General features: G+C 40.3%; 58 protein-coding genes, 1 tRNA gene and 1 other annotated feature (2 of these 60 cut by a window edge). Of the genes, 40 read left to right on the top strand and 19 right to left on the bottom strand.

The annotated features are described in order from the left end of the window. From H6G74_RS13875 to H6G74_RS13855, 5 genes are all read left to right on the top strand, one after another. Positions 1 to 119: the end of an AmpG family muropeptide MFS transporter gene (locus H6G74_RS13875; RefSeq protein ID WP_190968221.1), read on the top strand. The gene continues 1393 nt to the left of window position 1, outside the view; only the last 119 of its 1512 coding nucleotides appear in the window; the start codon falls outside the window, past its left edge; its stop codon occupies positions 117 to 119. Further along, complete coding sequence (locus H6G74_RS13870; protein ID WP_190968220.1) at positions 104 to 508, top strand: ABC transporter permease; 405 nt, start codon at positions 104 to 106, stop codon at positions 506 to 508. Before H6G74_RS13875 ends, H6G74_RS13870 begins: the two co-directional genes overlap by 16 nt. A gap of 126 nt (positions 509 to 634) precedes the next feature. Beyond that, positions 635 to 814 (top strand): hypothetical protein, encoded by a 180-nt coding sequence (locus H6G74_RS13865; protein ID WP_190968219.1) that lies wholly within the window; start codon positions 635 to 637, stop codon positions 812 to 814. A gap of 1 nt (position 815) precedes the next feature. After that, positions 816 to 1391 carry a GNAT family N-acetyltransferase gene (locus H6G74_RS13860; RefSeq protein ID WP_190968218.1) on the top strand — a complete coding sequence of 192 codons (576 nt, stop codon included), beginning with the start codon at positions 816 to 818 and terminating at the stop codon, positions 1389 to 1391. A gap of 408 nt (positions 1392 to 1799) precedes the next feature. After that, positions 1800 to 2558, top strand: coding sequence for a HEAT repeat domain-containing protein (locus H6G74_RS13855; protein WP_190968217.1), 759 nt, complete (start codon positions 1800 to 1802; stop codon positions 2556 to 2558). 70 nt (positions 2559 to 2628) lie between these two features. Here H6G74_RS13855 and H6G74_RS13850 read toward each other — a convergent pair whose 3' ends face one another. Further along, positions 2629 to 3036 (bottom strand): phosphomannose isomerase type II C-terminal cupin domain, encoded by a 408-nt coding sequence (locus tag H6G74_RS13850; protein ID WP_190591296.1) that lies wholly within the window; start codon positions 3034 to 3036, stop codon positions 2629 to 2631. A 217-nt stretch (positions 3037 to 3253) separates the two neighbouring features. Here H6G74_RS13850 and H6G74_RS13845 point away from each other — a divergent pair, with 217 nt between their 5' ends. Then, complete coding sequence (locus H6G74_RS13845) at positions 3254 to 4030, top strand: HD domain-containing protein (protein WP_190968216.1); 777 nt, start codon at positions 3254 to 3256, stop codon at positions 4028 to 4030. Between the two features lie 57 nt (positions 4031 to 4087). Here the strand turns inward: H6G74_RS13845 and H6G74_RS13840 are convergent, their stop codons facing one another. The 3 genes from H6G74_RS13840 to H6G74_RS13835 all read right to left on the bottom strand — a co-directional run bounded on the left by H6G74_RS13840 (position 4088) and on the right by H6G74_RS13835 (position 6649). Then, the gene (locus H6G74_RS13840; RefSeq protein ID WP_062295823.1) at positions 4088 to 4372 is read right to left on the bottom strand and encodes a hypothetical protein; all 285 of its coding nucleotides are present in this window, start codon (positions 4370 to 4372) and stop codon (positions 4088 to 4090) included. A 206-nt stretch (positions 4373 to 4578) separates the two neighbouring features. Beyond that, the gene (locus tag H6G74_RS31525) at positions 4579 to 4713 is read right to left on the bottom strand and encodes a hypothetical protein (RefSeq protein WP_277927153.1); all 135 of its coding nucleotides are present in this window, start codon (positions 4711 to 4713) and stop codon (positions 4579 to 4581) included. Positions 4714 to 4819: 106 nt separating this feature from the next. Further along, positions 4820 to 6649 (bottom strand): tetratricopeptide repeat protein, encoded by a 1830-nt coding sequence (locus H6G74_RS13835; protein WP_190968215.1) that lies wholly within the window; start codon positions 6647 to 6649, stop codon positions 4820 to 4822. Positions 6650 to 7146: 497 nt separating this feature from the next. On the opposite strand from H6G74_RS13835, the gene H6G74_RS13830 reads away from it, so the two are divergent. Next, positions 7147 to 7404 (top strand): hypothetical protein, encoded by a 258-nt coding sequence (locus tag H6G74_RS13830; RefSeq protein ID WP_190968214.1) that lies wholly within the window; start codon positions 7147 to 7149, stop codon positions 7402 to 7404. A 192-nt stretch (positions 7405 to 7596) separates the two neighbouring features. Here H6G74_RS13830 and H6G74_RS13825 read toward each other — a convergent pair whose 3' ends face one another. The 4 genes from H6G74_RS13825 to H6G74_RS13810 all read right to left on the bottom strand — a co-directional run bounded on the left by H6G74_RS13825 (position 7597) and on the right by H6G74_RS13810 (position 13277). Then, entirely contained in the window at positions 7597 to 8310 is a 714-nt protein-coding gene (locus tag H6G74_RS13825; RefSeq protein WP_190968213.1) for a rubrerythrin family protein, read from the bottom strand. Between the two features lie 407 nt (positions 8311 to 8717). Further along, the gene (locus H6G74_RS13820; protein WP_190968212.1) at positions 8718 to 9458 is read right to left on the bottom strand and encodes an SDR family oxidoreductase; all 741 of its coding nucleotides are present in this window, start codon (positions 9456 to 9458) and stop codon (positions 8718 to 8720) included. Between the two features lie 102 nt (positions 9459 to 9560). After that, positions 9561 to 10877 carry an efflux RND transporter periplasmic adaptor subunit gene (locus tag H6G74_RS13815; RefSeq protein ID WP_190968211.1) on the bottom strand — a complete coding sequence of 439 codons (1317 nt, stop codon included), beginning with the start codon at positions 10875 to 10877 and terminating at the stop codon, positions 9561 to 9563. Positions 10878 to 11459: 582 nt separating this feature from the next. Next, positions 11460 to 13277: an ABC transporter ATP-binding protein gene (locus H6G74_RS13810; RefSeq protein ID WP_190968210.1), complete on the bottom strand. Its 1818-nt coding sequence runs from the start codon at positions 13275 to 13277 to the stop codon at positions 11460 to 11462. 713 nt (positions 13278 to 13990) lie between these two features. Between H6G74_RS13810 and H6G74_RS13805 the strand changes: the two genes are divergently transcribed. The 4 genes from H6G74_RS13805 to H6G74_RS13790 all read left to right on the top strand — a co-directional run bounded on the left by H6G74_RS13805 (position 13991) and on the right by H6G74_RS13790 (position 17821). Further along, on the top strand, positions 13991 to 14359 hold the full coding sequence (locus tag H6G74_RS13805) for a hypothetical protein (RefSeq protein ID WP_190968209.1): 369 nt from the start codon (positions 13991 to 13993) through the stop codon (positions 14357 to 14359). Positions 14360 to 14552: 193 nt separating this feature from the next. After that, positions 14553 to 15683, top strand: coding sequence for a TOMM precursor leader peptide-binding protein (locus H6G74_RS13800; protein ID WP_190968208.1), 1131 nt, complete (start codon positions 14553 to 14555; stop codon positions 15681 to 15683). Further along, entirely contained in the window at positions 15676 to 16986 is a 1311-nt protein-coding gene (locus tag H6G74_RS13795) for a YcaO-like family protein (protein WP_190968207.1), read from the top strand. The genes H6G74_RS13800 and H6G74_RS13795 overlap by 8 nt, the downstream gene beginning before the upstream one ends. A gap of 100 nt (positions 16987 to 17086) precedes the next feature. Continuing rightward, positions 17087 to 17821, top strand: a complete 735-nt coding sequence (locus H6G74_RS13790; protein WP_190968206.1) for a SagB/ThcOx family dehydrogenase — start codon at positions 17087 to 17089, stop codon at positions 17819 to 17821. Positions 17822 to 18097: 276 nt separating this feature from the next. Here the strand turns inward: H6G74_RS13790 and H6G74_RS13785 are convergent, their stop codons facing one another. Together H6G74_RS13785 and H6G74_RS13780 are read right to left on the bottom strand one after the other, a co-directional pair. Continuing rightward, on the bottom strand, positions 18098 to 18562 hold the full coding sequence (locus H6G74_RS13785) for a tetratricopeptide repeat protein (protein WP_190968205.1): 465 nt from the start codon (positions 18560 to 18562) through the stop codon (positions 18098 to 18100). 4 nt (positions 18563 to 18566) lie between these two features. Then, positions 18567 to 19529, bottom strand: a complete 963-nt coding sequence (locus H6G74_RS13780; RefSeq protein WP_190968204.1) for a homogentisate phytyltransferase — start codon at positions 19527 to 19529, stop codon at positions 18567 to 18569. A 559-nt stretch (positions 19530 to 20088) separates the two neighbouring features. On the opposite strand from H6G74_RS13780, the gene H6G74_RS13775 reads away from it, so the two are divergent. Further along, positions 20089 to 21348, top strand: a complete 1260-nt coding sequence (locus H6G74_RS13775; RefSeq protein WP_190968203.1) for a glycoside hydrolase family 10 protein — start codon at positions 20089 to 20091, stop codon at positions 21346 to 21348. Here the strand turns inward: H6G74_RS13775 and H6G74_RS30940 are convergent. Further along, a complete protein-coding gene (locus H6G74_RS30940) occupies positions 21305 to 21442 on the bottom strand; it encodes a hypothetical protein (RefSeq protein ID WP_206756987.1) in 138 nt (45 codons plus the stop codon). The genes H6G74_RS13775 and H6G74_RS30940 overlap by 44 nt on opposite strands. Before the next feature lie 308 nt (positions 21443 to 21750). Between H6G74_RS30940 and H6G74_RS13770 the strand changes: the two genes are divergently transcribed. The 5 genes from H6G74_RS13770 (at position 21751) to H6G74_RS13750 (ending at position 27182) form a co-directional block, all read left to right on the top strand. Next, positions 21751 to 22542, top strand: coding sequence for a hypothetical protein (locus H6G74_RS13770; RefSeq protein ID WP_190968202.1), 792 nt, complete (start codon positions 21751 to 21753; stop codon positions 22540 to 22542). After that, complete coding sequence (locus H6G74_RS13765) at positions 22543 to 24246, top strand: RluA family pseudouridine synthase (protein WP_190968201.1); 1704 nt, start codon at positions 22543 to 22545, stop codon at positions 24244 to 24246. Positions 24247 to 24328: 82 nt separating this feature from the next. Next, the gene (locus H6G74_RS13760; protein WP_190968200.1) at positions 24329 to 25375 is read left to right on the top strand and encodes an aldo/keto reductase; all 1047 of its coding nucleotides are present in this window, start codon (positions 24329 to 24331) and stop codon (positions 25373 to 25375) included. A 260-nt stretch (positions 25376 to 25635) separates the two neighbouring features. Further along, positions 25636 to 26196, top strand: a complete 561-nt coding sequence (dps, locus tag H6G74_RS13755; RefSeq protein WP_190968199.1) for a DNA starvation/stationary phase protection protein Dps — start codon at positions 25636 to 25638, stop codon at positions 26194 to 26196. A gap of 269 nt (positions 26197 to 26465) precedes the next feature. Next, complete coding sequence (locus H6G74_RS13750) at positions 26466 to 27182, top strand: pirin family protein (protein WP_190968198.1); 717 nt, start codon at positions 26466 to 26468, stop codon at positions 27180 to 27182. A 212-nt stretch (positions 27183 to 27394) separates the two neighbouring features. Here the strand turns inward: H6G74_RS13750 and H6G74_RS13745 are convergent, their stop codons facing one another. Next, entirely contained in the window at positions 27395 to 28279 is an 885-nt protein-coding gene (locus tag H6G74_RS13745) for a pirin family protein (RefSeq protein WP_190968197.1), read from the bottom strand. 119 nt (positions 28280 to 28398) lie between these two features. On the opposite strand from H6G74_RS13745, the gene H6G74_RS13740 reads away from it, so the two are divergent. The 4 genes from H6G74_RS13740 (at position 28399) to H6G74_RS13725 (ending at position 30545) form a co-directional block, all read left to right on the top strand. Then, a complete protein-coding gene (locus tag H6G74_RS13740) occupies positions 28399 to 28542 on the top strand; it encodes a hypothetical protein (RefSeq protein ID WP_190968196.1) in 144 nt (47 codons plus the stop codon). A 212-nt stretch (positions 28543 to 28754) separates the two neighbouring features. Next, entirely contained in the window at positions 28755 to 29042 is a 288-nt protein-coding gene (locus tag H6G74_RS13735; RefSeq protein WP_190968195.1) for a Mo-dependent nitrogenase C-terminal domain-containing protein, read from the top strand. Positions 29043 to 29156: 114 nt separating this feature from the next. Further along, entirely contained in the window at positions 29157 to 29747 is a 591-nt protein-coding gene (locus H6G74_RS13730; RefSeq protein ID WP_190968227.1) for a 3'-5' exonuclease, read from the top strand. Positions 29748 to 29915: 168 nt separating this feature from the next. Continuing rightward, positions 29916 to 30545 carry a ribonuclease H-like domain-containing protein gene (locus H6G74_RS13725; RefSeq protein ID WP_190968194.1) on the top strand — a complete coding sequence of 210 codons (630 nt, stop codon included), beginning with the start codon at positions 29916 to 29918 and terminating at the stop codon, positions 30543 to 30545. 150 nt (positions 30546 to 30695) lie between these two features. On the opposite strand, the gene H6G74_RS13720 is transcribed toward H6G74_RS13725, so the two are convergent. Both H6G74_RS13720 and H6G74_RS13715 read right to left on the bottom strand, forming a co-directional pair. Beyond that, positions 30696 to 31148, bottom strand: coding sequence for a rhodanese-like domain-containing protein (locus H6G74_RS13720; RefSeq protein ID WP_190968193.1), 453 nt, complete (start codon positions 31146 to 31148; stop codon positions 30696 to 30698). A gap of 137 nt (positions 31149 to 31285) precedes the next feature. Then, positions 31286 to 33643 (bottom strand): NACHT domain-containing protein, encoded by a 2358-nt coding sequence (locus H6G74_RS13715; RefSeq protein WP_190968192.1) that lies wholly within the window; start codon positions 33641 to 33643, stop codon positions 31286 to 31288. 524 nt (positions 33644 to 34167) lie between these two features. Here H6G74_RS13715 and H6G74_RS13710 point away from each other — a divergent pair. The 7 genes from H6G74_RS13710 (at position 34168) to H6G74_RS13680 (ending at position 38748) form a co-directional block, all read left to right on the top strand. After that, positions 34168 to 34884, top strand: coding sequence for a response regulator transcription factor (locus tag H6G74_RS13710; RefSeq protein WP_062290264.1), 717 nt, complete (start codon positions 34168 to 34170; stop codon positions 34882 to 34884). A gap of 580 nt (positions 34885 to 35464) precedes the next feature. Next, a complete protein-coding gene (locus tag H6G74_RS13705; RefSeq protein WP_190968191.1) occupies positions 35465 to 35875 on the top strand; it encodes a hypothetical protein in 411 nt (136 codons plus the stop codon). A 76-nt stretch (positions 35876 to 35951) separates the two neighbouring features. Then, positions 35952 to 36236: a hypothetical protein gene (locus H6G74_RS13700; RefSeq protein WP_190968190.1), complete on the top strand. Its 285-nt coding sequence runs from the start codon at positions 35952 to 35954 to the stop codon at positions 36234 to 36236. Positions 36237 to 36327: 91 nt separating this feature from the next. After that, positions 36328 to 36612 (top strand): hypothetical protein, encoded by a 285-nt coding sequence (locus H6G74_RS13695; protein WP_190968190.1) that lies wholly within the window; start codon positions 36328 to 36330, stop codon positions 36610 to 36612. A 91-nt stretch (positions 36613 to 36703) separates the two neighbouring features. Beyond that, complete coding sequence (locus H6G74_RS13690) at positions 36704 to 36967, top strand: hypothetical protein (RefSeq protein WP_190968189.1); 264 nt, start codon at positions 36704 to 36706, stop codon at positions 36965 to 36967. A gap of 412 nt (positions 36968 to 37379) precedes the next feature. After that, positions 37380 to 37985 (top strand): helix-turn-helix domain-containing protein, encoded by a 606-nt coding sequence (locus H6G74_RS13685; protein WP_190968188.1) that lies wholly within the window; start codon positions 37380 to 37382, stop codon positions 37983 to 37985. Positions 37986 to 38013: 28 nt separating this feature from the next. After that, positions 38014 to 38748: a peptidylprolyl isomerase gene (locus H6G74_RS13680; RefSeq protein ID WP_190968187.1), complete on the top strand. Its 735-nt coding sequence runs from the start codon at positions 38014 to 38016 to the stop codon at positions 38746 to 38748. 197 nt (positions 38749 to 38945) lie between these two features. On the opposite strand, the gene lysS is transcribed toward H6G74_RS13680, so the two are convergent. After that, a complete protein-coding gene (gene lysS, locus H6G74_RS13675) occupies positions 38946 to 40472 on the bottom strand; it encodes a lysine--tRNA ligase (RefSeq protein WP_190968186.1) in 1527 nt (508 codons plus the stop codon). 222 nt (positions 40473 to 40694) lie between these two features. Between lysS and H6G74_RS13670 the strand changes: the two genes are divergently transcribed. After that, positions 40695 to 42833 carry a class I SAM-dependent methyltransferase gene (locus H6G74_RS13670; protein WP_190968185.1) on the top strand — a complete coding sequence of 713 codons (2139 nt, stop codon included), beginning with the start codon at positions 40695 to 40697 and terminating at the stop codon, positions 42831 to 42833. Between the two features lie 202 nt (positions 42834 to 43035). Here H6G74_RS13670 and H6G74_RS13665 read toward each other — a convergent pair whose 3' ends face one another. After that, positions 43036 to 43461 carry a hypothetical protein gene (locus H6G74_RS13665; RefSeq protein WP_190968184.1) on the bottom strand — a complete coding sequence of 142 codons (426 nt, stop codon included), beginning with the start codon at positions 43459 to 43461 and terminating at the stop codon, positions 43036 to 43038. A 644-nt stretch (positions 43462 to 44105) separates the two neighbouring features. After that, positions 44106 to 45068 (bottom strand): M48 family metallopeptidase, encoded by a 963-nt coding sequence (locus tag H6G74_RS13660; RefSeq protein WP_190968183.1) that lies wholly within the window; start codon positions 45066 to 45068, stop codon positions 44106 to 44108. 134 nt (positions 45069 to 45202) lie between these two features. Here H6G74_RS13660 and H6G74_RS13655 point away from each other — a divergent pair, with 134 nt between their 5' ends. Continuing rightward, positions 45203 to 46759 (top strand): helicase C-terminal domain-containing protein, encoded by a 1557-nt coding sequence (locus H6G74_RS13655; RefSeq protein WP_190968182.1) that lies wholly within the window; start codon positions 45203 to 45205, stop codon positions 46757 to 46759. Positions 46760 to 46917: 158 nt separating this feature from the next. Next, a complete protein-coding gene (locus H6G74_RS13650; protein ID WP_190589074.1) occupies positions 46918 to 47133 on the top strand; it encodes a DUF2839 domain-containing protein in 216 nt (71 codons plus the stop codon). Between the two features lie 146 nt (positions 47134 to 47279). Here the strand turns inward: H6G74_RS13650 and H6G74_RS13645 are convergent, their stop codons facing one another. Beyond that, positions 47280 to 47819, bottom strand: coding sequence for a phycobiliprotein lyase (locus tag H6G74_RS13645; RefSeq protein ID WP_190968181.1), 540 nt, complete (start codon positions 47817 to 47819; stop codon positions 47280 to 47282). A 536-nt stretch (positions 47820 to 48355) separates the two neighbouring features. On the opposite strand from H6G74_RS13645, the gene H6G74_RS13640 reads away from it, so the two are divergent. Further along, positions 48356 to 49786, top strand: coding sequence for an efflux RND transporter periplasmic adaptor subunit (locus H6G74_RS13640; protein ID WP_190968180.1), 1431 nt, complete (start codon positions 48356 to 48358; stop codon positions 49784 to 49786). 29 nt (positions 49787 to 49815) lie between these two features. Further along, the gene (locus H6G74_RS13635) at positions 49816 to 53049 is read left to right on the top strand and encodes an efflux RND transporter permease subunit (protein WP_190968179.1); all 3234 of its coding nucleotides are present in this window, start codon (positions 49816 to 49818) and stop codon (positions 53047 to 53049) included. A gap of 104 nt (positions 53050 to 53153) precedes the next feature. Here H6G74_RS13635 and H6G74_RS13630 read toward each other — a convergent pair whose 3' ends face one another. Then, positions 53154 to 54095 (bottom strand): glycosyltransferase family 2 protein, encoded by a 942-nt coding sequence (locus H6G74_RS13630; RefSeq protein ID WP_190968178.1) that lies wholly within the window; start codon positions 54093 to 54095, stop codon positions 53154 to 53156. A gap of 162 nt (positions 54096 to 54257) precedes the next feature. On the opposite strand from H6G74_RS13630, the gene rplS reads away from it, so the two are divergent. From rplS to rplJ, 7 genes are all read left to right on the top strand, one after another. Then, positions 54258 to 54620, top strand: a complete 363-nt coding sequence (rplS, locus tag H6G74_RS13625; protein ID WP_190968177.1) for a 50S ribosomal protein L19 — start codon at positions 54258 to 54260, stop codon at positions 54618 to 54620. Between the two features lie 150 nt (positions 54621 to 54770). Further along, positions 54771 to 54843 (top strand) — tRNA-Trp (locus H6G74_RS13620). Positions 54844 to 55036: 193 nt separating this feature from the next. After that, the gene (gene secE / locus H6G74_RS13615; protein WP_190589088.1) at positions 55037 to 55258 is read left to right on the top strand and encodes a preprotein translocase subunit SecE; all 222 of its coding nucleotides are present in this window, start codon (positions 55037 to 55039) and stop codon (positions 55256 to 55258) included. After that, positions 55258 to 55890 (top strand): transcription termination/antitermination protein NusG, encoded by a 633-nt coding sequence (nusG, locus tag H6G74_RS13610; protein ID WP_190589090.1) that lies wholly within the window; start codon positions 55258 to 55260, stop codon positions 55888 to 55890. Before secE ends, nusG begins: the two co-directional genes overlap by 1 nt. A gap of 6 nt (positions 55891 to 55896) precedes the next feature. Then, entirely contained in the window at positions 55897 to 56322 is a 426-nt protein-coding gene (gene rplK / locus H6G74_RS13605) for a 50S ribosomal protein L11 (protein ID WP_190968176.1), read from the top strand. Between the two features lie 88 nt (positions 56323 to 56410). Next, a complete protein-coding gene (gene rplA, locus H6G74_RS13600) occupies positions 56411 to 57127 on the top strand; it encodes a 50S ribosomal protein L1 (RefSeq protein WP_190968175.1) in 717 nt (238 codons plus the stop codon). Positions 57128 to 57183: 56 nt separating this feature from the next. Next, positions 57184 to 57349: a sequence feature (ribosomal protein L10 leader region), on the top strand. Positions 57350 to 57411: 62 nt separating this feature from the next. Continuing rightward, positions 57412 to 57671: the 5' end (the start) of a 50S ribosomal protein L10 gene (rplJ, locus tag H6G74_RS13595; RefSeq protein WP_190968174.1), read on the top strand. 280 nt of this gene lie beyond the right edge of the window; the window shows 260 of its 540 coding nt (coding positions 1-260); its start codon is at positions 57412 to 57414; its stop codon lies off the right edge, out of view.

Below are 57671 nucleotides of genomic sequence, written 5' to 3'. Positions count from 1 at the left end.
TAGCAGCCTTGCCAGGATTGTTACTTTTACCGTTTGTTGCTCCCTGGAATCAAAAGCCAGTGGTAATATCTAGACCAGGACTAGAGGAAGAAGATGAGGATGTATGGGAAGCCAAGTAATTGTTGTTATTGGTACATTTATTCTTTTACTTACAGGCTTGTTACTTGGCTATGTCCTGTCACAGCTAGTACTGGGATTCTTGACTTTTAATCTCTTTACTTTTTTTGGTACACTCAGCCTAATTTTAATTTTCGGTACACTGTATTACGTTTTATTTTGGCAGTTACGCCGAGAGCAATCCAGCATTGTGCCGGAAAATATGTCCGCAACAGAGATTAACGATCGCATCACCGACAACCAACTCAAAAACAGGCTGATTGCCAAGTTAGACGGTGATACCGCCACAGCCGAACGCTTAATCGAGCAAGCCAAGCAAAATTATCCCGGTATGCCAGAAAGTTGGTATTGCGAGCGAGTTATGGATGATTTAGAACGCGATCGGCGTTAAGGTTAAAGAAGAGAGGCAGGGGGCAGGAGGCAGGGGAAAATGCTTCAACTCAGCACTCAGCACTCAGCACTCAGCACTCAGTTTCTTTCTTTTGACTTTTAACTTTTAACTTTTGACTTACTAAATATGGCTATAATTCGTCAATACATCGCCCCACTACTGGTACTTTTAGTATTTATCGTTGCCCTAGTAGCAGTCAGCGCCCGGATATTTTTGCCGGCTGATATGGCAGCACCCGCACCTATTGAAGAAACTGGGGTAATTTTGCCAGCTACGGCTGTGGATTTATTCACCTTTAGCAAATAAAGTGTCTGAGCAATTACTACCAGGGTATTTAATTCGTCGCGGTTCAACATTAGAGCGATCGCTCCTCGTCAAGTTCATGCAACGCACTTACCAGGAGCGATTTCCCCAGCAATATTTTTCCCACCTCGCCCGCACAGTGGAGCAGTATTTGTCTAAAGATACGCCCTTATGGTGGGTTGATACCGAAGAGGCAGGGGAGATAAGGAGCAGGGAGCAGAGGAGAGAAACATACAAGACTTCTGCCCCCTCGTCTCCCTCATCCCCCTTGCCCCCTGCCCCCTGCCCCGTTGCTTGTGTTTGGGTGGGAAATGCCATAGATCAAGTCAGTGGCGATCGCCATGCTCATATTTTTTTGCTTTACGTCGTCCCAGAACATCGGCGCAGAGGTATTGGTAAAGCTTTAATGCAGTATGTCGAAAACTGGGCAATTCAACGAGGCGATAAACAAATCGGTTTACAAGTCTTTGAATCTAATCAACCTGCTTTAAACCTCTACCATCAACTGGGTTATCAAACTCAATCTTTGTGGATGCTGAAAGAACTGTCAGGTTATTTCGTTGGTGACAGCCATGAGTAGCAGTTTTGCGATCGCAGTAAGCTAATCAGCATTTAAGCTGCACTATTGAAATTGTACATAAATGACTTAAACTCTCTCCTCTGCCCCTCTGCCCCTCTGCTCCCCTGCGGTCTAAACTGCAAACTAAGTGCTTAATAGCTTACCGCAACAATTTATTTACCGTCCTAAAAATTCTGAAACACTTGGGACAGTTAGCTTATGATACGAGCTTTTTGACTTTTAACTTTTGACTTTTGACTTCCGCGTAGCGGTACTAGTCCCTAACCTCTAGACTCTAGTCTCTTTTTTCCAAACAAATCTAAATCATGCCGAACATAAAGTGTACAATAATCTAGCAAATACCTATCAGGCGCTGAATTATTGGCACGGGGGGTTATCTGTAAATCCCACTCGGCACTTAAATGACGTATGTATGACGACGATGACCTAAGCCTACTCGATCCCGACGTAGAGCTAGAAAGCCCTCTCGATAAAATGGAGCCACTCACTGCCGAGTCAGAAGTGGCAAAGCCCGATCCAGAAGTGATGTTAGCACTTTTGGAAAATTCTCAACCCCAGCAGAGAATGTTGGCGGCGCGTGCTTTTTGTGATATTGAAGATGAAAGGGCTACCCCTCTACTCATTGCCCTGTTAAAAGATTCCTGTCCCTTGGTGCGAGTGAGTGCCGCCTATGGTATTGGTCGCAATCCCAGTAAAGAAGCAGTAGAACCATTAATTGCCCAACTCAACCAAGATTGGAACGGTTATGTACGTAAAGGTGTAGTTTGGGCGTTGGGTAATTGCCGCGATCGCCGTTGTCTCGCACCCCTCGCTGATGCTTTAAGAACAGATATTTCCGCAATGCGTTTGTGGTCAGCGAGTGCTTTAGCCCAAATGGCAGGAGTGGGTTACGAAGCCGTCATAGGGGCAATTCCCGCCTTGATTGAAGCCTTAGTCCAAGATCCAATTTCCGCAGTTCGCAGTAATAGCGCCTGGGCAATTGGACAGTTATGCAAAGAACTACCCTCTAATATTGTTTACGCCACAGCCATTGATGCCTTAATTCAAGCCTTTGCCGAAGATAAAGATTTAGGTGTGCGAGAAGATGCTAAAGCCTCACTACTCGGCGTAGGTGACCCCCGTGGCTTACAGCTAATCGAAACTTTAGAACAAGAAGGATGGTTTTGATCAAGTCAAAGGTCAAAAGTCAAAAGTAATTTTTGACCATTAACTCTTGACAATTGACCATTGATAAACTTCACTTATTTTCTGATGTTGGCTTAATTAAGTTGAGGTCATAAGGACGTTCGATATCATCCTCGCCTAAATACTCACCGTTTTGAATTTCCAAAATTACCAAGGGAATTAAACCGGGATTTTCTACTTTGTGTAAGGTTGCGGCTGGAACATAAGTTGATTCATTGCGGTTCAGCAACGTTTCCGTATCGCCACAAGTTACCTTAGCTACCCCAGAAACTACCACCCAATGTTCATTACGATGGTAATGGATTTGTGGTTTAATACCATGCCTGGGTTTAATCTCAACGCGACTAATTCTATAATTATCCCCTTCTTCGATTACCTCCACGTTACCCCAGTATCTCGCACCAGAATGTGAGGACAATTCATGGCTACTAGATTGCTCGTTGTTTTCATTTTGACTCATAACCAAACTGCTCAACCAAACGACTACCAATATTGTGAAGTAATTTAGCGTATATTAGTTGACAATTTGCCATAATTGCTACTGCTATAGCAGTCCTATGTGAGATGTGAATAAAAGAGATAAGGTAGACAAGGGAGACAAGGTAGAGAGATGTTTATCAATCATTTAGGATTGCTATAGGTAGGAAACATATCAAGCCCAGCCTTGTAAATTTTAGATGGAAACAAAAGCTGCTTTACCAATTACGTTGTTAGCAGGCAAAAATACTTTGCCAATTATCCAAGCTTATTTTGAATTTAATCATCTCAAGCAATTATATCGTCAAGGTTGGTTACAACAAGGCATTGACCCTCAGCGTTGTGAAAGCGTTGCTGAACACTCTTTTGCTGTTGCTTTATTAGCATTATTGATAGTCGATTTTTATTCTCTGAAGGTGGATAAAACTAAAATTATGCAGATGGCTTTAATCCACGACTTAGGAGAAGTTTATGCTGGTGATTTGACTCCCAGGGATGGAGTTGATCAACAAGCAAAATATCAAATAGAGAGAAATGCGCTGTCCCAAATACTGGATAAACTTCCTAATTGTTCAGACTGGATTGATGTATGGGAAGAATATGAGCGAGGTAATACACCTGAGTCTCAATTTGTGCGACAGATTGATCAATTAGAAATGGTTTTACAAGCTAGTGTATATGAACACCAAGAATTAGCCAACCTCTCAGAATTTTTTACTTCTACTCATCAAGCATTTTCAACACCACAAATTCAATCGATATTTCAAGCTATAGAAAATTTAAGAAATAATAGCAATTCTATCTCTTGTCAAACTATCTGTAATGACTGTGCTTTTCATGTCAAAAATGAGTCAGGAATAGAGTGTATTCACCCCGATGAATTGGCAGTTAATTGTGCTATTGTGACTTTTTGCAGTTCTTTTCAACCTGCGGAAGAAATTGATAGCCCATGTGTGACTTTTGGTCAGGAAGAATAAGTAATTAACTGTGGCAGTTATTTTTCCCCATTGATTGCATTCTGACTCCTGAATTCTTTAATCTTGTTGCTGATTATCATTTTGTCTATTAGTTTCTAACAGACGAGACATAAACACATCTGGTTTTCTACTCATAACAGAGATAACTTTATCAATAGCTACTACTTCACTGGTTTTGACAACCATTTCCCACAAAGTATCTTCTTCTGTATCTTTGTTATGCGTTCTGTGTTTAAAGCATAACAAATCATCACAAACATTGATAATTGTTGCGAAATACCACTTATCTCGTATTAATAGCCAAATTTCTTGTTCCAAGTAACTTTGTAGAATTGATTTCACAATAATTTAGATGATGAAAAACAATGTGGTAAATACTATTTGGGGATAACAACTTGGTGCAACAGGGAAAATACTTAATCGTGATTACAGGAAATAATACAAGGTAATCTGCGTCCAAAGCCGGCGATAAAATTAGACTGCAATTCCCAATCCGTCTTGAAAAGTTTGCTCAAGTCGGGGAACCCGCCCACGCAACGCCAGTTGCTTCAAGCCGGGAAACCCGTCCAACGCACTGGCTCAACTTTTCGCAAAATCCAAGATTGGATGAGTATTTCTACTTCAAACTGCACAAAAAATAAATGGCGGATGCTTGATTGATATTTGCTATCCGCCTTTCCCAAAACAACAAAACTATATGTTAATTAATCATGACAGCTAAGAAATTCATGTCAAGCTATTATGCTAAAACACCATAGTTTTTATGTAAAAACTACCTGAATGGAGCTTTCAGACTTGAGACTGGAGTTGAGCGATCGCACTCAGCATTTGTTGATAATATTCAATTTTGCCTTCTTGATAATAGATGTTGGCAGATTGTTGAAAATCAGCGATCGCACCGGGAAAATCTTCGAGTTGGCGGTAGACATCGGCGCGTAACATATAAGCAGAAGCCCAATGGGGTTGACGTTGCAAGGCTTGGTTTAAGTCTGCTAATGCTCCTTGCAAGTCTCCCAACAGCAAACGGCTACGCCCGCGATGATACCAGTCTTCAGCAAAACTAGGGTCAAGGGCAATGGCTTGATTATAATCAGCGATCGCACTGTGATAATTTTGCAGGGCATAGTAAACACTGGCGCGATCGCTGTAAAATGCTGCGGTGTTGGGGTTGATTTGCAAAGCTGTGGTGTAATCAGCAATTGCACCGTGATAGTCTTGCAAGGCATAGCGCAAAGAACCCCGATTGTAATAAGCTTCTACTAAACTGGGGTTAATTTTGATGGCTTGATTGTAATCGGCTAACGCTCTTTGTTCAGCTTCTAAAAACCGCAAAGCATTACCGCGATTGCAATAAGCTGGAGCAAAATCAGGCTCAATTCTAATTGCTTGGGTGTATTCTTCCACCGCAGCTAAATAATCTTGTAGTGCTTCACGGGCTAAACCACGGCCATAGTATGCTGTGGCTAAGTTGGGATTGAGTTGTAAGGCGCGGTTGTAATCTAAAATTGCCCCTTGGTAATCACCCAAACAACGACGAGCCGTAGCGCGATCGCAGTATCCTTGTGCATATTCTGGGTGAATTTGCAAGACACGATTGCTATCGGCGATCGCACCTTGGTAGTCACCCAACTGACAACGCGCATGAGCCAGAAAACCATAGACTAAAGCCAAAGTCGGGTTTCTATCTAAAGCTTGTTCATAATCAGCGATCGCACCTGGAAAATCGCCCAAAGTTGCTTTGACTAATCCCCGCTCGTAGTATGCTTGCACATCTTCAGGATTTAATTGCAGAGCTTGGTTAAAGTCAGAAATTGCAGATGGATAATCTTTTAGGTAAGAACGGACAACTCCGCGATTGTAGTAGGCTGGGGCAAAATTGGGGTTAATTTGTAAGGCGCGATTATAATCAGCAATTGCGGCTGCATAATCTCCTAACACATAACAGGTATTACCCCGGTAATGATAAGCTTCCACCAAATGCGGATCTAACTGTAAAGCCCGTTCATGATCGGCAAGGGCTTGCTCATATTCTTCTAAAATATGGAAAATATTGCCGCGACTGCTGTAAACGGCAGCATACTGGGGATACCACTGTAAGGCTTGCTGAAAATCTGCTAATGCGCCTTGGTAATCACCATTTTCACTGCGAGCGATACCCCGATAATGAAAAGCTCGCGCTATATCAAAATCTATATATGTTGCTAATGCTGGGTTAATTTCAATCGCTTGGTGATAATCTGCGATCGCATGATCATAATCACCCAACGCACAATAAACATTACCCCGACCGTGATGGGATTCTGCTAAGTTGGGATTGATCGCTAATGCCCACTCGTAATCAGCGATCGCTCCTTCATAATCTGCTAGAGAATAACGAGTGTTGCCGCGATTATGATAGGCTTCAGCAAAATGAGGATTTATTTGAATTGCCTTGTTAAAATCTGCCAGTGCTGCATCATAATCTCGGAGTGAGGTATACAAAATATTCCCGCGATTATAGTAAGCCTCTGCAAAGTCAGGTTTTAACTGAATCGCTTCTGTATAATCTGCGATCGCACCTTGAAAGTTTCCTTGCAAATTTTTGTTAAAACCTTGGTTAAAAAAATCGTCAGCATTCATCTATGTTCAATGGGCTGTAAAACTCCCTCCTCCTAATTTTAAGATGGGTGATGCTTTGTAACAATTGACTTCAGCGGATTTTCACAATTTTCTCTGTAAATATAAGTAAGCAACAGCTCTTATACAGCAGAAAGATGTGTAACACTCTACTTATAGTGAATCAATCAGAACTTACGCACAAAAATTGTTTGTGAGCATAAGTGTAATGGATCTATACATTTGTAATTATTCTAACTTTTGTATACTTAAAGAGTTATTACCTGATCGCCTGTTTCAACCTGAGTTTTTCATTTTCTTACATAAGTCATTTGTATTTTTATCTTGTTGTAAGATGGAAGACCCATTTGATTGATTAACTGACTCGTCAAGAGATAGAAACCAGACAGGTAATAAATAGATTTGTAAACAACTTACTGATGTTTTTTATAATTACTCAAAAAGTTATTTATAGCAAAACACAGTAAAATTTGATAACAGATAACAGAGGTACTTCACCAATGAATATTTTGGTAACACCTGAAGATGAGCAACTAGATAAATTGCGTCTCGAATTAGCAAAATTTACCAATACCCAGGAAGTAATTAACACCAACTTGAAACTAGTAGAAGAAAACTCGCATCGTCCCGCAGACATAAATCCAAAAATAACGATAGAAGATGATAATACTTGTTGCCAAACATTTAGGGATCGCTCAATGGTTGAAGGGTGTGATCATCAAAAATATGACAATTATTTTGATTTGATTGAAAAATAGCGTTAATGAGTATTCTTACTGTAATTCTGGATTAAGCACCGCAGACAAAAGGTTTTGTGGGGAAGGGTATAAAGGTTTAGGGATAAGCTGTTAAAGATTTAAGAAAGCACGTTGAGGCCGCAGGGGTCAGGGTGCAAGGGAGAGAATCAATCTTTCCCCTCCGCTCCCTGCTCCCTGCCCCGAAGCCTGCCATTAAGCCGCAACTTTTTCTTCTAGAGGTTTAAAAGTCTTTTTGGTAGCACCACAAATGGGACATTTCCAATCATCAGGAATATCTTCAAAAGGTGTACCGGGAGCAATACCTGAATCGGGGTCGCCAGCTACGGGGTCATAAATCATACTGCATTGACGACAAATCCATTTGCGAGTTTGGGGGTCATCGCCAGCGACTCTGGTCACGGCTTGTCCACCATTGAGGACTTCTAATGCTTCAGTGTAGCGATCGGCGTGGTAATTTTCGATAAACTTGAGCAGTCCAAAACGGTGTGCAGCTTCTCGAAATGTATTAGCATGTTCGCCAGATTCTTGTGCTTGTTTGAGAAATTCTGCGGCGGCTGGGTTGTCGCGATCGCTTTTTGCAGCTTCAGCAAATTCGGGATACATTGTAGTGTATTCGTAAGTCTCGCCTTCAATCGCTAAAGACAAGCAACGCGAAACAATTTGTTTTTTTTGTTCATCAGTTAAAGCGGCTGGGTCTTTCACCACCAATTCTGGATGCAGTAACTCAAAATGAGCAAAAGCATGTTCGGTTTCTTGTTCTGCGGTTTCACGAAACAGTTTTGCTAAATCCGAAAATCCTAATTTACTAGCAACTTTCGCAAAAAATAAATATTTGCGGTTAGCCATCGACTCACCACCGAAGGCTGCTTCTAAGTTATGCAGAGTATTAATGTTGGATAAATCCATAGTTTGAGAATACCTGTCAGAAAATAGGTTTTTGAGTTTGGGTTTTCCCCAAAGCAAAATGCTTGATAATTGCCAATTTCCCATTAATTCCACAAATGAAACTAGATGATTTCACTATTCAGGAATTATTGGTTAACTGAGAATTACTAGCAAAAAAACAAGCTATAAATCAGTTTGAGGAGCTAATTTTGTATAATAGAAAACGTTTTATACAATTTTTTTTCGCCCATTTTTCTTTACTTGTTTTGTCTGCCGTTCCAGGAAGATTATATAAGACGAACGTTTGATTTCTAAAAAACAGTAGACTTAAAAAGTAATTTTTTCGACTCCCTACCCGCACAGATAATTTCAAGCCTGAAACTGAATAACTATAAAACTAAGAAGCAGATATTTGACAAATAAAAACCTCAAACAACCCCACCATTAACGCGAATGTTCTGCCCAGTTATCCAACGTGCTTCTTCACTGGCTAAAAAAGCTACCACGTCGGCAATTTCTTGGACATCACCCAGTTTGTTAAAAGCCGACATTTGAGCTAAACGATTAATTTGTTCTGGGGTTTTACCGTCGCGGAATAGTTCTGTATCTGTCGGGCCAGGAGAAACAACATTCACCGTAATTTCCTTAGCACCTAACTCTTTAGCTAATACCCGCGTTATTTGTTCCACTGCGCCTTTTGTTGCCGCATAAGCACTGTAAGTTGGCAACATCATAGCTGTGGTAGAGGAAGAAAAGTTAATAATTCTACCGCCTATGGCTATATGCTTTGCAGCTTGTTGACAGGCGAAAAAAGTTCCTTTGACATTGACAGCAAAAAGTTTATCAAACTCTGCTTCTGTAATTTCTGTAGCTGGTTTGTAAATAATTGTGCCAGCATTATTCACTAAAATATCGATTTTGCCAAAATGGGCGATGGTTTTTTGAAATAGCTGTTCAATATCAGCCACATTACCTACATCAGCTTGGATAGCAATTGCTGACACTCCTAGTTTTTCGATTTCTGCCACAACTTCTTGGGCTTTAGCTGCATTCCCCGCATAATTAACTACGATAGATGCACCCTTTTGCGATAATGTTAAAGCGATCGCTCGACCAATTCCCCGCGATGCACCAGTGACAATTGCAACTTTCCCGGTTAAAGCTGCCATAAATAAATCCTGCTTGACTAGTGATGAGTTGCTCTTAACCTAACGCACTCAGGTTAAATTTACCTATTGAGTATATTTGTTTTTTTCACTCAGCACTCAGCACTAAGACTCAGGCACGATAGACACACCATCCCGAATGTTTAGCAGTCCAGAGATAATAATTTTATCTTCTGGCTGTAACCCGGCTAAAACTTGGTAATAGTTATTTTTGATATTGCCTAACTTAACTCGCTTTTGTTGCGCCACTAACTGAGAAACGCCCTGGGGAGTTGTTTGCTGTTGAGCGACATAAACAAAAGTTTCACCCGCCACGCGAGTTACTGCTGTAGTTGGAATTAAAACTCCAGAACGCTGACTCCAAATTAATCTTGTGCGGACTAATTGACCTGCCCTTAATTGCCCTTGGGTATTGTTGAACAATGCTTTAATTAATATCGATGGTTGTTCAGTGTTAACGTTGGGAACAATTAAAAACACTCGACTTGTACCCAAAACTTGCCCTTGGGTACTGAGAATTTCCACAGGCATTCCCTTACGTAATTTAGGGCCGCGCTCTAGTGGTAAAGTTAAGGCAACTTCTAAAGGTCGAGTTTCGGCCACAGTCATCAGCCGTGAAGAAGTTGTGACAAAATCACCAACTTTTACCGAGATATCGCCCACCGTGCCAGCGAAGGGAGCCGTAATTTTGTCATATTGAAGTTGGGCTGGTGGTTGTCTGTTATTGGTATTGGCTTGCTGGAGGGCAGTTTCAGCTTGCAGGATACTAGTTTTTTGGGCTTGAATGCGAGAATTGACGGCATCTAGATTAGCTTTTGCTGTTGCCAACCGATTAGCAGCTAAATCCTTGGCTTGGCGTGATATTGCACCTTGGTCTGCTAAGTTGGCAGATTTTGCGTAATCTAATTGATTTGACTGGACTTCACCTAACTTTGATATGCGTTCTACTTCCAAAGCGCGGAGTGTGGCGCGGGCGCTTTCTAGTAGGGCGGCGGTTGCTTGAGTTGCACCATTATTGCCCAGGTTGCTTGGTTGTTGGGCTTTATAATCTATCTGAATAATAGGTGTACCTATGGCAACTGTGTCTCCTGGCTTGACAAATATCTGGGTAACTTGGCCAGGAATTCTCGGTAGGAGGTTGATAGAACGTCGGGACTCTAAAGTGGCAATATAGTCTGCACTTTCTTCAATTGTACCTAATTGTACAGGTGCTATTTTGGCTCTTACCCCTGGTGTTTGAGCATGAATGGGTTTTGTTGGCTGTACAGGAGTAAGTAAACGCCAAGCGATCGCAACTCCACCCCCTACTATTAGTATTAAAGCTAACAATAATCGCCACCATCGCCAGTTTTTTTGAGGTGCTGGAGATGATGATTCTGTAAGTTCTTTGTCAAAATCAATTTGAGGCTCAGGGGATGTCATGAATTATCAGGTTACTAAAAATAAAGTAATTGAAGAATTCAGAAGCCAGAAGTCAGTAGTCAGAATGTAATCAGTATGAGAAGAATACTCGCTACTGATTTAAGACCAGCAAATTAGAAATTTGATGGGTATCTTATACCCGTTTCTTCATCGCCAGTCGCACTCAGGTAAATTCTGAATTCTGGCTACTGACTCCTGCATTCTGTTTGATAATTTTCGGTCTTTTTAGATGCAATTTACTGATACAGCATGAAGAGCAATAATAAATTCTATGTTAGCTCTGTCTTAATATATAGCTTTTCTAGAGCAGCCCTAATCTATCAAAAGGTTAATGATAAAAATTTAGATTGTGATAAGTTTTTTAACTGTCTTGTTAGTTATTGTGTAAAGTCCTGGAAGCCTGCTAATATATTTTATTTATCTTTGGTTAGCAGTAAGAAATGGTATTTTTTGTGTATGTTTTTTTGCAGAAATTCTACTTGGTAGATAATGTTACAAAATTTCTGAATTAGCGTCAATTTGATGAATGCTTTTTGACCTCATACCCTGATTCTGACTCCTAAATTCTGACTTCTGAATTCTTCAATCAGAAATACCATAATGTTGTGCCTGCATATTCCACAAAGTTGTATATTCACCACCAAGCTGTAAAAGTTCTTGATGAGTTCCATCTTCAATTAAATGACCAGCTTTCATGACTAAAATTCGGTCAGCCATCCGTACTGAAGCCAGTCTGTGAGTAATTAAAATTGTTGTTTTACCCTCGGCTAATTCAATAAAGCGCCGGTAGAGGTCATATTCACTACGGGGGTCAAGTGCAGCCGTTGGTTCATCTAATAGTAATATCTGTGCTTCTCGGCGTACAAAAGCACGCGCTAAAGCTAACTTTTGCCACTGGCCACCAGAAAGTTCTGTACCACCAAATTGTTTACCTAATGGTGTATCTTCTCTTGTAGGAAAATGATCAACAAGTGTGGTAATATCAGCTTTTTCGATTGCATACCTGAGAATATCTGGACTTTCTAAAGCCGCTAAATTCCCTAACGCGATATTTTCTCCCAGCGTCAGGGCGTAATGACCAAAGTCTTGAAAAACACCAGCAATTTGCTGTCGCCACTGTTGTAAATTTAAATTTCTCAGGTCTATACCATCCACTAAAATATAACCTTGTGTTGGGTCATACAGCCTAGTTAAAAGTTTCACTAAAGTCGTTTTACCTGCGCCATTTTCGCCGACTATGGCAACAGTTTGTCCAGGATAAATAGTAAAAGAAATATTTTGTAGAGCTAATCGATTATCTGGGTAGTAAAAGTCAACTTTCTCAAAAGTAATACCAGAACGAATGGGAAGTGGTACTTTTTCTCCAGGAATACTGATTTGCATTGGGAGGGGACTGTCGAGAAAATTGAAAAACTGCTGCATATAAAGAATATTTTCAAATAGCTCTACCCAATTAGCGACAAATCTTTCGAGATTATTTTGAAAGTAAGTTAATGATTGCACAAATAAAAGTACGCTACCGGGACTGAATTTACCACGAAAGGCTTGCTGTACCACCCAATAAAAAGCAAAACCATTACCTAGAGTACTCAGAATAGCTAAAGTTGATGACCAAAATGCTTGTTTACCACGCAGATGACGCATGGTTTGATGTAAAGATTGAAACGCTTGTAAGTAACGCTCGATAAAAAATGAACTTAGTTGAAACAACCTGATTTCTTTTGCGTAGCTATCAGTGAGCATGAGTGAAGTGTAATATTCCATCCGCCGCGCTTGCGGACTATTTTCAAATAAAGTCAGCCAAATTGCTTTGCCATATTGAGAAGAAACGACAATTTGGGGTACAGTGGCGATCGCAATTACTAATGGTATCCAAAAAGCCAAGGGAACTAGCAACCCAACTATTACTATCAAAGTCACAAAAGAGCGACTTAACTCCACTAAATTCTCTAGTAAACCTAACGGTTTATAACCGACTTGTTGTTGCAATAGTTGTAGTTCATCATAAAATAAAGAATCTTCAAAACGGCTCAAATCTGCAAAATTATCTGCTTTACGCATTAATAATAAGCTGATATGCGCTGTTAATTTATCATTAAGATTTCCTTGAAGTGCCAATATCCAAGGATAAAGCATTGTTTCTAATAGCAAAGCTCCCACCCATCCTAATACCAAAGGTATCAGAACTGCATACCCTAATTCTCTACCAGATGTTAAGGCTAGTGCTACAGTATCTATTACTAACTTAGTAATCCAAACACTAATAGCTGGCAGAACACCTTGTAATAAAGTCACAGCACTTAAGAAAATCATTTCTCTTGGTGCTGCTTGCCATAACAAAGGTAGAGAACGAAATAAAGCTTTAGCGTAGTCTGCAAACCAAACTCTGAAATCGCTCATCAATTAAACCTAATTATTGATATTTTAAGGCAGGAGGCAGGAGGTAAAAGTTTGATTATTTGTGGTATTCAAGCTTTCAAAATGCCCTAACTTATTTGACTACCACTATATATACAAACTCATCTAAATAAGTAAATCGAGGAGAAAAAACTATATTACAAAAATTTAACTAAACTAAAAAGCTCCTGCCTCCGGCCTTTTAACTCCTGCTTTTTTCTACTCAATGTCGGCAGTTATATTAGATGCTATTTCAACTCAAAACCATCTTACTTAAGATAGAAAAATCTAAACACCACGAGTCAAAAGTATACTACTCCAGCAAGAATAAAAAAATCTAGAAAAAGATAATGTTAGAGAAGTTAGATGATCAAGACAGGACAAACTGTCGCTAACAATCACAAAAGATTTATCAAAGACAAGGTTTTCGGGAAGATTAATCCTTTATGGAAATTCCCATCACTGATGACAAAGTGATTTGGCCTGTTGTGGATTAGTGGAAATCTGAATGTTTTTGTTTAACTATGTCTTTATCGTCCCATATAGTTAAGCATCAACTACTGTCTGATTATCGGCTCATCCTTCACATTTGCTTATTCCTATATCTCTAATTTTATCAAACTTGTTGATGGATAAACATCAGCAAATTTTTTCGGCGACTTGAATGCAGATTTGCTAACAGGCTCATGAATTGAAGTTACAAGGAGTAATTGACAATGCTTGCAGAAAAAACACTGACCCAACAAACAATAGATATGCGTTTGGAAGATAAAGCTGATAAATTAGAACAACTTTTGTTGTCTGATGAGGAAATAGCAGCTTTAGAAAAATTAGCAATGCCAGGAATGTTAGACTCTGAAACTCAACAAAGATGGTTTGCTAATTGCGGTGGATGTGGTGGATGTGGTGGCTGTCGTGGCTGTTTAGGATGTGTTGGATGTGGTGGCTGCGGATGTCGTGGCTGCGGATGTCGTGGCTGCGGATGTCGTGGCTGTGGATGTCGTGGCTGTGGATGTAGAGTTAGTGAAGCTGGCTCAATTTCATGTGTTCCAGACGACATAGATGAGCTTGGATTTGGATACTAAATTATTTGGAGATATATAGATTTTACATACTCGACTTTTTTCAGAAGTCGGGTATCTAAAATCAGATTATGTGAAAACAAATAATTTTTACCAATCAAATAGGATTGCTACAACAGCAAAAAAATTACCTGAGAAATACTAACAAACAGTTTTGAGATTATTTTTGAGAGCTTGAAATAATCAAATAAAGCCTATGCAATTAAATGATAATCAACGTCTGCGTTTATTAGAACATATTGTTGTCCATGTGATGCCATCAGGTTGTAGTGGTGAAGAAACAATGATTTTTCATACAACACGGCGCACACTAACCGTAAAGGGTCAAGCACTGCGTGATATGGAAAGTATAGTATTACCTTTACTAGATGGCTCTCGAACAATCGGAGAAATTCGGCTAGAAATTGGAGAGAAATTAACAGATGCTTCAATCAATCAATGTTTACAGTTTTTGATGGAAAATCGTTTAGTTGAAGAATTATTAGAAGATACTGCTGATTTAAATATCCGGGCTGATTTATTGCCTCAAATTAGTCTTTATCATGAGTTGGGATTTCAGCAAAAAGATGCCCAAAAACAGTTAGCAAAAGCGCGAATTGCTGTTTTTGGACTTGGTGGTTCAGGGATGATAGCGGCACTCAACTTGGCTAGTGCGGGGATTGGTTTTTTGAGATTATGTGATGATGTCTGCACACGGACATCTGATGTGATGATGATGTCAGACTCAGTATTTAATCAAATTGGTGCTTTGCGGGGTGTGGAAACTGCAAGACAAATTGCCGCGATCGCAGAAATCACCGAAACTGAAATTGTGACCGATAATTTCACAGACGATGGCACTGTTAATGCTTTGCTGGAAGATGTAGACTTGGTGATTGTCGCCACCGATGCAGTCTCTGTCAATCTTGCTTATCGTTTGAACAGATTATGCTGGCAGATGCAACGCCCATTATTACCAGGCGGCGCGGCTGGTGTGGAAGGCACTTTTGGGCCGTTAGTCTATGCTGCGGATGGCCCTTGTTATCTTTGCTATCGGATGCGGTCGATAGCTTGCGCCAAACTACCAGAGGCGGAATTAGCCATTGAGCAATTTCTTGACCGAGAACGGCGTTCTCAACCAAGGTTGCAAGAAACTTTACCCATCGCCCAGATGTTAGTGGGAAGTTACCTAGCTTTGGATACCATTAAAATGTTTCTCGGTTTACCCATCGCTACAGATGGCAAATTAGTACATATAGACTTATTGGGGACAAAACTCACTCACAATGTTGTGCTGAAAAAACCTGGTTGCCCCCATTGTTCACAACAGGAGAGAATCAGTGAATAGTGCGATCGCTAGTCCACGTTGGCGTGATTTAGTTAGTCCCCATACAGGTATTATCCGCGCCATCGATAGATTTACCAAGCCTTATACAGAGTTTGATTTTCCTGTTCTCTGGCAAGCCGAATTAGCTAATTTTCAGTTGCGTAAACAGCCAGATGATTTACGCTACGGTGTCGGCAGAGGAATGACAGATGAACAAGCAATTTTTGGGGCAGTTGGAGAAGCTGTAGAGAGATATTGTGGCAGTATTGTTAATTATCGCCAACTCATAATTAGTAGCTACGCAGATTTAACTTATCCCGCCGTCCCGCCACCAAGTTTTTTCTCATTTTCTGACACCCAGTACTCTGACGCAAATTTTCCTTTTCCTACTTTTGATGAAAAAACGCAGACTTCGTGGATAACTGCCATATCTCTCACCAGTAACCAACCGATGTTAGTCCCAGCATTCATGGTTTATTTTGACTGGGATAGCTATCAACCAGGAGATTACATTTTACCTGTGACTTCCAATGGTTTGGCTAGTGGCCCAAATCTTGAGTTTGCGGCTTACAGTGGCTTGTGTGAATTGATTGAGCGTGATGCTTTCATTATTAATTGGTTAAACCGCTTACCTGCGCCCAGGATTTATTTTGCCCATCGTCCCGGAATTGAAACAGAAATTTTACGTCACTACGCCAGATTTGGAATTGAGTTAGTTACCTTTTATTTGACCACTGATATTAACATCCCAGTGGTAATAGCTATGTTAATTGACCGTTCCGGCAGAACTCCGGCTGTCGCCACTGGTTTAGGATGTCATCTGGATGGTTCAACGGCGCTGCGTAAGGCAATTTTTGAAGTTTGCCAAGCCCGTTTCGGTGACATAGAACGCAAAGCTAACGGTGCTGGTTCTCATCTCCATCAATATCAAGATGTACAACAATTAGATGATCACAGCGCCTTTTTTTACACAACCACTCGCCTAGGTGAGTTGGAATTTTTATTTGAGCATGATAGTTACATAGCCGTTGAAGATTTACCAACTTATACATCTACCACAGAGGCAGAAAAATTGCGGACTGTGATTACAAGATTGCATTCTGTGGGTGCTGAACCTTATTTAGTTGATATTACAACTCCTGATGTGGCACCGCTTGGTTTTCGAGTCGTGCGGACTTTGGCAAGTGAATTAGTCCCGATATATTTTGGTTATGGGTTAGAACCATTGGGAAATCGGCGGTTATTTGAAGTGCCACAAAGGTTAGGTTATGGTGGGCGACGCAGCGAGGCTGATTTAAATCCTTGTCCCCATCCTATGGCTTAAATAGGTCGGGGGCAGGGAGCAGGGAGCAGGGGGAAAAAGAGTTTGAGAGAGTTCTTGCGTCAATCCTAGTAAATATTCATTACTCATCTTTTAAATCACTATGTATACAGTCAACGAGCCACTGGAATTAGCTCTTCTCTATCATTTGAACTCCCCAGTACCGAAAAGTTATGTCAAGCGCGTTCCCGCTACGGAAATGCGGTATATGCCGGAGGCTCCTTTTTTGGAACTGCCCAAAGCACCACATGACAACTCTTTAAGCCAGCTTTTAGAGAGGCGGTCTTCTGTGCGATCGTTTGCTAATACAACTATGCCATTGATTAAATTAGCTCAATTGCTGGATGCGGGATGTGGGTTAAATGGGTTGCGTCACACAGAGGGTTACATCTATGAAGCGCGAAACTCACCATCGGCGGGAGGGCTTTATCCGTTGGAAGTTTTTGTCTCAACGCAAGGGGTGGAAAATTTAGCTGATGGACTCTATCACTATGAACCGCGTGGTCATGGCTTACATCCGGTGAATAATGCAGTACCTAATGATTTTGTGGAACCTTTTCTGCACCAAGATTACATTGTGAATGCAAATGCTTTGGTGATATTCACGTCTATTTTTATGCGATCGCTCTGCAAATATGGTGCGCGGGGCTACCGTTTTGCACTTTTAGAAGCTGGTCATCAAGCAGAAAATATTTGTCTGATGGCTGTGCAATTGGGTCTGGGTAGTCTTTGCGTCGGTGGTTTCCATGACCTCAGCCTCAATAAGATGTTGGGTATTGATGGCAAACGTCATGCGGCGCTTTACTGTGTTGCTGTCGGTACTGGTGTCGTAATTTGATATCGTTTGGATAAAATTAACCGCCGATGGACGCAGATGGAATTTCAGTTATTGCACAAATTTAGCTGTGCTGATACCATTTCACGAAAAAAATGATACAAATTCATGGTTTTTTTATTCTTTCCCCTTGCCCCCTGCTCCCTGCCCTCTGCGGTCTATTTGTATCAAACTTAAAGTGAAACAGTATGAGTTTCTGGTAGTTTCAGAAACTCTTCTAAGGTCAATGTTTTCTTTGGTGTTTGTACCATAGAGACTCAATTTAAAATTTAATCAATTTCAAGTTGATTTGGCGTTGATTTTTGCCAATAACTGAGCAACTTTCTGGGCTTTTTCGGGTTGACGTTTTTTAAATAAATCTTGTGCTGTTTGCAGATTAGTTTTAGCTGCTTCTGGTTGATTTTGCTGCATTAACACATTGGCTAGACGCAAATAAGCTTCAGGGTTTTTGGGACTGCGACGAATGACTTCTTGGAATAATTCTGTGGCTTCGGCAATTCTATCTTGCTGATATACAACATCTCCTAAAAATAGACGCACTACATCATTAGTAGAGTTGATAGCAATCACTTTGCGAAACTCTGCTTCTGCGCCTGCATAGTCTTCTTGCTGATAAAAATTGATGCCTTTTTGAAAATAGTTGGAGGTGATTAAGGTTTTCCCAGCAAAATAAATCAGTAGGAAAACACTAGCAATCACTACTAAGATGGCAAGAATATCAATTACTGGAGTGGTTTCTAGCATTGTGTTAAGCCAACAAACAAGAGATGGGGAATATTAAATATTCTAGGAAGAAGAGTTTCCAAATGAATTGATAGAATCGGGCGATCGCTCGTTTATCTTGTAAGTCTACCGTTAAACTGCGAAACCACATCCCACACAGCAATAATAAATGGGTAATCACCAAAAAGGCTGAGTTTACTGCCTCTAGCCGCAATACACCTGCCAACATCATACCCAAGTAGCAGAGAGTGAGTACCCAAAGTGCCAAGTTAAATACAGATTGTGTGCCGAGTTGAATTGTAAAAGTAGAGATATTGTACAAGCGATCGCCTTCGATATCAGGGATGTCTTTAAAAATGGCGATCGCAAAGGTAAACACCAAGATAAATATCGTCAGTACCCACACGGCTGGCGGAATTAATTCTTTGCTTTGCAGTACCCAATTAAAATGCAAAAATAAACCCAAATTCACAATTGTTCCCCGTACCGAAAAAATGCACAATGCTGCCCAAAATGGAAACTGTTTCAAGCGAATTGGTGGTAAAGAATAAGCTGTACCAATTGCCAAGCTTAACGCTACCATCCCAAACAAAAAGGGGCCATTTAACCAGGCAATTACTAAAGCTAAAATCCCCGTAGTTATGACTATAAATTGTCCTATAAGTCGAGAAAATTCCCCAGATGCTAGTGGTAAATGCGGCTTATTAATTTTATCTATCTCTACATCTTCTAGCTGATTTAAGCCGACAATGTAAACATTGCCACACAAGCAAGCTATCCATGCACCTAAAACTGGCAAAAGAGAATTGGAAATTGGCAATAGGAAGTCAATTCGATGATTAATGGCAATGGCAATTACATATAAACCCAAAACACTCAGACTGGTGCCGATAATTGTGTGTGGACGAGAAAATTTCCACAAGGCATATAACCAATTAAATGGCTGCGGTTTGCTTGTTAAAAGGCTGTTTTGAGAACTCTGGCGCATGAGTAACTGAGATTAAGTATTCTGGCTTATTGTTAATCATTGTCACAGAATTAGCTGATTAACAACAGTCCTAGGTGGAATACAGTTGCTTTGATGGACATATTGAGGGATGATAAATTTCGGACTCAGCTAAAACACATCTCATATTACATAACCACCTGTAAAGTCCATCCATAGTCATTGGTCATTGCGTACCAGCTGATTAAAAGTCATCACAGCAATTTTCTAATTCAAGATGAATCTGAGTATTATTGCTGTCGTCAATTGTAATTAAACGCAGTATGGCTGCCTATTTTTATTATTTTAAGTTATTAATAATACATTATAGTATCAGTAAATTTTGGTAAGGATTCCAGCAATGCCATGTAAAATAAAGACTTGGTAAACTACCTGTTAGACGCAATGTATATTGGACACTAATGGATACTGGTTACGTCATCTTGAATTGACGGTATGAATTCTATTTGAGTTTCTCCGGTGCAGAAGTTCGATGTGCAGCATTGAATGAACAACTACCAATTAACCATTCCTCTAGTAAACATCAATACTTCAAGGCTATATGGCTAATAAATTCCATCACAAAAATAGGCGATGGCATGAGTGGGTAGGTGACAAATCATTCAACCCGATGAAACTCTTGACTTTCCCAGGTTTGGGGCGCAAGCTAAAACGGCTAGTGCCTGTGCTGATGTTAGTTTCTTTCGTGGCAGTATTGGTAGTAGATGGGCTAAAACCTGCGATCGCTCAACTACCACGCCAAGAAATTCGCGGTGTATGGATGACCAACAATGATTTTAATGTTCTACGCGATCGCGCCAAGGTGCAGAAAGCTGTAAAACACCTACAACGCCTCAATTTCAATACTATCTATCCTGTGGTGTGGAACTCTGGCTATGCGATGTATCCCAGCGCAACCGCCCAAAGTGCAGGTATTCAGCCTTTTATTACCCGTGGTTTAGAGGGGCAAGATATCCTCGCAGACTTAATTAATCACGCCCATCGTCAAGGTTTGTTAGTTATACCCTGGTTCGAGTTTGGGTTCATGGCTCCGCCAACATCGGAGTTAGCATTAAATCATCCAGAGTGGTTAACGCAAAAGCGCAATGGTAGTGAAACTTCTATCAGCGCGGCGGGTGAAGTTGTCTGGTTGAACCCTTTCCATCCCCAAGTGCAACAGTTCATCACCAACTTGGTGTTAGAAGTCGTCACCCAATATGATGCCGATGGTATTCAGTTTGACGACCACATGAGTTTGCCCCATGAATTTGGTTATGACAAATATACAGTAGCTTTATATACCCAAGAAACCAAAAACAATCCCCCTGCAAACCCTAATGACCCAGCTTGGGTAAAATGGCGGGCAGATAAAATTACAGCTTTCATGGTGAGACTGAACCAAGCAGTGAAAGCCAGAAAACCCAATAGCATTTTTTCTGTATCACCAAATTATTATGATTTTGCTTATAAGTTCCACCTGCAAGATTGGCTGGCTTGGATTAGGCAAAATATTGTAGATGAGCTAATTGTGCAAGTTTATCGTCCTGATTTCCAGAGTTTTGTTGCCAATATCGGACGTGGCGAAATCCAAGAAGCACAACAAAAAATTCCCACCGGCATCGGAATTATGGCCGGGTTACGCAATAACCCAGTCCCAATGCAACAAATTAAGTCCCAAGTACGTGCTGCTCAAGAACGGGGTTTAGGTGTAGCCTTTTTCTATTACGAAAGTCTGTGGGATGTTGCCCCGGAAACAGTAGCTGAACGTCAGGAAGGATTTAAGCGACTGTTCCCTTATCCGGTAGTTCGCGCCAAACTCTGACAATTAGGTTGAAAGTTAGAAATAAAACAAATGCGATCGCTTGATGTGACGAACCACAATCGGGCGATCGCATTTTACTACGCTTCGATTTCAATATTCCTCACAAGTTCCTCAAATTTTAGCTGTATAAAAAATTGCACAGGTAAGATAACTAACCCAGCTATCTCAACTACTCCTAATCTTTTAAGTACCTATGGAGGCTTGCCAACAAACTAATGCACAATTGTCATTTAATAGTCCTCATACCTTGGAAATGAAGGCAGTTGAAACTCAATCTGATGTTGATGTTAGACATTACTAATAGTGGTATAGTTTGTCTCTAATCTTTCACAATAGACTTTTAAAAATTAACTTTGTGCATAATAGATGAAAATTTTAGATTATTTTTAATAATTTTTTTGATTGCAAGAGGGAAATATGATGAACGACACCACGGGTAAAGATAAATGGGATAAAATTCAAGTAATTTTTACTATAATTACAGCATTGACAACTGGTATTTGGGGTGCTTTTATTCACTTTAGCCAGCAACAAAGTAATAAAATTCAGTCTCAGATTAACCAAACACAGCAAGATATTTCTAATCGATTAGCAGTCCTTGATAGAACTATCAAGTCTGTCGATTCTATGTCTCCTTATATTGATAGAATATCTGAGAACGGTAACAAAGCAAAATCAAAACTTGCAGCTTATGCGATATATCTGCTCAATAAAGACGATCCTCAAATGGCTGTTAGTTTAATCTTGGCTGCGGATAAAGTAGAGCTTTACGATGTGCTGAAAGATTTAGGCAAACGAGACCCTAAAATTTTGATTTATATATCAGAAGCATTACCAAAACCGGAGAAAGACAGTCAAGCTCAGGAGAAAACATCGGCAATAAAATCGACAGAAAATGTAGTGAAAGCGATTCAAACTGCTACATCAGGATGGTGCTATGTAGGAAACTTTCATAACAATCGTTGGTCAAGAAAAACTATTCAAGTTCCAGAGAACGCAATGCCACAAGAAGGTAATACATACACCATAATTGATGATGTGTACCTGAGAGAGAAGCAACCTGAGCCACCAAACTATACTTTGGGTAATGTTACGCGAGTCAACAAAGTTGGTGAAAAAGTGAAAATTGAGCAAGTAGCTAAAATACCTGGTAAAGATTGGGTTTGGGCAAGAGTGACAATTATGCCTAAATAAATGCTTGACTATTCTTTGCTTTCGCCAATTTCAGATTTTATTGATTGTAATTTTGCAGTCAATAATCTCTCTCCTAACTATTACTATGAAGGGCATTGTCCCCAAACAGGTGAACTGCTGAGATTACCCCGCACTGCTTTGATAGAAGCAATTGCCCGTGGCTTAATGAACTATCTCGCTAGGGATGAGCGTTATGCCAATGAAGGTAAAATGTATGGTGTTTTATTAGTAGAATTGCCTAGTGGCGAACAACGAGTTATTAAAGCTTTCTCAGGATTATTAAATAGTCAAAGTGTTGTTGAAGGCTGGGTTTTGCCAATTCCAGGACGAGAAGCAGTTGCTTTCTCAGAAGCCGAGACTTTAACTAAATTAGACGCAATTAAACAAGAAATTATTGCTTTACAACAATTACCAGCACGACAGCAGTATGAAATATTATCTGCTGAATTTGAACAGCAATTGCAAGTAATGAGCGATCGCCATCGTGAATGCAGATATCAACGCCAAGTCCAACGCGAAATACTGGGTGAAACACTCACAGGTGAAGTTCTCGCTTTAGCACTTGCGGAACTTGACGAAGCCAGTCGCCAAGATGGAATTGAACGACGACAACTCAAACGTCAGCGAGATACAGTTTTACAGCCGCTTCAACAATCCATTACCGCCGCAGAGACTAGAATCAGAGAATTAAAACAACAGCGTAAAACATTATCTCGTCAACTCCAAGCCGAAATGCACGCTGCTTACTCGCTGATGAATTTTTTTGGTCAATCCCTAACCTTACAACAATTAATGCCGGATGGTTTACCTACAGGTACAGGCGACTGTTGCGCCCCAAAGTTATTGCATTACGCCGCTACCAATCACCTTAAACCTTTAGCAATGGCGGAATTTTGGTGGGGGAAATCTTCTGGCGACAAAGTTCAGGGGGAATTTTATGAAGCTTGTGCAGAACGTTGTCAGCCGTTGATGGGGTTTTTGCTGTCGGGTATGAAACCTAACCCCCCACTGACGAATGTAGGTTTTTTACAATCTTGTGGGAAATGGGATGAGGGAGATAGGGGAGACAAGAGAGACAGGGGAGAAAAAATTATTTATCAAGATGAATGGCTAATTGCTGTGAATAAACCTGCGGGACTGTTATCTGTTCCGGGGCGTTATCGTGATACCCAAGATAGTGTGCTGAGTCGTTTGCGGAATTTGTTAGCTGATGGGATGAATCTTATACCTGTGCATCGCTTGGATCAAGAGACTTCTGGTATTTTGTTGATAGCACGCGATCGCCATACTCACTCTCACCTCAGTCAACAATTCCAACAGCGACAGGTGCATAAAGTTTATGAAGCAATTCTGGCAGGTGCAGTGACTCAAAACCACGGCGCGATTGAATTACCACTTTGGGGAAATCCGCAAAATCGTCCTTATCAACAAGTTGATTGGCAATATGGTAAACCCAGCGTCACTCAGTTTCAAGTAATTGCCAAACAAGGTGAATACACCCGCGTAGAATTTATCCCCCTCACAGGACGCACCCATCAGTTACGGGTTCATGCGGCAGTAGGACTAGGCGTGGTAATTTTAGGCGATCGCCTTTATGGATGTAATGCTGGTGCAAATCGTTTACATCTCCACGCCAGGGAAATCAGTTTTTACCATCCCCAATTAGCCAAAACTCTTCATTTACAAGCCACAACACCTTTTTAAATCAGCGTCATCTACCATTGGTCATTTGTTACTGCTAATTTTTCACTGCTAAGGTAATTACAAACTACCAATTGCGAGTTATATGAGATACAAACTCTTAGGCAAAAGTGGGTTGAGAGTTTCGGAACTCTGCTTGGGAACGATGACTTTTGGTGAGGACTGGGGTTGGGGTGCTTCTGTTGATGAAAGTCGTAAAATTTTTGAGACTTTTACAGAAGCAGGCGGGAATTTTATTGACACCGCCAATGGTTACACTGATGGTAGTAGTGAAAAAATTGTTGGTGAATTAATTGCCAAAGACCGGGAACGTTTTGTAGTTGCTACTAAATATTCTTTTCCCTTGCGGATGGGAGAAAATACAGGTAATCCCAATGGTAGTGGCAACCATCGCAAGAATTTGGTGCAATCTTTAGAAGGTAGTCTCAAACGACTGAATACAGACTATATTGATTTATTTTGGTTACATGCTTGGGATTTTACCACTCCGGTTGAGGAGGTAATGCGATCGCTTGATGATATGGTACGCCAAGGTAAAGTTCTTTACATTGGTATTTCCGATGCACCAGCTTGGATTGTCGCTCAAGCCAATACCATCGCTCAATATCAAGGCTGGACACAGTTTGTCGCTTTACAAATAGAGTATAATTTAATTCAGCGTACACCAGAACGAGATTTGCTACCAATGGCTAAGGCCTTTGATTTAGCAGTCACACCTTGGTCTCCCTTAGCTGGTGGTGTACTGACAGGTAAGTATAATAAACCTCTGCAACCAGGAGAAGAACAAGGTAGATTGTCAAACCCAGCAATGGGTAATGTATCAGAACGCAGTATAGCGATCGCCGAAGTAGTCAGTCAAGTTGCGGCGGAAATCGGTTGTTCACCTTCGCAAGTTGCATTAGCTTGGTTACGCGCTCAAAGTGGTGTAATGATTCCCATTGTTGGCGCACGCAAACTCAGCCAATTTCAAGATAACTTGGCTTGTTTAGATATCACCTTATCGCCGGAACATCTACAACGCCTCAACAAAGTTAGTCAAATAGAACTTGGTTTTCCCCATGACTTCTTGCAGCTCATCCGCGATCGCCTCTTTGGTGGTACATTCAATGCGATCGATAACCATCGCCTATAAAACAGTGCTGAGTTGAAAGTGCTGAGTGCTGAGTTACATTATGTTCGATTAAACACTTGTTATTTTATGTTAGTCCGCGTAGGCGGACTTTGTTTTTCTAGCCGCGAATTCCATTCGTCGGGGCTAAGTGCAAGATAAGCATTCCCAAGAATAATCAAGATAATAAATCATTCCTGCGGAAAAACCATCTGTCTTTCGGAAGTTCCCCAAACTCCATCACTATTTGTAGACTCAATGTGTCGATCAAAAAACGTGGAACCATGAGCGACAATAAGCAGACATCCCGACTTTATCCCTCTCGTATTGATATTCCTGCCGAAGCACGTTCTCAAATCGTAGCCATTCTCAATCAAACATTGGCAGCTACCTTAGATTTGAAAACCCAGACAAAGCAAGCACACTGGAACGTTAAAGGTACAGACTTTTATCAGTTGCATGAATTGTTTGATGAGATTGCTGGCGAATTAGAAGAATACGTTGATATGGTGGCTGAACGTGTCACCGCTTTAGGTGGCTACGCTTTCGGAACAGCGAGACTAGCGGCTAGTAACTCCATCCTGCCAGAATATCCCCTAGATATTTTGGATGGCAAAGACCATGTAACAGCATTAGCCGACCGTTTTGCATCTTACGCTAAACATATCCGAGAAGCGATCGCTAAAACCGACGACTTAGGTGATGCAGACACCGCAGACCTTTACACCGAAATTTCTCGCACCATTGACAAACGACTGTGGTTCTTAGAAGCTCATCTACAAGTAGCAGAAATCAAAGCAGAAAATGGTTCTGCTGCTGCTAAAACACCAGCGACAGTCAGATAAGTCCTGCCAAACAAACTTCATAGTATCCTTTTGGTAAGTACGCCACTTTTTAGTGCGTACTTTTCATTTTATAGGTAGATATTCTAATATTTAAATAAGTCGAAAGGCAGCTAGATAAATCAAAATTCTCTCTGAGATTCATGATTAATTAGCAGTTAAAATCTAGCGCATCAATTTTGTAATTGCTTAACTGCATTAATTTGCATACTTCTGCACACAAGAATATTAATTATTTAGATTACCCAAACTAAATCAACTGAGGTGGATTTATGTCTCAAAATACAATTAACTATCTAATTCATGATAGAAACAATCGTGGTCGTAGCCAAACTGGCTGGCTAGATAGCTTCCATACATTTTCCTTCAGCCATTTTTACGATCCCAATCGGATGGGATTCCGCTCTCTGCGAGTGATTAACGACGATCGCATTGCGCCTGGTGCGGGTTTTCCTACCCACGGACATCGAGATATGGAAATTCTTACTTATGTGCTGTCTGGCGCTGTTGAGCATAAAGATAGTTTAGGTACAGGCTCAGTCATTCGTCCTGGTGATGCTCAAATTATGAGTGCGGGTACAGGAATTATGCACAGCGAGTTTAATCCCTCACCCACCGAACCACTCCACCTACTGCAAATCTGGATTTTACCAGATGAGCAAGGCTTGGCTCCCAGATATGAACAAAAAGCATTTCCTGTAGAAGAAAAACGCGGTCAATTACGCCTAATCGCTGCTAAAGATGGACGCGACGGTGCGGTGACAATTCATCAAGATGTAGATTTATACACCTCTGTTTTAGAAAGTGGTGATGTGGTGAATTATCACCTGAAACGCGATCGCTATGCTTGGTTGCAAATAGCTCAAGGTATAGCCACACTGAACGGTGAAGAACTCAGAGCCGGCGATGGTGTACAAATCAGTGGCGAAGAAAAGCTCGAAATTAGCACCAACCTGAGTGCAGAAATTCTCCTATTCGATTTGGGTTGAGATTACGCACCAAGGTTAAGAATGGGTGTCAGGGTGAAATCAAGTCAAAAGTTAAAAGTTAAAAGTCAAAATTAACATCCCCTTACTTTTGAATTTTGAATTCACCGTAGAGGTATGGAGTGTAAGGGTTTTGAACACCTACGCCCTGGTTACTGAGGGTAGCCGAAGTACACACCCATACCCCTTATTACACCCCTATCTTTCTTGAAAAACTACAAAGGATTAGCCTCTGTCACTACTTCTGGTAGGGGAATAAACTCTGTTTCATTCGGCACATTGGCAAAACGTTTGTCGCGCCAATCTGCTTTTGCTTGTTCTATTCTTTCTGGTCGGCTAGAGACAAAATTCCACCATTTGTAACGTTTACCCAACGGCTCACCACCAATCACAATACATCGAGCCGCAGCATTAGCAGAAACTTTAATTTCACTATCTGGCTCTAGAATAGCGAGGCGATATGGTTCTAGTGGTTCATTATTAATACTCAGTCCTTCAGTGACGCTGTATACTGCTCTTTCAGAATAACCAGCCGGGACAGTAAAATTAGTATTGGCAGAAAGTACCACATCTAAATAAAGGATAGGAGAAAACACCTTTACAGGTGAAGTATAACCAGAGGCTTCCCCAGCAATTAATTTAATGACAGCGCCATTTTCTGACCAACTAGGGAGAGTTTTAGCAGTGTAGTGAACAAACCAAGGGTCAATTTCTTCGTACTCAACAGGTAAAGCAATCCAAGTTTGAATACCATGAATTGTAACTTCATTGAAGCGGTCAAAGTCAGGCGATCGCTCTGAATGCACAATTCCCTTTCCCGCCGTCATCCAGTTAACTGCACCTGGTTGAATTTCTTGTACCACACCTAAACTATCACGGTGCATAATTGCACCATCAAATAAATAAGTCAGCGTTGCCAAATTAATATGAGGATGTGGACGGACATCAATACCTTTGTTAGCAGTCAAAATAGAGGGGCCAAGATGATCAAAAAAAATAAACGGCCCGACCATTTGGCGCTGAGGATATGGCAAACTACGGCGGGCAATAAACCCACCCAAATCTTTCACTTCTGGCTCAATTATTTGAAGTATTGCCATTTTTAATGGGGGGTAATTGGTAAATGCTGGAATTATTATATTTGATATTTGAGCATCAGAGACAAGGAAGAGATATTGCTAAATAATTTTGCATTGCTATATATGGAGCATTTCAAAGTTTGCTGAAGGAATGTAAAAAAGGCAAATCAAATCAGTCTAATTGGCAGCAAATTCGGTGTGTGAGTTATGAGCAATTATCTGCGATCGCTCAACAAATTCACAATATGACAAAAATTCCAGTACGTTGTCCTGCTAGAACCTGATCGCAGCCACTCAATTACAGTATATATACTGACTGCTATTTCCCACAGTTTTGCGCTTTAACTTACTTCCTTGATTACTTCCTCGGCAATTTTACGAGATTAATACTCAAATTTTATAAATCCACAAAATAATCTAGTAGTTATACTATGTTTTTCTCAAAATATCGTTGTAACTTTAGAGGGGTGACAATGGACTAAAGGAAATTTCAGCTATGGGTTTATCCAATCAATTTCAAAAGAAGAGCGGCTTCTTAACCCAGCTACGTCATCAGCTTGATGTTGTGGAAATACGTAATGATCAGCTTGCTAGACTGTTTTGTAAAGTTATTCCTGCTCATTGTCCCTTTGAGAGAACTGTATCAATTTTAGGGCGGACGCTGTTTCACATTCCACCTTTGTGCAAGTTAAATCCTTTTTATGAACAAGTAATTAGTCTGCGTTTTAAGTGTTTGATGTATTTGGCAGATGAATGCGGTGAGGATGTGACCAAATACTGTTAGATATGTAGTAATCCGGTTTGATAGTGGCGAAAAATACTCTTTTCTATTTCTCACTTCTAAAAGTAGTTGAGAAATCAAATAGGATTACTATATTCTCTCAAAGTTTGCGGTGCGATGATGAACTTGAATCAGTATGATTACTTATTAGTACTTGATTTAGAAGCAACTTGTTGTGATCAAGGAACTATTAAACGGTATGAGATGGAAATCATCGAAATTGGAGCCGTGATGGTTGAGGCGCAAACTTTAAAAATTATCGATGAGTTTCAAACTTTTATCAAGCCAGTTCGCTATCCTACACTGACTGAATTCTGTAAATCATTGACATCGATTACTCAGACACAGGTTGAACAAGCGCCAGAATATCCCGAAGCGATCGCTATGCTGCAAAAATGGTTATCTAATTACCCCAATGCTGTATTCGGTTCCTGGGGAGATTATGATCGCAACCAGTTTAAACAAGATAGCAAGTTTCACAATCTTCCTTTTCCGATTGCTTATCCTCACGTCAATCTCAAACAACAGTTTAGTGATAGCCAAGGCTTATCTAAGCGATACGGTATGGTAGAAGCATTGCAGCTCGTCAATATAGAATTAAACGGAACTCATCATCGTGGTATTGATGATGCGAGAAATATTGCTAAACTTCTGCCTTGGATTTTGAATCGACAAAAGAATTCCCCCATACACCCATCTTGCACCTAGCCCCGACGAATGGAATTCGTCATATACTTCTTCATCTCAATTTGGGATAAGCAATTCAAGCCTAAATATTATGTCATTCCAAAGAAATTATCATTTGACTTGCTGAAATTATGTAGTGTCTAAGGGTATTCTTTTGTGGAAGACACTGCATTTATGGTTGAGTAATTCATGACATTACCAGATTTTCAGGTTTGCGATCGCGACATTAATGACTCTACCCTTAGTGAGTACTTAAAAGCCGAGGCGATCGCTGTTGATACGGAAACTATGGGATTATTACCACAGCGCGATCGCTTGTGTCTTGTGCAACTGTGCAACTCGGAAGGTAAAGTCACAGCCATCCGCATCGCTAGAGGACAAACAGAATCTCCCAATTTAAAACAGCTTCTCGAAGCCAAGAATGTACTGAAGATATTTCACTTTGCGCGGTTTGATGTTGCTACTTTACGTCACAACCTAGGAATTTACGTCCAGCCTGTTTTTTGTACCAAAATTGCCAGTAAATTAGCCCGCACTTATACCAACCGTCACGGACTCAAAGATGTAGTACAAGAGTTAGAACAAGTAGAACTCGATAAAAGCGCCCAAAGTTCTGATTGGGGTAATGCGGCTAATTTAACTGAAGCGCAATTAAGTTATGCTGCTAATGATGTGCGCTATTTAATTAATATCCAACATAAACTCAGTGAAATGCTCAAACGAGAAGAACGTTGGCAACTCGCACAAGAATGCTTTCAAGTATTACCAACAATCGTCGCATTAGATTTGTTACAGTTCAAGGATTTATTTGAACATTGATTGATATTAAGGAGGCAGGAGGACGGAGGTAGGAGGCAGGAAGGAAATTCATTACTCCGGCTTCTTTCCTACTCCCTACTCCCCATTCCCTACTCCCTACGTAAACAACTAGATTTAGGAATCAAACCCATTCCTATATTTGGCCAAAATCTAGACTTCTTTTTGCTGATTTTCGGCGTGGTTTTTCAGACGAGAGACAACATTGTAGTCATCTGCACCTGCGGGAGTTCTAGATTCAACAATACCTTCTGTTGGGCCGCCGATCGCCTTCCATGCACCTAAACCACCCTTGAGTTGAGAAACATGATCAAAACCAGCCGAACGTAGAACTTGTGCAGCTTGAGCAGATTCTTCATCATTACCACCGTAAACATAGATATCACGGCTTTTATCTAAAGATGGTACAGCCCTCTGTGCTAATTCATCAATGGGCATAGGCATTGCTCCTAGGATATGACCATCGTTATATGTCTGGCGATCGCGCACATCTAAAATTGTAAAAGCTGGTTCGCCCCATTCCAAACGAGACTTGAGAACATGAGCATCAGATACAGGCTCAATTGGTGGCTGTTGGGGAATAATACCGCCTACTAAATTATTCATAAAATATCCTTAACTGACTTTGCTAACAGCAATTTAACGAGATTCAGCTATGTGATTGCTCTTTCTCTGGTATGAATGTTATGAAAGTCTTTCTTACGGTATATTTGATAGTTTTTGACTATTAATATTTCTATAATTCAGTTTTTTATTTCGGCGATTCCTAACAACAAAGTCTCTTCAATTTCTTCTCTAATTGCTGGCGCAATCTTCTGGGAAGCATTCAGGCAATTTATCAGTAATTTATTAGCACTATAATATTGCTGCATTAATTCAATTTGCTGTTTACTAAACTGCCAGTCATGACAAATATTACGATATTGAACTAGGAGTTCTCTAAATTTTCTACTCCAGAATTTACCATGTTCTATCCACCATTTACGAAATTTATGAGGATGGTTTTGAGTATGTGGTAATTGTTTTTTAAGGTTGTAGAGAAATTGCCTAAATTTAGATTCAACAACCAAATTCAGAGCTTTATCAAAGGCAATATTGAGCGCATGAGCATAGTCAAAAACAATAGCATCATTCAATATATAATGACAGGCAAATTCTAGTTCACCAGCACAAGCAAAAGTACTAGTTAGAAACTCATCAATCGCAAGTTCTGGGTTAAATGCTAAGTTACCAAGCATAGCACGCTCCAGACCATAACTAGATGAATTACCAAACACTTGATTACTTGTTTGCAAACACACTTCTAACGCCCGACCAACACAAACTAAATAAAAAGCCCGAATTGCACCTGCTTTATATTGAGTAGTTACTGAATTTGACTTTTGATTGAGCCACAAGAGAAAATCTTGAATTTTCTGGTCATTAGCAACTAAAGCATCTATTTTTTGTTTCATTAAGCGCAGCATTGATTCCGCATTTGGCAACATACACACAGTCAGCAATAAAACATTTTGCCAGCGTTTTTCGGTGATATGAGTAATTAGCTGATTTACAGACTGTTCTTGGTAATTTATCACAAAATTCTTTGCCGTTAAATACTCTTGTAAAGCCAGATGAGAAAAAGAGTAAATACCGCGCGATCGCTCCACTAATAAACCATACTCCACTTCAATTATTTTTAACCATTTTTCACTATCTTGCAACTGCTGATTTACTAATTCTAAGTTAGAAGTAACATAGGAATTACATTTACTTAAATATTGATATATTAACAACTGTATTTGTTCTTGTTCAAAAAAATAATCTTCTTGCTCAAAAGTAATAGCCGCTATTTGCGCCAGGAGCTTTTTAGGATTAAATAACTTGAAATTCTCTGTAATTGACTGCCTTTGAATACTTCTAACTTCATCCCATCTACCCAGCAAAATATTCAAAGCTTGCTCATATAACTTAGTTACTTTAAATGTAAATTCAGATTTTGTGTGAAAGCATAAACAAATTAGATGTAACAATATTGGCGCGATCGCTAATTCTTGTAATTGCTTATTTTCCGGCAAATGTAATTGATGAATAAATAAATTTCCTATAGATTCACCATCTTCCTTAGATTCATGAGCCACTGCTACAAACCATTGTTTTACAAAAGTTTCGGCTTGCTGTATATCAAAATCAGCAATTTCAACCTCAGTAAATCCTGGAAATTTATATTTTTGCGCCCCAATGCGACAGCTAATTACAAACCGATTTTTGTAATAAATCTGAGAAAATCGTCGAATTTCTTGATTAACTTGCTTGATATCCTCTGCGGGTACTTCATCTAATCCATCTAATAAAATTAATGCTCTGCCTTCAGTTAAGATATTTGGCGTTGATTCTGCTTCAATCCCACAACTGACAAATTCTTGGCTAATATACTTCAAAAAACTAAAATCACTATTATCTTTCAAGTCTTCAGCAAAGTCTTTCAGGCTAATAAAAATAGCTGCACAATTCGGTTGAAATTCACCTTGATTACACTCAAGCGCCAAATATTTTAATAATGTAGTTTTACCTATACCTGGTTTACCCAGTATCATCAACTTCGAGTAAAATGATACCGTTTCTAAAATTGGTAATTTTTTTTGGTTACAGCTTAATTCACCACCACATTCTTGTAGCAAATCATCAATTTCTAGCCATCTTTGACTTGTAATTTTTTCTAATACATATATAGGCGTATAGATATCAAGCAATGGAATTGTCTGAGCAATATCCATCATTTGTAAAGTACTGCACTGGTCTTGAATTTTGCCTTGGCGTTTTTGGCGTATTTCCTGCACCAATATATTTAAATCTCGCTTATTAGTCGGAAATTTAGCACTTGTATCTGAAATTATATCTTCTGGTAAGTCAGCAATTTTTTGCCAAGATAACCCTAGATGTTGACAAATTTGTACAAAGCAACTGCGAGAAACTGGTTCGCCTGCAAAAAACTTAGATACTGGTTGGCGTGTAATACCTAGAGCTATGGCTAATTTGTGTTGGCTTAAAGTTTTGTCAGTTAAAGCTGTTTTAGCAGCTCTAATACCTTCTGAGGAAGCTCTGAGTCCTTGGCTGGTCATACAATCAGCTTTTTAAGTGTTTTAGGTTACAAGTAGGAATGTAGCTGCACGTAGACACACCCTGGACAGATGGCTTGAGTTTTCCCAAACAGTTGACTTTGGCAAAATTAGAGTTAAATATCTTACCAAATTTCAGTTGATGCTGGCTGGATACGCCACTGATTTTCTGCCTGAAGGGTATTTGTTCTTTAAAAATCTTCAATAAATTGAATTTCTTTTAAAGATAAGAGTACTAAATTATACGGTTATGTTCAAAAACATACAAAAATCATACAAAACTTATACATTTGGTATGCAATATGATGGCTGAAGTTTTCCGAAATTTAATAGAAAATTAAGTGTATCTCAGTAGAATAGTGTCCATGTCTGGCAAAAACTTGTTGATGTCTAAGTACTGAACTTAGGTAAATGTCAAGAAAATCTAAAAAATCTTTGTAATTATAGGCTTTTCCACAGTGGCTTCTCGTATGCCAAAAAAGCTATTTCAACTACGAGTTGCTCAATGAATAATAGGCTAGAACTTTATGGTCATGCTTCCTGTTACAAATCCCAAAATTCTTGTTGTAGATGATGACTTTGGTGTCCGTAATCTTATCTATCGTTTTCTCGGTCGAAAATATCAAATAGAGTCTGCGGCAGATGGCAAAACGGCGTTATCTTTATTTGAGCAATTTGATCCAGCTTTAGTAATCTTAGATTGGAATTTACCAGATATCAGTGGCTACAATTTGTGCGAAGAAATGCAGAGTCGCACGAACGTACTAGTAATGATACTAACCAGTAGAAATGCGGAAGAAGATAAAATTAAGATTCTTTCGGCGGGTGCTGATGACTTTTTGACTAAACCATTTAGTCTGGCAGAAGTAGAAGTTAGAGTCCAAGCACTTTTAAGACGTGTACGTTCTATCAACCCATCTCCTGTACAACGCTTGGTATTTAAGCAATTAGCTATTAACCCAGAAGGAAGAGAAGTCACGCTAAATGATAGGCCGCTAAATTTAACAGCATTAGAGTTTAATATTTTACATTTTTTAGCAAGTCATCCTGGTCAAGCTTGGAGTCGTCCACAACTCATCCAAAAAATTTGGGGTTGCGACTATGTAGGTGATGGAAGAGTTGTTGACGTACACATAGGTCAATTACGCAAGAAACTAGAAGTTGATCAAAATGTACCTGAGTTTATTAAAACAGTCCGGGGCTACGGTTATAAATTTGAATTGCCGGAAGCAACCAGTGCTTAATAAGTGAATCATGCCACTACAATGACTATGCGCTCAATAAATTACGATAAGAAAGAGCTTATAACTTTAAATTTCCAAATCTAGTGATATTTCAGCTCAAATTTGATTAGGTGCTATAACTTGGTTGTAGCACCATTTTTTATATTTTTTTAAAGACAAAAACTGTCTAATTATGTCTCTACAATGCCTCTGCTATAGACACACTCTACTTCCCAAATACTAGAGGTAGATAGCCTAATCTAATTATTTTGTCTGCTCTGTTTTGTGGAGTCTACTTAACACATATATCAAGGCGATTGCATCTTAGTTACAACTAATATTGATAATCAAAATAGCAATTAAAATATTGAATTTATCTTGATTTTTTATTTTAAATAAATCAATAATCACTAATTTATTACATTTTAAGATAAATATTTATTCTTCAGACATAATTAGTCATTTTAGGACGTAATTATCTTTTTTACGCTATTGAACAACAGAGCTTTTTTCATAAAAATGTTCAGTATGAATTAAGCGATGCAAGCTTAATCCATAGACAAACAAATGTTTTCTGCCAATTTTGATTGGAGGAAAAAGAATGAAAAAAATGAATATGTCTGAACCAAATCCTGCGGGTTCTAAACTTTTCACAGATGCCGAAAGCTTTTTACAAGACTTAGGCGATACAGAAGCGATGGCTGTACAAGGAGGAGAAGGTGCCTTTTTCCTTCCATACATTGCCTATGGTCAGAAGTTTCTAGAGTACGGCGTGAACGGATTTGCAATCAATAATATTGCATCCATTGCCAAGTCATTTAGTGCTGCTGGTGTTGGTGGCGTTGGTGGTGCTGGTGGTGCTGGTGATGGTGGTGATGGTGGTGCTGGTGGTGTAGGCGGTGCTGGTGGTGTTGGTAATGGTGCCGGCGCTGGTGGTGTCGGTGCTGGTGGTGCGCCTGGTGGTGTTAGTTCTGCGCCTGGCCTAAGTGGCACCATAACCTATACGTTGTAGTTTTTTAACGACTAATAATCTCATAATCAACAACAAAACAACGAACAATTTGCGCTGTTAAATCGGAGAAAAAACAATGGTCAAGATGAATGTATCTGCAATTAATCCTGTTGGTTCTGAGCTGTTTACAGATTCAGAAAACTTTCTCGAAGACTTAACTGATACAGAAGCTATGGCTGTGCAGGGAGGAGAAGGCGCTTTATTCCTGCCATATATCGCCTATGGTCAGAAGTTTCTAGAGTATAGCGTGAATGGATTTGCGATCGCTAATATTGCATCCATCGCCAAGTCATTTAGTGCTGCTGCTGGTGGTGCTGGTGCTGGCGGTGCTGGTGGTGGTGCTGGTGGCGGTGCTTTCTAAATTGTCATTTGTTAGTCAAGTCAATAGGATTCAGCAATTAACAGTTGAATCCTCAGCAAGTTTAGCTATTGAGTAAATAGGAGAAAAAACAATGGTCAAGATGAATGTATCTGCAATCAATCCTGTTGGTTCCGAACTGTTTACAGATTCAGAAAACTTTCTCGAAGACTTAACTGATACAGAAGCTATGGCTGTGCAGGGAGGAGAAGGCGCTTTATTCCTGCCATATATCGCCTATGGTCAGAAGTTTCTAGAGTATAGCGTGAATGGATTTGCGATCGCTAATATTGCATCCATCGCCAAGTCATTTAGTGCTGCTGCTGGTGGTGCTGGTGCTGGCGGTGCTGGTGGTGGTGCTGGTGGCGGTGCTTTCTAAATTGTCATTTGTTAGTCAAGTCAATAGGATTCAGCAATTAACAGTTGAATCCTCAGCAAGTTTAGCTATTGAGTAAATAGGAGAAAAAACAATGGTCAAGATGAATGTATCTGCAATCAATCCTGTTGGTTCCGAACTGTTTACAGATTCAGAAAACTTTCTCGAAGACTTAACTGATACAGAAGCTATGGCTGTGCAGGGAGGAGAAGGCGCTTTATTCCTGCCATATATCGCCTATGGTCAGAAGTTTCTAGAGTATAGCGTGAATGGATTTGCGATCGCCAATATTGCATCCATCGCCAAATCATTTAGTGCTGCTGCTGCTGCTGGTGCTGGTGGTGCTGGCGCTGCTTGATAGATTGTCATTTGTTAGTCTATAGGATTCAGTTATTCATAGCTGAATCCTCATAGAATCGGACGATTACTAGTAAATTTATTGATGATTGTTAGCCTTTAATTAATTTCCTTAGTTTTAAGTATTTATCTTAGACTAAGGATTTTTATATTCTTAATTTACATAAATATTTTATAGATTTAATTTTCACTTATTAGAAAATTACTAATTTAAATCTGACTGAAGATAGAAATTAAATCACATATCAATCATCTAATTTACTACTATTTATGGCTGTGATTGACACAAGTGCTTTACTAAGATTAGAGCTATTCGAGCAATTGCAAAAACATCTATTTATTTCATGGATTTACTTTAGCCGAAAATCCCAATTTAGATTGATTTTTCTCTTTGGATAAGGCTTTGAGGATATATGTCACATAAAATCAATCAATTTCCCAATTTAGAGGCATATAAAATCAATCCTGATGAGGTTTTAACACCTTTTCAGAAAAAGGTTTTGCTCAAAAATTTACATACAAATTTACAACCTGAATATCGTCGTCGTATCGAAATTATGTTGCTGGCAGATCAAGGTCAATCTCCAAGTAAAATTTGTCAAATATTAGGCTGTTCCTACCACATGGCAAGATATTGGACTAGTGTTGCCAAAGCTGGGTTAGCTCACCAATGGCAGGAACAAAAAATAGGCCGTCCAAAACTTATTAATGAGCAATATCTCGACCGCTTAAAAGAATTAGTAACTCATAGTCCTCAAGAATATGGCTATCCGTTTCAAAACTGGACTGCACAATGGTTAAGTAAGCATTTAGCCAATGAAATGGGCATTAAAATTACCGAACGTCACATCAGTCGTTTACTTAAACAAATGGGACTTTCCACAAAACAAAAAAATAATTCTAACCAACAAGAAACTAATGATATTAAAGATTCAGAAATTATAATATATGATTTACAATTAACTTGTGAATCTAATAGTTTGTCAGAATTATTCGATTTTGTGAATACTCATGAATAGAGAGTATTTTTCAAACAGGGATAAATCGATGACTGATTTTTTCATTATTTCTTCGGAAGATATATTGTATCAACTCAAGCTTTCCTGTCAACTGCCAGATATAATTGCTGCGATCGCAACTCGCAAGATTATTACTGATGCTGCTAATCAATCAGATATAAAAATTCAAGCAGGAGAGCTTCAGCAAACAGCAGATAAAATGCGTTTGGCAAAAAAACTTATCAAAGCTAAAGATACTGAAACATGGCTAGAAAAATATTATCTTTCTCTGAATGAGTTCAAAGAATTAGTTCAAATATCCTTACTTTCTGCTAAGTTAGCGCATCATCTCTTTTTTGAGCAAATCGAACCTTTCTTTGCTGCACATCAACTAGATTATGCTAAATCTATCACTTATGAAGTTGTTTTAGACGACGAAGAGTTAGCTTGGAAACTATTTTATGAACTGCAAGAACATAAAATCTCTTTCCAAAATATTGCCCAGCAATATATACAAGAACCAGAATTACGGCGTGTAGGTGGATATTGTGGAATACGATATCGTAGTGATTTGATGCCAGAGATTGCCAATTATGTTTTTACTGCCCATCCGCCACAGATTCTCAAGCCCATTCTCACACATCAAGGAGTGCATCTGATTTTGGTTGAAGAAATTATTCAGCCTCATTTAGATGAAGAATTACGCTGTAAAATTCTCCGAGATTTGTTTGCTGCTTGGTTACAGCAACAACTTGAAGAAATGAAAATTGTGGTACAAATTTAATCTCGGTATCAGCTAAAGTTAATTTTGAATCAAAGATGTAGGTTGTGTGGAGGAACGGAACCCAACATCATCAAGACTTTGTTGGGTTACGCTATCGCTTCACCCAACCTACTATTAATAAACGCTATATAAAAAACCTGTAATAACGTAAAATTTCACGTTTCTACAGGTTTTTAAATTATTCATTTGCAAATTTTTTAACTTTCTGTTTCTGCGGATGCTTCTGATTTTTCCGGCTTGAGTAAGGGGAAAGCGATGACATCCCGAATACTTGCAGAGTCAGTTAGTAACATAACTAACCGATCAATGCCAATACCTAAACCGCCTGTAGGTGGCATTCCATATTCCAGGGCGGTGAGGAAGTCTTCGTCTACACCTTGGGCTTCTAAGTCACCAGCAGCTTTACGGGCGGCTTGGGCTTCTAGACGTTCCCTTTGGTCGATGGGGTCTGTTAATTCTGAGAAACTGTTAGCAGTTTCGCGTCCCACAATAAATAACTCAAATCGTTCTACCAAACCCGGTTGAGAACGATGGGGTTTTGCGAGTGGCGAAATTTCTACGGGATAGTCAATAACAAAGGTAGGTTGAATTAAATTTGTTTCTACCTTTTCTTCAAAAGCTAAATTGAGTAACTTACCAATTGATTGGGCTTCATCTGTACCAGGAATCCCCGCATTTTTAGCTGCGGCTTTGGCATCTGACAAACTTTGGAAAGAATTAAAATCCAAGCCTGTGACTTCTTTCACTAAGTCGTGCATTGTCACTCTTCGCCAAGGTGGTGTTAAATCTACAGTTTCACCTTGGTAGGTAATGTGCAATGTGCCGAGAACTTCTTGGGCGACGGTAGTAACAATGCCTTCCGTCAGCGCCATCATATCGTTGTAGTCGGCGTAAGCTTGGTAAATTTCAATTGAAGTAAATTCGGGGTTGTGTCTGGTGGAAATTCCTTCATTGCGGAAAATCCGTCCCATTTCAAACACTTTTTCAAAACCACCGACAATTAACCGTTTGAGATGGAGTTCTGTGGCAATTCGCAGATACAGTTCCATTTCTAAGGTGTTGTGGTAGGTGATGAAAGGACGTGCATCTGCACCACCAGCTTCACTTTGCAAAACAGGCGTTTCAATTTCGAGAAAATCTCGCTGTTCTAAATAGCGACGAATACCTGCGGTGATTTGGGCGCGACGGCGAAAAGTTTGGCGGACTTCGGGGTTAACAATCAAGTCAACGTATCGCTGACGGTAGCGTTTAGCAACATCTGTTAATCCGTGCCACTTGTCGGGTAGGGGCAGAAGGGATTTAGTCAAGATGGTGTATTGTTTGACGTAGACTGATAACTCGCCCTTTTCAGTCCGTTTAATCGTGCCTTTAACTCCCAGAATATCGCCTGCATCTGTGAGTTGCTTTAGGTGGTTGAAAGCTTCAGCATCAATTTCTGCCATGCTTTCTTGGATACGATTTTTCTCCAGATAAAGCTGTATGGTGCCTGTTTCGTCTTGCAAGGTGAAAAATGCTAGTTTACCGAAAACACGCCGCGCCATGATGCGCCCTGCGATCGCAACTTCTAAGTCAACTTCTTCACCACTAGCTAAATCAACAAATTTTTCCTGCAATTGGGCGGCGTTATGGGTGGATTCCCAACGATAGGCGTAGGGATTAGCCCCTAACTGCTTAATCTGGTCTACTTTTTCCAGCCTTGCGGCACGGATATCTTCTTCCGACATGGTAACGAACTTTCAGGGGGCAAGATTAATTATAGATGCTGCAAAACTAGACATCAGAGATTTTTGCACTTGGCAAAATTTGATATGCGATCGCTCAGAAGATTGAAGGTTTGTTGTTAGAGCTTGAGTGCTAGGAAATTATGGGGTAAAGTGCGATCGCCAACAAGATTTGGTGAGCTTTCAGGGTTCAATGACACTCTACAATAAGGTATGTCGACATCTATGGATCTCAATAATACTCAATGTCCATCCTGCAATCAATCCGCACTAACCACGCGGATTGATCAGTATGACAACAAACAGATTTATATTGATGCTATTACCTGCAATAATTGTGGCAAAAACTATGACCTAATTTGGGGTGTTCCTTATTTAGGAATTTTTAAGCAGGAAGAGATACTTAGTCTTTTTGAAATTGCGGCAAATGCCGCCCAGTATCAAGTAAAGGACAAGAATGCAGACCATAGCTATTTGAATGTTATCAGTATGGTGAATGAGTACACCAACTCTTGCAACAAAGTAGCAGTACTATCAAAATATGGGCTGACAAACATACCTTACTGGCTGGAGTACCGATATAACGAGCATCTTTTCTTCAAAACTTTGACTCAAGCTATTGATCTACGGAATAAGTACGTTTTAGACATTGGTGCAGGGTCAGGCTATGACAGCCTAAAGTTTTACAGTGCAGGTGCAACCGTCACTTGTCTGGAGTTTAGTCCTGCTCTTAGTGCATTTGGGAATGCAGAATATCCACAGCTACGTTGGTTTGGTGGTTCCTCAGATAATTTACCTTTTGCGGACTGTCAGTTTGATATTGTTACTGCCAATGCAGCCCTACATCATCTGGTAGACATTCCCAAATCGTTACAGGAAAGTTTAAGAGTTCTAAAACCAGGGGGATATTTAATTACATTGGGTGATTCTTTTATGGCAGATAGCAGTACTGAGGAACAGGAGGCCCTGATTTTTAATCACCATACCAGCGTATTACAAGGTATAAACGAACAAGTCCCCAAATTCCAACTATTTACTGAAACTTTTAAACACTACAAAGACGCACTGGATATTCGAGTCTTTACTCAAAACCTTTATGGATTAATGCCATACCATAGCGAATGGAGTTTTGAAGAAGCAATTACAAAATTTCCGCATTTGGCTGGCAGTATTAATTTTTTGATTCAGAAAAAGCAACATATTTCTATTCCTCAAAGTAACCTTAGTCAAGAGGCTATTCGTCCTTCTGAATATGCAAAAGATTTATATAGCCCAGGTTCAGGAATCCATCGCCTAATTGACCTTATTGCTGACCAATTTGTTAATCTATCAGTCACAGATCAGAGTTATCCTAAGTTTCGATTACTTAATGGGTGGAAACTTCAGCAGGCAGGAGAAAATAAGCGCACTGCTTACAAACGAGCAAGGTTATTCTTTAGTTTGGATAGATTGAAGAATTTATTGCATCTTTCACTTCTCATTCCTTATGTCTCGGATTACGACTCCCCGACAATTACTATCAAATTAAATTCGATCAACGTTTTTTCAGAGGAATTAGTGAGAGGAGTATGGCACGAACTCTATATTCCTATGGTGGTTGAAGTCCATACTTACAAAAACTTTTTGGTTGAGATTCAGCTACAAAGTCACAATTCCTCAGAAGCAGCACAGGAATTTTACGTTAGAGATTTAGAGTTTTTACAAGAAGCTTCTCCGTCTAATTTATTTGCTCTTGAAAACTTTGGACTTGAAACACTAATTTTTACACATCTAAAAGATAAACACTCAGTCACAGTTCTCATATCGCCGGATTTTGAACACAATATGGATGTGATTAATCGGTTGCGAAAGTGGCAACTTAACTTGCAACTTATTGTTCCACACGGGCAAGAATTTTTCTATTCCTGGCTTCCTGAATGTGAAATTGTAGAAACCTATCCTAATTTTATTTCTGATCCAGCTTCTATTGATAATTATCACATCCAAAAACCTATCCAGCTTGTTGCAGCTTCTAATTCAGAATTAAAAGCAGTGTTACAAAAGATCATTTCAGTTGACTTAGATCAAGTCTATTGGATTCAATCGGGAGGATATAGTCAGTTGTTCGCAAGTAATACAGCAAGCATAACTGATGGTAATTTAACTGAAGCGACCGCCCCTTTACCGATTCAGCAATTGTCTCTAAGCAGTACCAATCAATCCTCTACCCACTCAAAACAACTTGAGCAAAAAGTTAGCTATCTGGAGAAGCAGCTTCAAGATGCTAGAGAAGAGATTGCAGCTATGAAAACCAGCAAGTTTTGGCAACTACGTGGTCGCTGGTTTAAACTCAAACAAATGATTGGAATCAATCATCGCAAATAAGAATACGAGTTCTACCAATTCTCCTAAATTAGTCAATAGATGGTTTCTCACAGTAGTCTTGCTGCATCTAATTTTCTTAATTACGTTAATGAGTAGGCGAGCATCATTGTGAATTGGTATTCTATTTTTAAGATAAAAAGCGATCGCCTGCACAAAACCAAGAGCGATCGCTTTTAATTAAAATAGTGACGAATACAATCTCTTACTTTTCGATTGCTAAGGAATAGCGAGATAAAATAGCCTTCATTTTCAAGTTAGTCAACTGAATCACAGCTTTAATCATATTTTGCTGATCAGGAAGTAAATCTAAGCTCTCTAGAGCTTGATACAAATTATTCCCAGCTTGCAATTGTTCTTTCAGTTTATCGCGTTGCGATAAACTTAAGATAGTATTAATTTCCCTGTTACGACGTTGACGTAAAGCTTGCAGTTGTTGGCGTTCTTGAGGAGTAAAATCTGCTTCCGAATATGCAATAAAGCTACTTGTAGCTTGGGAAGATTGAGCAATCATCACGCTAGAGTTAGCATGAGGTTGTAGAGGTGTAGCTAACGCCATCTCAGGTATCAAGATGACAAGGATAAGAACATTAGCTAACAAAGACAGCCATTTGGAAAAGTTAATTACCATTTTGAGAAACACATAAACAAAGTTTCATACTCTGTCAGTTTTAGATGATTGAGTTGGCACTTTAGATACAAACCCAGTTTAGAAAAATTTTATATTCTCAATACTTTGTGAATATAAAATTGCCAATCTCAAATCCAAAACTGTGGAAAAATTCACAACCAGATGGTAGCTTAGATGATTTTGCTGCCCCTGTCTAGAATGCGTAAAGTAAAATACAGAAGATAGGATTTACTGAATATCTATCTCTAAGCTAATCGTCATTTAAATTGCACCATGTTAATGGTAATGAAAGCTGCAAACCCTCTCCCTTGCACCCTGCGGCCTCAATGTGCTTTCTTATATGCTTAACAGCTTACCAAGCACCCTTAAAAACTATTATCGGAGATTCGGGAAACTTAAAAGATAAATCATGCTACAGAAAATTTATGTTTAGGTAAGCCGTAAAAAGTATAATCTCTAAAAATTTACATTAAACAATCAGCTACACAACTGTTCAAAAAAGTCGAGTATCTGAACCAGCATAATTTTGCCTAATTAAACAAACTTAACATAAGATAATTTTATGTATTTTAGGCAACTTAACTATTGACAATCAATCAAAATCAATCATTGTTTGGTGAGCATAATTATGCCCACCGCATCAACTACTGAGACCTTTTCATTCTGTTAATTTCTTGTTGTAATTCTTCAATTTGTCGGCGTAAATTCTCTGCTTCGCTTGCGGAAGTTTCTGCTGCAACATTTACTGCACCTTCGGAGGGCGATCGCTGATAATTACCTCGGCGGATTTGCTGATATTCTTCTGATACTGCCCAATCCCGTAAGTAATGTATCCGTTCCACAGCAAAGGGATGGCTTAACATCATGCCCTGAGCGCCATTGTAATTCAAGAATTTATAAATTTGATTCAGTCCATCTTCATCCAATGCCTGATAATTTTCTGACTGACGGATAAATTCTTGTAAACTACATTCATGAGCATATTTGCTACTTCCGCCCGATACCTTCATCATCGAAGACATCACCGGATTTAAGTCATCAAGCACTAACAATGCCGCCCGATCTGCCGTTAGTTCAGCTTTTCGTCGCCATTCAAAAAAGGCATAGATTAAGGCTTGGGTAACAAAATTACCAATACCAAAGGTCAAGTCACCCAGGGCAGAAGCAGCACTCATCGCCCACATCGCCATTTGAATTAAAATAGTATGACCACATTTAATATGTCCTAGTTCATGGGCTAACACTGCCCTAATTTCGACTTCTTCCAGTAAGTCTAGTATGCCTGTGTTTATGACAATGAAAGGATTTTCTTGCCCCAAAGCATAGCTATTTGCTTGGGGATTTTGTGAGACAAACAGTGCAGGTTCTGGGTAAACGTCCAAATCCCGCACACATTCCCGAAATATCTGGTAAATAGTGGAATATTGCCTAGGCCCTACTTGGATGGTGTTACCCATTAGATAGACTAACTGCGGGCGTTCATAGACAAATTCCATGAATTTGCGGGCCACTAACTCAAATCCCGGTAAATTTCGTAAAGCTTGTTCAGCTTGGCGATCAAGTGGATGCCGGAAAGCATCGCTAGAAATTCCTGTGTAAGTAGGCATAATTTAAGGAAATTGGTGATTGGTTATTAGTCATTGGTCATTTGTATTTACAGAGGACAAAAGACAAATGACTAATGACAACATAATAGAAATGGGGCTAATGGAAAAATCACTTTGTATGGGATTAAAAGCGTGTGATTGAGGCAGAAGTTCATTTATCACTACATAACTTCCTGCGATCGCAGGCGGGGTTCCCTTCCTGGCCTCATCATTTGACGATGGCAAGGTTGGTAGCCCGCGCCTTGCGTCTAGGACGTAGTGCTTTAATTCAAGTCGGGGCGGCTTGTGGTTATCAAGGAAGATATCGCACCAGCTTTGTCGCATCAGCATTAATGTGGCATGGCCCTGTAATTATTGTTGCGCCAGAAACAGTGCAGCAACGTCTGTTGCAAGTAGAAATTCCCCGCTTACAACAGTGGTTACAAGTGCAGAAGCCCATCCGCACAGGTAATACTTGGCCTAATTCTGAGTTTCAAGGGCTACTCCTAACTACTCCAGAAGCTTGGTTAAAAGGGCAATTAACAACTGCTGATGCTTTTCCTCCAAGTATTCCTACAATTATTGATGGTGTTGATGATTTAGAAGATTGGGTACGTCATCAACTCATTCAAGATGTGCAACCCCAAGACTGGGAAGAATTGATGTTAGCTTGTCCGCAGCAAGGGGAAGCAATTCGTAGTGCGAGAACACAACTAACTAAAGAAGTATTCCAGCATCCAGCCAACCCTTATGAGTGTTATCTCATTTCTCAGCCAGAAGCAGAAATTCTGCATAATTTGTTTGCTGAATTAGAATTAGCAACTATTCCCGATGTTTGGCAAAATTTCTGGCAGCAATTTCAATATATCCATGAAAATACACCACTAAATCAGCCACCCCATCTTTTTTGGACAACTATCGCCCGTCGCCAAGGTTTATTTTCTTTGCATTACACGCCGATAGAATTAGCGGAAATACTATCACCGATTTGGCAAAGACAGCCAGTGGTGTTAATTGGTAGTGCTTTAGAACCAGAAACCGAAGCGCCTGTATTTCGCCAGCGTTTGGGCTTGGATGATGTTACTTGTCTCAAGTTCTCCTCCGATAGTCAAGCCCAAGCCATTCAACTGTATGTCCCCCATCAGTTACCTTTACCGAATACACCAGAATTTCAGCCGTCCTTTATTCACAAAGTCCGCACCCTGTTGTGCTTGAGTGCAACAGCACCAGGGTTAACTGTTGTGTTGGTGGGAGATGTCCCCCTCAAGGCGCAAGTCGGGGCAATTTTAGCTTCAGAGTTTGGTTCGCGGGTGCAGGTAGAAAAAACCTGTTTAGATGAAAATGGTATTTTAATTAGTGGTTGGGAATATTGGCGAGAACATCAACAAGTTTTGCCAGCGCCACATTTGTTAATTATTGCGACTTTACCGCTACCATCTTTAGAAAATCCCCTGGTGGCTGGGAGAGTAGCTTATTACAAGCGATCGCACCAAGACTGGTTTCGAGTATACTTGCTCCCAGCAGCATTGAATGAACTACAACGCGCGATCGCTCCTGTACGCGAAAATCAAGGTGTAGTAGCATTGCTAGACAGTCGAGTAATTAACCGTAGCTATGGTTCTCAAATTCTCGCAGCACTTAGCCCTCTAGCACGCATCAACTATCTTGACCCTAGTTTATTTTCTAACCCAGATGAAGAAGATTCAGCTTAGTCTATAGTCCAGAAACCATAACAAATAACCAATGACTAATGACCATTGACAATTTACATTTTGTCAACGGATAGCGATCGCATCTGAGCAAACGCTATTATCAGCTTATTCGCAGATTTTCAATAACACACACTAATTGAAATTTTGAATTACTGATTATGGGTGAAGCAAAACGTCGCAAAGAAACATTGGGAGAACAATACGGTCAAGATGAGCGTATATTGTCTTGGGTTCCCATCACCAAAAAACAATCCGAATTATTTGTGGCTTGGACGACTCGCGGAGCCTGGATTGGTATTGGTACAATGGTTGCTGCTTGGGTAACTATCCGTTTTATCGGCCCCGCCTTCGGTTGGTGGCAAGTTCTAGATTAATAAAGTTCAGAGAGTAGATATAGCAATCTTATTTGATTTGTGAAAATCGAGAGGCTCAGATACCCGACTTCTTAAAGAAGTCGGGTATCTTTTGGTTCACGAACGATTTATGACTGCGATATCTACTCTGTATTATCCCCTGGGGATTAATCAATTCGCTTTTCTAAATATTGACCTATCATTAACTGTTCACCAGCGCGAGAGATAATTGTTTGTCTGGTGCGATATTTATTACCAATTAACTTTAATTCTTCCTCAAACACTGAGCTATTATACTCAGTTCGCAAGCACAGCGTTTCAGAATTGGTGAAATGGTATTCGGCGGTGATGGGTTTGGATGTGGCAAAACCGCGATCGCGGTACAAAATATTTCCTAAGACACCAAATAATGTCGAACCTTGTGATTCTTGTCTACCCTTGAGTTTATCTGTACTATTCCAAATTACTTCTGCACCACACATCAAGCTGACTGTATTAGGTAAGTCATGCAATTGTGCCAGCTTTTGTAATTCAGCGCATCCTTGGTCTAAAAACCGAATGGTAATCATACTCACCATTTCTTTGGTTTCACCCTCTGGCAGAGTATAGTAGCGTCTTTCTGAGCGCCACTGACCGGCTGATTTTTGGAAAAATTCTGTAATTTCTGCTTCGTTCGCGGTTTGAGTCAGTCTTAGCGGTGATGTCACTCGTTATTGTCCTCGCTTATCCTAAAAAATAGCGTTTGTTCATATACTACATGGTGACAAAAGACAATTACTGTTTAGATTTTTTAATATATTTCATAAATACTCAGATTTGCCGATTGCTTTTTTAGCAGCTTTGTTAGTATATATTAGGTATACTTAGTAAAACTAAATATCGTTATTTCATCAATGCTAATGCCAAAATTCAGGCAAAAATTAGCACGAAATTTGATTTGTTAAGATTCTCATATCTAAGCCTTATGGTCAAGATATGAGGAAAACATGCCTTCCTCTTAATGTTATTGCAGATAAAACAGTTATACATCTGCAATATTAGGTAGGATATGTTTTTTAAACTTTTATTTGGCAAAATTAGTAAAAATTGACACAAGAAGATATGTCTCAACATTAATTTATCATCAATGCTTCTATCTAGAGAAATATATTCAGAATGGCTTGGGTATAAAAGGCTGCTATTTTCGGAAAAACTTTATATATAAGCAAAATCAATCATTTGCCACCGACAACAGCAAAAATCAATGAAACAGCAAACCTACATAGCTCAAATCCCAGTGATGAATAGCAAGTTAAATTTAACCGCCAATATTTACGCAGGAAACCCAATCAACAAACGGATGTTTCCTTACAGTAAAACCAAGAAATTCATATCATTATTTGCTTGCTTATTCAGCACAGGATTACTCTCAGCTAGTTGTGCTTCTCTACCGAAAGAAGCAGCTGAAGCGCAATCACAACAACGTCGAGGCGGACAACAAGGTGGTGCGACACCTGTAGATGTAGCGATCGCTCGTACAGAAATATTAGAAAAACAGCCAGAATATACAGGTACAACAATCCCTTTCCGTATAGTATCGCTGCGATCGCAAGTAGAAGCGCGGCTATTATCCTTAAATGTAGATGTCGGCGATCGGGTTAGCAAGGGGCAGAACATTGGCCAGTTAGATGATGCGTTGCTGTTAACAGATTTAAAACAAGCCGAAGCCGAACTCGCCGCCCAAAAATCGGAAGTAGCCAGAGCCGCAACCCAGGTAAGTAACGCCCGTGCAGAAGTAGAAAGACTGCGGTTACAACTGGTGCAAGCCCAAGCCGACTCCGAAAGACAACAAAAATTATACAGAGAAGGTGCGATCGCCCAGCAAACTGCCGAACAAGCAGGTACTCAAGCCCAAACCGCCGCCCAAGCCTTACGGGCTGCTACTGAGCAAGTCCGCACAGAACAACAAGCCGTCGCCGCCGCCCAAGGCAGAGTTTTGGCACAACAAGCCGTCGTCGCACAAGCCAAAGAACGCCGTTCTTACTCCCGACTCATTTCCCCCATCAGTGGCGTAGTCACAAGCAAAGTTACAGAACCAGGCAACCTGTTGCAAGCAGGCGGTGAAGTGATCCAAATTGGCGACTTTAGCAGAGTTAAAGTTGTCGTCCAAGTTTCCGAATTAGAACTCGCAAAAATTAGACCAGGACAATCAGTACAAGTACGGTTAGATGCCTTTCCCCAAAGAAGCTTAACAGGTAGAGTTATCCGCATCTCTCCTACCGCCGATGCCACAGCAAGGCTCATCCCCGTAGAAGTGGAAGTTCCCAACAGTAACGGCAATATTGGTAGCGGACTGTTAGCCAGAGTTAATTTTGAAAACCAAACCCAACCGCGAGTTGTCATTTCGCAAACTGCCATTCAAAAACCAGCCACAGACAAACAACCCACTGAAAACCAGACAGATGGCACTATATTTGTCCTGACTGATACCCCAGGACAGCCAAAAGTAACAGCGCGTACCGTCACCTTGGGAAAAAAAGCTGATGGCAAAGTAGAAATTTTATCGGGTTTGCAGCCAGGAGAACGCTACGTAGTTCGCAGTGGTAGACCTTTAAAACCAGGAAACCCTGTGCGTCTGTCAATTCTCTCCGAAACAGACGAATCGAATTCTACACAACCCAGAACTAGAAATTAAGAATTTAGATTTGGAGTGCAATCATAGTCATGCAGCAAGTCCAAAAAAGCGGCGGATTTAGTATCAGCGCCATCTCCATCCGCCAACATATCGGTACACTCATGCTGACCTTGGCAGTAATTGTCATGGGTGTATTTTTTATCGTCAAACTGCCAGTAGATTTACTACCATCAATTACCTATCCTCGGATTGGGGTGCGGATACCAGCACCAGGAATTTCGCCAGAAGTGGCAATTGATGAAGTCACCAAGCCCTTAGAAGAAGCTTTTTCTGCAACCGAAGGTGTATTGCAAGTATTTTCTCAAACCCGTGAAGGGCAAGTCAGCTTAGATTTATACTTTCAGCCGGGGGGTAATATTGACCAAGCCTTAAACGATGCGACAGCAGCCTTTAACCGCGCTAGAAGTACTTTACCAGACACTATAGAATCACCACGCATATTTAAAGTAGATCCTTCCCAGTTACCTGTTTACGAAATGGCATTAACTTCACCTTCTTTGCAAGGTGTAGATTTACGTGTTTTTGCCGAAGAAGAACTCGCACGGGAACTGGGTGTTGTTCCTGGGGTAGCTGGGGTAGATGTGTCGGGAGGAGTCCCGGAAGAAGTTAGAGTCAATATTGATTTAGACCGCCTACAAGCTTTGGGTGTAGGTTTAACAGATGTTTTAGATGAATTAAGAGACCGCAACCAAGATATTTCCGGCGGTCGTATTTTAGGGCAGAATTCTGAACCATTAACTCGGACTGTCGGTAGGTTTCGCAGTGCAGAAGAATTGCGAAATTTATCCTTTGAAGTATCTGCGGCTAACACGAGTAATACTCAATCAACAGTTCCTCGTCGCCGCGTTTATCTGCGAGACTTTGCCGAAGTGATAGACGGGTCAGAATTGCAAAGGGTTTTTGTTTCTTTGAATGGTGAACCAGCCGTCAGAATTAGTGTTCAAAAACAACCAGATGCTAATACCATCAACGTGGTTGATAGTGTGAAAAAACGCGTAGAAGAACTGCGACAATCTGGTGTGATTCCTGAAGGAACGGTAATTACTGCGACCTTGGATGAATCAAAGTTTATTCGTAATTCTATTTCTAATGTTACAAGTTCTGGGTTAATTGGGACAGGGCTGGCAGCGATCGCAGTTCTCCTGTTTTTAGGTTCTCTACGGCAAACCTTTATCATTGTCATCGCTATCCCTCTAGCCACCCTCGCCGCAATTATCTTGATGGGGTTGTTTGGCTTATCCATCAACGTTTTTAGTTTGGGTGGTTTAGCTTTAGGTGTGGGTATTGTGGTGGATAATTCCATCGTTATGTTAGAGAACATTGCCGAAGGTGTGGGTATGACACCAGGCAAAAGTAACCGAAGCAAATTAAACCAGCAACAATTAATTAATCAATCAGAACAAAGTAGCCGCGAAGTCGAATCAGCCTTAATCGCTTCTACTAGTACCAACTTAGTTGCAGTATTACCATTTCTGCTCATCGGTGGATTTATCGCCCTGCTATTTAATGAATTAATTTTGACAATTAGCTTTTCCGTAGCAGCTTCGATTTTAATTGCTGTTACCGTTGTGCCGATGATGGCATCTCGGATGCTGGGATGGAAATTTTCGAGCCGTTTGAGTGAATTTTGGCTACTCAAAGAATTTAATCGCCGCTTTGATGCTGCCACCAGAGGATATGGCGGCTTTTTAAGTATGATATTACGCTGGCGGATAGTTACAGTTGCGATCGCCCTCCTCTTATTCGGTGGCGGTAGTTTATGGATGGCTCCCCAAATTCCCCAAGAAATCCTCCCCAGAATTAATACCGGACAAGCTAACTTAAACGCTCAGTTTCCTCCGGGTACACCCTTGGAAACTAACCTCAAAGTCATGAATGCGGTAGATGAACTTCTTCGCAACCAACCAGAAACAGAATATATCTTTTCCACATCTGGCGGTGCTTTATTTGGCAACACCACCAACGCCAACCCTTTACGCGGTACCAGCAACATCACCCTCAAACCTGGTACAAATGTTGAAGCTTATGTGGAACGAGTCACCCAAGAACTGGACAAACTAAACTTAGCCGGAATTCGCCTGCGCCTTTCACCTGGACAAGTGCGGGGTTTGATTCTCAATAACTCCCCTGTGCGTGGTGCAGATGTTGACGTAATTCTCCAAGGAAACGACCCAGACACCTTACAACAAGCCGGTCGTCAAGTCTTAGCCGCCTTAGAAGAACAAGCCACCCTCGCCAGATTTCGTCCCGATGCCGATGAACGCCAACCAGAAATTCAAATTTTACCAGACTGGGAGCGCGTTTCTGCCTTGGGTTTAACTACTACAGATATTGGCGATACCATTCAAACTGCCCTAGAAGGTAGCGTTCCCACCCAATTACAACGCGGCAACCGCTTAATTGATGTGCGTGTCAAGTTAAATGAAACAGATGTGCAAACCCCATCTCAATTAGAAAGATTACCATTATTTGTTGATAATAATCAGCAAGTCCGGTTAAGTGACGTTGCCCAAATCGTTGAAGGACAAGCACCCGGAGAAATTCAACGCATCAACCAGCGCCAGGTTGCTATCTTTGCAGGTAATTTAACCGAAGGTGCAAGTTTAAGCCAAGCCATAGCCCAGGTAAAACAAGTAATAGATAACCTAGATTTACCAGAAGGTGTAAGTGTCTTACCTAGCGCGGCTGCTGAATCAAATCAACAACTGCAAAGTTCACTACAACTATTAGGTGGATTAGCAACATTTCTGGTATTTGTAGTCATGGCAGTACAATACAATTCCCTCATCGATCCTTTGGTAATTATGTTTACCATCCCGTTAGCACTAGCCGGGGGAATTTTCGGTCTTTATATTACTCAAACTGCCATTGGTGCCACTGTGATAGTTGGTGCTGTGTTATTAGTCGGTATTGTAGTGAACAATGCCATCATCATGGTTGAGTTAGCTAACCAACTTCGAGAAAAAGACAACATTGATCGCAAAACAGCAATTTTACAAGCTGCACCTCAACGCTTACGTCCTGTACTCATGACTACCATTACCACTGTGTTAGGGATGTTTCCCTTAGCATTGGGAATTGGTGAAGGTTCAGAATTTTTACAACCCTTGGGGGTAGTTGTGTTTTCTGGCTTATCCTTAGCGACTGTATTAACACTGTTTATTATTCCGTGTTTTTACACGCTGCTGCACGATATCTTAGATTTCGGGTGGCTCAAGACAATACTCATCAAGTTTGATAAGTTGAAGAACAGGTATTACTAATTTTGTTCTCAGCTAAAGTTCGTTAATTCTCACATAGAGACGTTGCATAAAACGTCTCTATAAAAGTCGATAAATCATATTTATATCCAGGAATTATCTAGTATTTAATAATATAAAACAGATTTTTTAATCAGTTTATTTTGAAAATGTAAATTGCGAAAGAAAACGATAGTTAAGAGAATTTTCCATACCATAAACGAGAAAGCAGCTTGATAAAACATCCCCAAAAAAACTGCAAGATTTTTCTGCTTGAGTGCAACGAATGCCCAATGTAATATGAGATATTTTTTGATATCTATCATCTTGGGAAGATGATTATGATGATTATGATGAACTAAAGGATAAATTTTCTCCTTGATTAAAATATTTGTCTCTAATCTTTTAGATACAGCAAATTTATGATTATAAGCACCCGGCCAAATGGTGCGATAAGCGAGACATTGATTCAGAAAAATAGCATCACCAAATTGGACAATTCTTAGCCAGGAATCTATATCATCACAATTAGCATCAAGTTGGGAATCCCAACCACCTGTTTTACAAAAAGCATCACGGCTACAAGCAACTTGCACAGGTGTACCAAAAGGCAATAATTCCAACAGCATTCCGTAGTGAATATCGGCTTGAGGAACAGAAAAAGCCAAACCAGGTCCAAGCTGAGGAGTGCGACTGAGTTCTACTTCATGTTCATTCACCTGAGCCGCCACACAAGAGCAAATCACCGCACTTGGACAAAGTGCGATCGCCTTTGCCATCTCTTCGATACAATTATGAGCCAGATAATCATCATCATCCAAAAACTTAATCCACTCACCACTGGCTTTTTGTACTCCGGCATTTACTGTAGCCGCATGACCTTTATTTACCTCATTGCGGTGGTAAACTACTCTATCACCCAAGCTTTCTACGTAGGCTTGTGTGTCATCCCTAGAACAATCATCCGCGACAATCACTTCGCAAGGAATTGTCTGGTTAATAGCAGAATCAACGGCTCGACGTAGTAAGCTTACGCGGTTATAGGTAGTGATCACAACGCTAAACTTCATAAATATCACACCTGTAGCAAAGCTTTATGCAATATAGCTTTCATTTTTAGATATGTCGTATCGGGTAAAAATCGGGTAAAAATTTAAATCTTAAATATTACTAGACTGAAAGTAGATTCTCGATTTATTATGGATGATTGTGGGTTTTTCAGCAGATAAGCTATGAACGCTCAAGAGATTATCCGCTCCATAGAAGCGGAACAACTAAAATCTAACTTGCCCAATATTTACGTGGGCGATACAGTCAAAGTCGGTGTGAAAATCAAAGAAGGCGACAAATACCGCGTCCAGCCCTACGAAGGTGTTGTGATTGCTAAACGCAACGGCGGTATTAACGAAACTATTACCGTTCGCCGTGTGTTTCAAGGGGTAGGCGTAGAGCGCGTATTTTTATTACATTCTCCACGCATCGACAGCATTAAAGTTGTACGTCGTGGTAAGGTACGTCGTGCTAAACTGTACTACCTGCGCGATCGCATTGGTAAAGCAACTCGGATCAAGCAACGCTTCGACCGTCCTTTGTAATTTTTTGCTCAGGGTATGAGAGAAATCTCAATTAACAAGCGGCTTTTGCCGCTAAGTTGCTTCCCCGAAAAAAATCATGTACAATCAGAATCGCAATTGCGTTAAACTAAATAAAAGTTCAGCGCAATCACCGAATCAAAACCAACCTGTGCGCTCTTAGTTCAGTTGGTAGAACGCAGGTCTCCAAAACCTGATGTCGGGGGTTCAAGTCCTCCAGGGCGCGCTCGCAAGCAAAAACAAAACCCGAAACAGTAACACTTCTACCTACAACGTAGTTAGTGTTTACCATTTCGGGTATAATTGTTTTATACTTTAGAGAATTTTTGCTGCAAGTCAGCAGGCTGGAATCAAAGCTGTAAACCTGAAATTCAACCAAGCAGGATATAGCTGTACAAGAAACGGGGGGATAAACAACAGTGGCGAAAAAAAATGAAGCTGAAATGCCGGAAAACACTGGCGGTCTAAACATCCAAAACTTTGTTCAAGGCACAAAAGAAGAACTTGAAAAAGTAGTTTGGCCAAGTCGCAGACAGCTAGTGAGCGAATCAGCAGCCGTGCTGTTAATGGTGACACTCTCCGCATCTTTGATTTATTTGGTGGATGGATTGTTTGCTTGGGCAGCAAAACAGGTGTTCTGATGACTTTTGCAACAGACGACCCACTTAACTCAAATTTGCAGTCAGAGGAAACAGCAGAAGCGGCGCTCAAAGAAGCGCGGTGGTATGCAGTACAAGTAGCCTCCGGCTGTGAAAAGCGCGTCAAAACCAACTTGGAACAACGCATCCAAACCTTTGACGTTGCTGACAAAATCATTCAAGTCGAAATTCCGCATACGCCAGCAGTCAAAATTCGGAAAGATGGCAGTCGCCAGCACACAGAAGAAAAAGTCTTTCCTGGCTATGTGCTAGTCAGAATGGTGCTGAATGATGATACATGGCAGGTAGTTCGTAACACCTCTCATGTGATCAACTTTGTCGGCGCAGAACAAAAACGTGGCAGTGCCAAAGGTCGTGGTCACGTTAAACCAGTACCTCTGAGTTACTCAGAAGTCGAGCGGATATTCAAACAAACCACCGAACAAGAGCCAGTCCTCAAAATTGACATGGCTACAGGTGATAAAATTGTCGTGCTTTCTGGCCCATTTAAGGACTTTGAAGGCGAGGTGATTGAAGTCAGTCCAGAGCGTAGTAAACTCAAAGCCTTGCTCTCGATTTTTGGCCGAGATACACCCGTTGAATTGGAATTCAATCAGGTAGAAAAACAGAGCTAAATACAAATGGCGAAAAAAGTAGTAGCGGTCATTAAACTGGCCCTGAATGCTGGAAAAGCCAACCCAGCACCACCAGTTGGCCCCGCATTGGGTCAACATGGTGTGAACATCATGATGTTCTGCAAAGAGTACAACGCCAAAACAGCCGATCAAGCTGGTATGGTTATCCCTGTAGAAATCTCCGTTTATGAAGACCGGAGTTTTACATTTGTACTCAAAACCCCACCAGCATCAGTATTGATTCGCAAAGCAGCGAAAATCGAAAGAGGTTCCAACGAACCCAACAAAAAGAAAGTTGGTTCCATTACCAAAGCGCAATTGCGGGAAATTGCTCAAACCAAATTACCCGACCTCAACGCCAACGACATCGACGCGGCAATGAACATTGTGGCCGGGACCGCTAAAAACATGGGCGTTACGATTACAGATTGATCAATCACTCAATCTAAAATCCAAAATCTAAAATCTAAAATTGTATGGGGGAGAAGCCAAGCTTCGCCATTGACCCCAGGAGAAAAAAATGACAAAAAAAGTATCGCGTCGCTTGCGAGAACTGCAAGCAAAAGTAGAGGATAGGGACTACGCGCCCATAGAAGCTTTAACACTACTAAAAGAAACAGCAACAGCAAAATTCCCCGAAGCCGCCGAAGCGCATATCCGGCTGGGAATTGACCCCAAATATACCGACCAGCAGTTGCGGACAACGGTAGCACTACCCAAAGGCACAGGACAAATTGTTAGGGTAGCAGTTATCGCTAGAGGTGAAAAAGTCACCGAAGCAACCAACGCTGGTGCTGATATTGTTGGTTCCGAAGAATTGATTGACGAAATCCAAAAAGGGATGATGGATTTCGATAAACTCATTGCTACACCAGATGTCATGCCACAGGTAGCGAAACTAGGTAAATTACTAGGCCCCCGTGGTTTGATGCCATCCCCCAAAGGTGGTACAGTAACATTTGACATTGCAAGTGCGATCGCCGAATTCAAAGCTGGTAAATTAGAATTCCGGGCTGACCGTACTGGTATTGTTCATGTTATGTTTGGTAAGGCAGGTTTCTCCCCAGAAGATTTGCTAGTAAACTTGAAGGCGTTACAAGAAACAATTGACCGTAACCGTCCTTCTGGAGCAAAAGGCCGCTATTGGCGAACCTTGTATGTATCTGCTACTATGGGGCCTTCAATTAAAGTTGACATCACCGCTTTACGGGATTTAAAACTGACCGAAGTTGCATAATTTTTAGTCAATCGTCATTTGTAAAAACAAAGGACAAAGGACAAGTGACTAATGACAAAACTAAATAGTTCAAACCGGAGACAGCAGGTGCGAATAGCTTAATATCCTGCCGAGGTAAAAACTCTCATTGCCTGAAGTACTACCTACAAGGCGTAGACACTACAGCGTCAAGAGTTTTGCTGCTAAACCCCGGTTAAAAAACTGGGGTTTATTGTTTTTGGTTGTTCAGAACTAGAACACACAAGCAGAAAAATCGCTGATTTTGCCCTTGGAGGTGAAACAAGATGGGTAGAACGTTAGAAAACAAACAAGAAATAGTAGCTGACCTTAAACAATCTTTGAGTGAGTCAACTTTAGCACTGGTAATTGAATACCAAGGGCTAACAGTTGCCGAAATCACAGATTTACGGCGGCGGCTGCGTCCGAGTGGCACTACTTGTAAGGTAACGAAAAATACCTTAATGGGTATTGCCATTAAAGAGGATGAAAAATGGCAACCAATGTCTGAGTTGCTGAAAGGTTCTTCCGCCTTTTTGTTAGTCAA

The sequence above is a fragment of the Nostoc spongiaeforme FACHB-130 genome, from assembly GCF_014698475.1.
In the GTDB taxonomy this organism is placed as follows: domain Bacteria; phylum Cyanobacteriota; class Cyanobacteriia; order Cyanobacteriales; family Nostocaceae; genus Nostoc_B; species Nostoc_B spongiaeforme.
This window is presented reverse-complemented; position numbering and strand designations above follow the sequence as displayed.

Bases quoted from the DNA above. Each gene is read 5' to 3' on its own strand.
- H6G74_RS13700 (WP_190968190.1), top strand. From the start codon at position 35,952: ATGGTCAAGATGAATGTATCTGCAATTAATCCTGTTGGTTCTGAGCTG.
- H6G74_RS13855 (WP_190968217.1), top strand. From the start codon at position 1,800: ATGTATGACGACGATGACCTAAGCCTACTCGATCCCGACGTAGAGCTA.
- H6G74_RS13715 (WP_190968192.1), bottom strand. From the start codon at position 33,643: ATGACCAGCCAAGGACTCAGAGCTTCCTCAGAAGGTATTAGAGCTGCT.
- H6G74_RS13850 (WP_190591296.1), bottom strand. From the start codon at position 3,036: ATGAGTCAAAATGAAAACAACGAGCAATCTAGTAGCCATGAATTGTCC.
- H6G74_RS13720 (WP_190968193.1), bottom strand. From the start codon at position 31,148: ATGAATAATTTAGTAGGCGGTATTATTCCCCAACAGCCACCAATTGAG.
- H6G74_RS13750 (WP_190968198.1), top strand. From the start codon at position 26,466: ATGTCTCAAAATACAATTAACTATCTAATTCATGATAGAAACAATCGT.
- H6G74_RS13705 (WP_190968191.1), top strand. From the start codon at position 35,465: ATGAAAAAAATGAATATGTCTGAACCAAATCCTGCGGGTTCTAAACTT.
- H6G74_RS13745 (WP_190968197.1), bottom strand. From the start codon at position 28,279: ATGGCAATACTTCAAATAATTGAGCCAGAAGTGAAAGATTTGGGTGGG.
- rplA (WP_190968175.1), top strand. From the start codon at position 56,411: ATGACAAAAAAAGTATCGCGTCGCTTGCGAGAACTGCAAGCAAAAGTA.
- H6G74_RS13735 (WP_190968195.1), top strand. From the start codon at position 28,755: ATGGGTTTATCCAATCAATTTCAAAAGAAGAGCGGCTTCTTAACCCAG.
- H6G74_RS13810 (WP_190968210.1), bottom strand. From the start codon at position 13,277: ATGAGCGATTTCAGAGTTTGGTTTGCAGACTACGCTAAAGCTTTATTT.
- nusG (WP_190589090.1), top strand. From the start codon at position 55,258: ATGACTTTTGCAACAGACGACCCACTTAACTCAAATTTGCAGTCAGAG.
- H6G74_RS13780 (WP_190968204.1), bottom strand. From the start codon at position 19,529: ATGCGCCAGAGTTCTCAAAACAGCCTTTTAACAAGCAAACCGCAGCCA.
- H6G74_RS13680 (WP_190968187.1), top strand. From the start codon at position 38,014: ATGACTGATTTTTTCATTATTTCTTCGGAAGATATATTGTATCAACTC.
- H6G74_RS13695 (WP_190968190.1), top strand. From the start codon at position 36,328: ATGGTCAAGATGAATGTATCTGCAATCAATCCTGTTGGTTCCGAACTG.
- dps (WP_190968199.1), top strand. From the start codon at position 25,636: ATGAGCGACAATAAGCAGACATCCCGACTTTATCCCTCTCGTATTGAT.
- lysS (WP_190968186.1), bottom strand. From the start codon at position 40,472: ATGTCGGAAGAAGATATCCGTGCCGCAAGGCTGGAAAAAGTAGACCAG.
- H6G74_RS13775 (WP_190968203.1), top strand. From the start codon at position 20,089: ATGGCTAATAAATTCCATCACAAAAATAGGCGATGGCATGAGTGGGTA.
- H6G74_RS13640 (WP_190968180.1), top strand. From the start codon at position 48,356: ATGAAACAGCAAACCTACATAGCTCAAATCCCAGTGATGAATAGCAAG.
- H6G74_RS13660 (WP_190968183.1), bottom strand. From the start codon at position 45,068: ATGCCTACTTACACAGGAATTTCTAGCGATGCTTTCCGGCATCCACTT.
- H6G74_RS13685 (WP_190968188.1), top strand. From the start codon at position 37,380: ATGTCACATAAAATCAATCAATTTCCCAATTTAGAGGCATATAAAATC.
- H6G74_RS13785 (WP_190968205.1), bottom strand. From the start codon at position 18,562: ATGCTAGAAACCACTCCAGTAATTGATATTCTTGCCATCTTAGTAGTG.
- rplK (WP_190968176.1), top strand. From the start codon at position 55,897: ATGGCGAAAAAAGTAGTAGCGGTCATTAAACTGGCCCTGAATGCTGGA.
- H6G74_RS13805 (WP_190968209.1), top strand. From the start codon at position 13,991: ATGCTTGCAGAAAAAACACTGACCCAACAAACAATAGATATGCGTTTG.
- H6G74_RS13635 (WP_190968179.1), top strand. From the start codon at position 49,816: ATGCAGCAAGTCCAAAAAAGCGGCGGATTTAGTATCAGCGCCATCTCC.
- H6G74_RS13730 (WP_190968227.1), top strand. From the start codon at position 29,157: ATGATGAACTTGAATCAGTATGATTACTTATTAGTACTTGATTTAGAA.
- H6G74_RS13765 (WP_190968201.1), top strand. From the start codon at position 22,543: ATGCTTGACTATTCTTTGCTTTCGCCAATTTCAGATTTTATTGATTGT.
- H6G74_RS13760 (WP_190968200.1), top strand. From the start codon at position 24,329: ATGAGATACAAACTCTTAGGCAAAAGTGGGTTGAGAGTTTCGGAACTC.
- H6G74_RS13710 (WP_062290264.1), top strand. From the start codon at position 34,168: ATGGTCATGCTTCCTGTTACAAATCCCAAAATTCTTGTTGTAGATGAT.
- H6G74_RS13665 (WP_190968184.1), bottom strand. From the start codon at position 43,461: ATGGTAATTAACTTTTCCAAATGGCTGTCTTTGTTAGCTAATGTTCTT.
- H6G74_RS13690 (WP_190968189.1), top strand. From the start codon at position 36,704: ATGGTCAAGATGAATGTATCTGCAATCAATCCTGTTGGTTCCGAACTG.
- H6G74_RS13800 (WP_190968208.1), top strand. From the start codon at position 14,553: ATGCAATTAAATGATAATCAACGTCTGCGTTTATTAGAACATATTGTT.
- H6G74_RS13815 (WP_190968211.1), bottom strand. From the start codon at position 10,877: ATGACATCCCCTGAGCCTCAAATTGATTTTGACAAAGAACTTACAGAA.
- H6G74_RS13670 (WP_190968185.1), top strand. From the start codon at position 40,695: ATGGATCTCAATAATACTCAATGTCCATCCTGCAATCAATCCGCACTA.
- H6G74_RS13865 (WP_190968219.1), top strand. From the start codon at position 635: ATGGCTATAATTCGTCAATACATCGCCCCACTACTGGTACTTTTAGTA.
- H6G74_RS13830 (WP_190968214.1), top strand. From the start codon at position 7,147: ATGAATATTTTGGTAACACCTGAAGATGAGCAACTAGATAAATTGCGT.
- H6G74_RS13845 (WP_190968216.1), top strand. From the start codon at position 3,254: ATGGAAACAAAAGCTGCTTTACCAATTACGTTGTTAGCAGGCAAAAAT.
- rplS (WP_190968177.1), top strand. From the start codon at position 54,258: ATGAACGCTCAAGAGATTATCCGCTCCATAGAAGCGGAACAACTAAAA.
- H6G74_RS13870 (WP_190968220.1), top strand. From the start codon at position 104: ATGGGAAGCCAAGTAATTGTTGTTATTGGTACATTTATTCTTTTACTT.
- H6G74_RS13725 (WP_190968194.1), top strand. From the start codon at position 29,916: ATGACATTACCAGATTTTCAGGTTTGCGATCGCGACATTAATGACTCT.
- H6G74_RS13630 (WP_190968178.1), bottom strand. From the start codon at position 54,095: ATGAAGTTTAGCGTTGTGATCACTACCTATAACCGCGTAAGCTTACTA.
- H6G74_RS13650 (WP_190589074.1), top strand. From the start codon at position 46,918: ATGGGTGAAGCAAAACGTCGCAAAGAAACATTGGGAGAACAATACGGT.
- H6G74_RS13790 (WP_190968206.1), top strand. From the start codon at position 17,087: ATGTATACAGTCAACGAGCCACTGGAATTAGCTCTTCTCTATCATTTG.
- H6G74_RS13825 (WP_190968213.1), bottom strand. From the start codon at position 8,310: ATGGATTTATCCAACATTAATACTCTGCATAACTTAGAAGCAGCCTTC.
- H6G74_RS13835 (WP_190968215.1), bottom strand. From the start codon at position 6,649: ATGAATGCTGACGATTTTTTTAACCAAGGTTTTAACAAAAATTTGCAA.
- H6G74_RS13820 (WP_190968212.1), bottom strand. From the start codon at position 9,458: ATGGCAGCTTTAACCGGGAAAGTTGCAATTGTCACTGGTGCATCGCGG.